The 56,564-nt window shown below is 47.1% G+C and carries 56 protein-coding genes, 1 tRNA gene and 2 pseudogenes (1 of these 59 cut by a window edge); 31 read left to right on the top strand and 28 right to left on the bottom strand.

The window, feature by feature from the left end:
• Positions 1-480 carry the 3' portion of an LmeA family phospholipid-binding protein gene (locus AC5JR3_RS10010; RefSeq protein ID WP_495845458.1) on the top strand. It extends 261 nt beyond the left edge of the window, so 480 of the gene's 741 nt are visible here — the last part of the coding sequence; its start codon lies off the left edge, out of view; it ends in the stop codon at positions 478-480.
• A gap of 51 nt (positions 481-531) precedes the next feature.
• Positions 532-831 (top strand): (2Fe-2S) ferredoxin domain-containing protein, encoded by a 300-nt coding sequence (locus AC5JR3_RS10005; RefSeq protein WP_495845456.1) that lies wholly within the window; start codon positions 532-534, stop codon positions 829-831.
• A 79-nt stretch (positions 832-910) separates the two neighbouring features.
• Here AC5JR3_RS10005 and ygfZ read toward each other — a convergent pair whose 3' ends face one another.
• The 3 genes from ygfZ to AC5JR3_RS09990 all read right to left on the bottom strand — a co-directional run bounded on the left by ygfZ (position 911) and on the right by AC5JR3_RS09990 (position 3,256).
• Positions 911-1,957, bottom strand: coding sequence for a CAF17-like 4Fe-4S cluster assembly/insertion protein YgfZ (gene ygfZ / locus AC5JR3_RS10000; RefSeq protein WP_495845454.1), 1,047 nt, complete (start codon positions 1,955-1,957; stop codon positions 911-913).
• 156 nt (positions 1,958-2,113) lie between these two features.
• On the bottom strand, positions 2,114-2,494 hold the full coding sequence (locus AC5JR3_RS09995) for a hypothetical protein (RefSeq protein WP_495845452.1): 381 nt from the start codon (positions 2,492-2,494) through the stop codon (positions 2,114-2,116).
• A 579-nt stretch (positions 2,495-3,073) separates the two neighbouring features.
• The gene (locus AC5JR3_RS09990; protein WP_495845450.1) at positions 3,074-3,256 is read right to left on the bottom strand and encodes a hypothetical protein; all 183 of its coding nucleotides are present in this window, start codon (positions 3,254-3,256) and stop codon (positions 3,074-3,076) included.
• Positions 3,257-3,359: 103 nt separating this feature from the next.
• Here AC5JR3_RS09990 and AC5JR3_RS09985 point away from each other — a divergent pair, with 103 nt between their 5' ends.
• The 8 genes from AC5JR3_RS09985 to pstB all read left to right on the top strand — a co-directional run bounded on the left by AC5JR3_RS09985 (position 3,360) and on the right by pstB (position 13,243).
• The gene (locus tag AC5JR3_RS09985; protein WP_495845449.1) at positions 3,360-4,037 is read left to right on the top strand and encodes a PD-(D/E)XK nuclease family protein; all 678 of its coding nucleotides are present in this window, start codon (positions 3,360-3,362) and stop codon (positions 4,035-4,037) included.
• A 236-nt stretch (positions 4,038-4,273) separates the two neighbouring features.
• The gene (locus AC5JR3_RS09980; RefSeq protein ID WP_495845447.1) at positions 4,274-4,852 is read left to right on the top strand and encodes a GNAT family N-acetyltransferase; all 579 of its coding nucleotides are present in this window, start codon (positions 4,274-4,276) and stop codon (positions 4,850-4,852) included.
• Positions 4,853-4,978: 126 nt separating this feature from the next.
• Entirely contained in the window at positions 4,979-6,556 is a 1,578-nt protein-coding gene (locus AC5JR3_RS09975) for a Na+/H+ antiporter (protein WP_495845445.1), read from the top strand.
• Positions 6,557-6,674: 118 nt separating this feature from the next.
• Entirely contained in the window at positions 6,675-8,675 is a 2,001-nt protein-coding gene (locus AC5JR3_RS09970) for a WD40 repeat domain-containing protein (protein ID WP_495845443.1), read from the top strand.
• Positions 8,676-9,286: 611 nt separating this feature from the next.
• Positions 9,287-10,387, top strand: coding sequence for a phosphate ABC transporter substrate-binding protein PstS (pstS, locus tag AC5JR3_RS09965; RefSeq protein WP_495845441.1), 1,101 nt, complete (start codon positions 9,287-9,289; stop codon positions 10,385-10,387).
• A gap of 42 nt (positions 10,388-10,429) precedes the next feature.
• Complete coding sequence (gene pstC / locus AC5JR3_RS09960) at positions 10,430-11,395, top strand: phosphate ABC transporter permease subunit PstC (RefSeq protein WP_495845439.1); 966 nt, start codon at positions 10,430-10,432, stop codon at positions 11,393-11,395.
• A 39-nt stretch (positions 11,396-11,434) separates the two neighbouring features.
• The gene (gene pstA / locus AC5JR3_RS09955) at positions 11,435-12,331 is read left to right on the top strand and encodes a phosphate ABC transporter permease PstA (RefSeq protein WP_495845437.1); all 897 of its coding nucleotides are present in this window, start codon (positions 11,435-11,437) and stop codon (positions 12,329-12,331) included.
• A gap of 84 nt (positions 12,332-12,415) precedes the next feature.
• Positions 12,416-13,243, top strand: coding sequence for a phosphate ABC transporter ATP-binding protein PstB (gene pstB / locus AC5JR3_RS09950; protein ID WP_495845435.1), 828 nt, complete (start codon positions 12,416-12,418; stop codon positions 13,241-13,243).
• Positions 13,244-13,372: 129 nt separating this feature from the next.
• Here pstB and bluB read toward each other — a convergent pair whose 3' ends face one another.
• The 3 genes and pseudogenes from bluB to AC5JR3_RS09935 form a co-directional block, all read right to left on the bottom strand.
• Positions 13,373-13,987: a 5,6-dimethylbenzimidazole synthase gene (gene bluB, locus AC5JR3_RS09945; RefSeq protein WP_495845433.1), complete on the bottom strand. Its 615-nt coding sequence runs from the start codon at positions 13,985-13,987 to the stop codon at positions 13,373-13,375.
• Positions 13,988-14,144: 157 nt separating this feature from the next.
• Positions 14,145-14,408: pseudogene (locus tag AC5JR3_RS09940) on the bottom strand (GPW/gp25 family protein); the annotation flags it as partial.
• Positions 14,409-14,744: 336 nt separating this feature from the next.
• Entirely contained in the window at positions 14,745-15,656 is a 912-nt protein-coding gene (locus AC5JR3_RS09935) for a PEP-CTERM sorting domain-containing protein (RefSeq protein ID WP_495845431.1), read from the bottom strand.
• Positions 15,657-16,134: 478 nt separating this feature from the next.
• Between AC5JR3_RS09935 and AC5JR3_RS09930 the strand changes: the two genes are divergently transcribed.
• Together AC5JR3_RS09930 and AC5JR3_RS09925 are read left to right on the top strand one after the other, a co-directional pair.
• Positions 16,135-16,758 (top strand): class I SAM-dependent methyltransferase, encoded by a 624-nt coding sequence (locus tag AC5JR3_RS09930; protein ID WP_495845430.1) that lies wholly within the window; start codon positions 16,135-16,137, stop codon positions 16,756-16,758.
• Between the two features lie 22 nt (positions 16,759-16,780).
• Positions 16,781-17,476 carry an SDR family oxidoreductase gene (locus tag AC5JR3_RS09925; protein WP_495845429.1) on the top strand — a complete coding sequence of 232 codons (696 nt, stop codon included), beginning with the start codon at positions 16,781-16,783 and terminating at the stop codon, positions 17,474-17,476.
• A 122-nt stretch (positions 17,477-17,598) separates the two neighbouring features.
• Here the strand turns inward: AC5JR3_RS09925 and AC5JR3_RS09920 are convergent, their stop codons facing one another.
• The gene (locus tag AC5JR3_RS09920; RefSeq protein WP_495845428.1) at positions 17,599-18,036 is read right to left on the bottom strand and encodes a hypothetical protein; all 438 of its coding nucleotides are present in this window, start codon (positions 18,034-18,036) and stop codon (positions 17,599-17,601) included.
• A gap of 154 nt (positions 18,037-18,190) precedes the next feature.
• Here AC5JR3_RS09920 and petN point away from each other — a divergent pair, with 154 nt between their 5' ends.
• A complete protein-coding gene (petN, locus tag AC5JR3_RS09915; protein ID WP_495845427.1) occupies positions 18,191-18,280 on the top strand; it encodes a cytochrome b6-f complex subunit PetN in 90 nt (29 codons plus the stop codon).
• A 2-nt stretch (positions 18,281-18,282) separates the two neighbouring features.
• Positions 18,283-18,423, top strand: a complete 141-nt coding sequence (locus AC5JR3_RS09910) for a hypothetical protein (RefSeq protein WP_495845425.1) — start codon at positions 18,283-18,285, stop codon at positions 18,421-18,423.
• A 17-nt stretch (positions 18,424-18,440) separates the two neighbouring features.
• Here AC5JR3_RS09910 and AC5JR3_RS09905 read toward each other — a convergent pair.
• Positions 18,441-19,769, bottom strand: a pseudogene (locus AC5JR3_RS09905) (RecQ family ATP-dependent DNA helicase); the annotation flags it as partial.
• A gap of 401 nt (positions 19,770-20,170) precedes the next feature.
• On the opposite strand from AC5JR3_RS09905, the gene AC5JR3_RS09900 reads away from it, so the two are divergent.
• The 7 genes from AC5JR3_RS09900 to AC5JR3_RS09870 all read left to right on the top strand — a co-directional run bounded on the left by AC5JR3_RS09900 (position 20,171) and on the right by AC5JR3_RS09870 (position 24,988).
• A complete protein-coding gene (locus tag AC5JR3_RS09900) occupies positions 20,171-20,932 on the top strand; it encodes a class I SAM-dependent methyltransferase (protein WP_495845424.1) in 762 nt (253 codons plus the stop codon).
• Positions 20,933-21,082: 150 nt separating this feature from the next.
• Positions 21,083-21,388 (top strand): hypothetical protein, encoded by a 306-nt coding sequence (locus AC5JR3_RS09895; protein WP_495845422.1) that lies wholly within the window; start codon positions 21,083-21,085, stop codon positions 21,386-21,388.
• Between the two features lie 360 nt (positions 21,389-21,748).
• Positions 21,749-22,561: a phospholipase D-like domain-containing protein gene (locus AC5JR3_RS09890; protein WP_495845421.1), complete on the top strand. Its 813-nt coding sequence runs from the start codon at positions 21,749-21,751 to the stop codon at positions 22,559-22,561.
• A 44-nt stretch (positions 22,562-22,605) separates the two neighbouring features.
• The gene (locus tag AC5JR3_RS09885) at positions 22,606-22,980 is read left to right on the top strand and encodes a hypothetical protein (protein ID WP_495845419.1); all 375 of its coding nucleotides are present in this window, start codon (positions 22,606-22,608) and stop codon (positions 22,978-22,980) included.
• Positions 22,981-23,213: 233 nt separating this feature from the next.
• Entirely contained in the window at positions 23,214-23,447 is a 234-nt protein-coding gene (locus AC5JR3_RS09880) for an excalibur calcium-binding domain-containing protein (protein ID WP_495845417.1), read from the top strand.
• A gap of 118 nt (positions 23,448-23,565) precedes the next feature.
• Entirely contained in the window at positions 23,566-23,754 is a 189-nt protein-coding gene (locus tag AC5JR3_RS09875; protein ID WP_495845415.1) for a hypothetical protein, read from the top strand.
• Between the two features lie 241 nt (positions 23,755-23,995).
• Positions 23,996-24,988, top strand: coding sequence for an SDH family Clp fold serine proteinase (locus tag AC5JR3_RS09870; RefSeq protein ID WP_495845413.1), 993 nt, complete (start codon positions 23,996-23,998; stop codon positions 24,986-24,988).
• A 295-nt stretch (positions 24,989-25,283) separates the two neighbouring features.
• Here the strand turns inward: AC5JR3_RS09870 and AC5JR3_RS09865 are convergent, their stop codons facing one another.
• From AC5JR3_RS09865 to pip, 16 genes are all read right to left on the bottom strand, one after another.
• The gene (locus AC5JR3_RS09865; RefSeq protein ID WP_495845411.1) at positions 25,284-26,012 is read right to left on the bottom strand and encodes a hypothetical protein; all 729 of its coding nucleotides are present in this window, start codon (positions 26,010-26,012) and stop codon (positions 25,284-25,286) included.
• 87 nt (positions 26,013-26,099) lie between these two features.
• Positions 26,100-26,195, bottom strand: a tRNA-Cys gene (locus AC5JR3_RS09860).
• Positions 26,196-26,255: 60 nt separating this feature from the next.
• Positions 26,256-26,909, bottom strand: coding sequence for a hypothetical protein (locus tag AC5JR3_RS09855; RefSeq protein WP_495845410.1), 654 nt, complete (start codon positions 26,907-26,909; stop codon positions 26,256-26,258).
• A gap of 254 nt (positions 26,910-27,163) precedes the next feature.
• Entirely contained in the window at positions 27,164-28,009 is an 846-nt protein-coding gene (locus AC5JR3_RS09850; RefSeq protein ID WP_495845408.1) for a DUF6262 family protein, read from the bottom strand.
• Positions 27,993-29,588 (bottom strand): tyrosine-type recombinase/integrase, encoded by a 1,596-nt coding sequence (locus AC5JR3_RS09845; protein WP_495845406.1) that lies wholly within the window; start codon positions 29,586-29,588, stop codon positions 27,993-27,995. The genes AC5JR3_RS09850 and AC5JR3_RS09845 overlap by 17 nt, the downstream gene beginning before the upstream one ends.
• The gene (locus tag AC5JR3_RS09840; protein ID WP_495845404.1) at positions 29,545-30,678 is read right to left on the bottom strand and encodes a tyrosine-type recombinase/integrase; all 1,134 of its coding nucleotides are present in this window, start codon (positions 30,676-30,678) and stop codon (positions 29,545-29,547) included. The genes AC5JR3_RS09845 and AC5JR3_RS09840 overlap by 44 nt, the downstream gene beginning before the upstream one ends.
• A gap of 65 nt (positions 30,679-30,743) precedes the next feature.
• Complete coding sequence (locus tag AC5JR3_RS09835; protein WP_495845403.1) at positions 30,744-30,950, bottom strand: hypothetical protein; 207 nt, start codon at positions 30,948-30,950, stop codon at positions 30,744-30,746.
• 234 nt (positions 30,951-31,184) lie between these two features.
• Entirely contained in the window at positions 31,185-31,985 is an 801-nt protein-coding gene (locus tag AC5JR3_RS09830) for a class I SAM-dependent methyltransferase (RefSeq protein WP_495845401.1), read from the bottom strand.
• A gap of 37 nt (positions 31,986-32,022) precedes the next feature.
• Positions 32,023-34,185, bottom strand: a complete 2,163-nt coding sequence (locus AC5JR3_RS09825; RefSeq protein ID WP_495845399.1) for a glycosyltransferase family 87 protein — start codon at positions 34,183-34,185, stop codon at positions 32,023-32,025.
• A 10-nt stretch (positions 34,186-34,195) separates the two neighbouring features.
• A complete protein-coding gene (locus AC5JR3_RS09820) occupies positions 34,196-35,851 on the bottom strand; it encodes a 2-isopropylmalate synthase (protein ID WP_495845397.1) in 1,656 nt (551 codons plus the stop codon).
• Positions 35,852-35,930: 79 nt separating this feature from the next.
• Positions 35,931-36,449 carry a LabA-like NYN domain-containing protein gene (locus tag AC5JR3_RS09815; RefSeq protein WP_495845396.1) on the bottom strand — a complete coding sequence of 173 codons (519 nt, stop codon included), beginning with the start codon at positions 36,447-36,449 and terminating at the stop codon, positions 35,931-35,933.
• A gap of 292 nt (positions 36,450-36,741) precedes the next feature.
• The gene (locus AC5JR3_RS09810; protein WP_495845394.1) at positions 36,742-37,560 is read right to left on the bottom strand and encodes a sulfurtransferase; all 819 of its coding nucleotides are present in this window, start codon (positions 37,558-37,560) and stop codon (positions 36,742-36,744) included.
• Positions 37,561-37,801: 241 nt separating this feature from the next.
• A complete protein-coding gene (locus AC5JR3_RS09805) occupies positions 37,802-39,238 on the bottom strand; it encodes a DUF2079 domain-containing protein (RefSeq protein WP_495845392.1) in 1,437 nt (478 codons plus the stop codon).
• Positions 39,239-39,389: 151 nt separating this feature from the next.
• The gene (locus AC5JR3_RS09800) at positions 39,390-39,920 is read right to left on the bottom strand and encodes a hypothetical protein (RefSeq protein ID WP_495845389.1); all 531 of its coding nucleotides are present in this window, start codon (positions 39,918-39,920) and stop codon (positions 39,390-39,392) included.
• A 308-nt stretch (positions 39,921-40,228) separates the two neighbouring features.
• A complete protein-coding gene (locus AC5JR3_RS09795) occupies positions 40,229-40,474 on the bottom strand; it encodes a ChaB family protein (protein WP_495845388.1) in 246 nt (81 codons plus the stop codon).
• A 406-nt stretch (positions 40,475-40,880) separates the two neighbouring features.
• Complete coding sequence (pip, locus tag AC5JR3_RS09790) at positions 40,881-41,834, bottom strand: prolyl aminopeptidase (RefSeq protein WP_495845667.1); 954 nt, start codon at positions 41,832-41,834, stop codon at positions 40,881-40,883.
• 121 nt (positions 41,835-41,955) lie between these two features.
• Here pip and AC5JR3_RS09785 point away from each other — a divergent pair, with 121 nt between their 5' ends.
• Together AC5JR3_RS09785 and AC5JR3_RS09780 are read left to right on the top strand one after the other, a co-directional pair.
• Positions 41,956-43,419, top strand: a complete 1,464-nt coding sequence (locus AC5JR3_RS09785) for an alpha/beta hydrolase (protein WP_495845387.1) — start codon at positions 41,956-41,958, stop codon at positions 43,417-43,419.
• 359 nt (positions 43,420-43,778) lie between these two features.
• Positions 43,779-44,693, top strand: coding sequence for a DMT family transporter (locus tag AC5JR3_RS09780; protein WP_495845385.1), 915 nt, complete (start codon positions 43,779-43,781; stop codon positions 44,691-44,693).
• A 15-nt stretch (positions 44,694-44,708) separates the two neighbouring features.
• Here AC5JR3_RS09780 and AC5JR3_RS09775 read toward each other — a convergent pair whose 3' ends face one another.
• The gene (locus AC5JR3_RS09775) at positions 44,709-44,957 is read right to left on the bottom strand and encodes a hypothetical protein (protein ID WP_495845382.1); all 249 of its coding nucleotides are present in this window, start codon (positions 44,955-44,957) and stop codon (positions 44,709-44,711) included.
• Between the two features lie 349 nt (positions 44,958-45,306).
• Here AC5JR3_RS09775 and AC5JR3_RS09770 point away from each other — a divergent pair, with 349 nt between their 5' ends.
• The gene (locus AC5JR3_RS09770) at positions 45,307-45,915 is read left to right on the top strand and encodes a DUF3318 domain-containing protein (RefSeq protein ID WP_495845381.1); all 609 of its coding nucleotides are present in this window, start codon (positions 45,307-45,309) and stop codon (positions 45,913-45,915) included.
• Positions 45,916-46,269: 354 nt separating this feature from the next.
• Entirely contained in the window at positions 46,270-46,479 is a 210-nt protein-coding gene (locus tag AC5JR3_RS09765) for a hypothetical protein (protein WP_495845379.1), read from the top strand.
• Between the two features lie 4 nt (positions 46,480-46,483).
• On the opposite strand, the gene AC5JR3_RS09760 is transcribed toward AC5JR3_RS09765, so the two are convergent.
• Positions 46,484-48,241: a glycosyltransferase family 39 protein gene (locus tag AC5JR3_RS09760; RefSeq protein WP_495845666.1), complete on the bottom strand. Its 1,758-nt coding sequence runs from the start codon at positions 48,239-48,241 to the stop codon at positions 46,484-46,486.
• Between the two features lie 60 nt (positions 48,242-48,301).
• The gene (locus tag AC5JR3_RS09755; RefSeq protein ID WP_495845377.1) at positions 48,302-49,537 is read right to left on the bottom strand and encodes a glycosyltransferase; all 1,236 of its coding nucleotides are present in this window, start codon (positions 49,535-49,537) and stop codon (positions 48,302-48,304) included.
• A gap of 50 nt (positions 49,538-49,587) precedes the next feature.
• On the opposite strand from AC5JR3_RS09755, the gene AC5JR3_RS09750 reads away from it, so the two are divergent.
• Positions 49,588-49,812, top strand: coding sequence for a hypothetical protein (locus tag AC5JR3_RS09750; protein ID WP_495845375.1), 225 nt, complete (start codon positions 49,588-49,590; stop codon positions 49,810-49,812).
• A gap of 103 nt (positions 49,813-49,915) precedes the next feature.
• Here AC5JR3_RS09750 and AC5JR3_RS09745 read toward each other — a convergent pair whose 3' ends face one another.
• Positions 49,916-50,113 (bottom strand): hypothetical protein, encoded by a 198-nt coding sequence (locus tag AC5JR3_RS09745; RefSeq protein WP_495845373.1) that lies wholly within the window; start codon positions 50,111-50,113, stop codon positions 49,916-49,918.
• 191 nt (positions 50,114-50,304) lie between these two features.
• On the opposite strand from AC5JR3_RS09745, the gene AC5JR3_RS09740 reads away from it, so the two are divergent.
• The 5 genes from AC5JR3_RS09740 to AC5JR3_RS09720 all read left to right on the top strand — a co-directional run.
• A complete protein-coding gene (locus AC5JR3_RS09740) occupies positions 50,305-51,015 on the top strand; it encodes a TVP38/TMEM64 family protein (protein ID WP_495845371.1) in 711 nt (236 codons plus the stop codon).
• Positions 51,016-51,242: 227 nt separating this feature from the next.
• Positions 51,243-52,400, top strand: coding sequence for a 7,8-didemethyl-8-hydroxy-5-deazariboflavin synthase subunit CofH (cofH, locus tag AC5JR3_RS09735; RefSeq protein ID WP_495845369.1), 1,158 nt, complete (start codon positions 51,243-51,245; stop codon positions 52,398-52,400).
• Between the two features lie 130 nt (positions 52,401-52,530).
• Positions 52,531-54,228, top strand: a complete 1,698-nt coding sequence (locus tag AC5JR3_RS09730) for a DUF3352 domain-containing protein (RefSeq protein ID WP_495845367.1) — start codon at positions 52,531-52,533, stop codon at positions 54,226-54,228.
• 304 nt (positions 54,229-54,532) lie between these two features.
• Positions 54,533-55,585, top strand: coding sequence for a c-type cytochrome biogenesis protein CcsB (ccsB, locus tag AC5JR3_RS09725; RefSeq protein ID WP_495845365.1), 1,053 nt, complete (start codon positions 54,533-54,535; stop codon positions 55,583-55,585).
• A 156-nt stretch (positions 55,586-55,741) separates the two neighbouring features.
• A partial coding sequence (locus tag AC5JR3_RS09720; RefSeq protein ID WP_495845364.1) for a KGK domain-containing protein occupies positions 55,742-56,564 on the top strand: 823 nt, incomplete at its 3' end.

The raw sequence follows: 56,564 nt of genomic DNA, 5'->3' as shown, positions 1-56,564 counted from the left end.
CTAACTCATCCTGTAGATTCCACGGGACGAATTGTCGTCACAGAGGCAGATATTAACCAAAATATGAACTCAGATTATGTTCTGAGCAAGCTAAAACCCTGGCAATTGGATGTAGATGGTCAAACCTCGATACAATTTCAACCGCCAATGGAGTTAAAGCTGCCGGGTGACAACAAAATCATCTTCAGTGGCAATATACAAATATCTGAAAGCGGCAAGATTCAACAGGTTCGCAGCACAAGCGTAATCTACCCACGCACCGATGAACACGGTGTATTGCTAGAAGCGTTCTCTCTTGAAGAAGGTCAGGCGATTTCTTTGGAAGTTACAGTTGCCTTTATGGAGAAGCTCAAGGAATTAATCAACTTGCCCTATTGGGAATTTGAAGGGACGGCGTTTCGTATTCAGAAGATGGAGGTGCAAAAAGGGAGTATCACGGTTCAAGTTGAAACCCATACTGAGCAAATCCCTTTAATGTAATGGTTTTAGGGGTGATACGCTATTAGTTTTTTCGAGTTTATAGAACAATTAGTGGACGGTTCAGAGTCGGCAAAAGAGGTACGAGTGTGCCAAAACCGCACTTGCAAAAAGCAGGGTGCCGCTAAGGTACTAGCTGCTTTCCAGGCATCTGCCATGGATGGTGTTAGTGTGACGAGCAGTAGCTGCTTAGGTCAGTGCGGTAATGGCCCCATGGTGCTGGTGGAACCGGAGCAGATTTGGTACAGTGGCGTTCATCCTGATGAGGTGCCGATAGTGATCGCCCGACATCTACGGGGTGGGCATCCAGTCAAGGCGATGTTGTATCGCAAGTATCATCCCCATGTTCAGTAGTGATCCAGTGACAGGTTGTAGAGACGTTGCTGACACGTCTCTACGAGTTCAGATTATCTGCCGTGGGTAAATGATTGTGTTAGCGGTAGTCGTGGGTCAAAAACGGCACATCTACCAGTTCCCCTTCGCTATCTCCCACTTGCACTTTTAACCCCGCACCACCAGCTTTTGTGCGGACATAAGCCAAGCCGAAAAGTCCTTTTTCTGTTTGGGTAAAGCTGGTTAGCTTACCGACTTTTTCACCCTCGGCGGTAACGATGCTGCCAGGTTCAGCGGGGTTACTGAGACGAACTCCCCAAAGGTTCTGTTTGACGCCTTTATAGGTATTTAAGCGGGCAATGGTTTCCTGACCGATGTAGCAGCCTTTCTCAAAGGAAATGGTTTGCCACAGTCCCGCTTCTAAAGGATTGTAGTCTTCGGTGAGTTCGCAGTCGGGAACGGGGCGTCCTTGCTCAATACGGAGTTGTTCCCAAACGCGATCGCCCATTGGCACGGCTCCGGCTGAAACTAACTGGTTCCAAAGGGTTGCCGCCTGTTCCCTAGGGACAATCAGCGTGTATCCCAGGATCGCCAAACCATTACCCACAGCTAGCAGAACGTTTGCCTCTTTTAGCTGCACGAGTTGGTGAGTGCTGTAAGCCTCGCCTACCATTGGCTCTAACCCCAATTTTTGCAGGAGTGCGTCACTGTCTGGCCCAATTAGGCTGAAGGTGGCATAGTCTTTACTGATATCGTTCAATTCCACCCGATCCATCGGAAAGATGAACCGATCTAGCCATTGTCGGAGGTATTCCCGGCGATTGGGAGAAACGAGTAGCACCACGGCATCTTCGGTAATGTAGGCTGTTGCTAAGTCAATGGTGCGAGCAGTGGAGGTGACAAAAACAGTGTCGCAGCCTTGTCCGGGTTGGAGTTTTTGGAAATCGTTAGTGCTTTGGTTATGCAGGTAGCGCAGTCGGTCGTCATCGGAAACTTTTAGTAATCCCCAATGGGAGCGATCGCATACCACAACTCCCTGCCGTGCTGCCTGCATCGCTGCGGCATCATTACCAAAACTGCTGGGAACACTCGTGTTCTCAAATGTTGCCCCAGCACTCTGCTGAATATCCTGTAAGTCTTGAATCATTGCCTAATCTTTTACTTTTATTCCCTTATTTAAACGCTACCAGCTTTCAGTTTTTGCTTCTTCCGGCGTTAAGTCAGTAGACAGGGAAAAATTGCTGCGCTTCTTTCCTGGGGAATCCTTCGTTAGGATGACGACTTATGGATAATCTTGTCCATCTTATAAAGGCAAATTAGCAAACACTTGCTGTACTAACTGTCTTGTCTTCGCCTCCAAACACTGCCAGTCTACGTCTCCCGTTTCATCAAGCAAGCTCGTATCAATCTCCACTGTCTGACTCTCTGTTTCAGTAGAGTTGAGTTGATAGTTGCGAAAACAAACCTGATAACAAAGCTCCCAAATATCCACATTTACGGTGGCGTTTTGGCGCTGTAAGCACAGTTGGTAGCCTGGTATAGGTGATTGAATATCCTGGTAAGTGCCTTTCCAGTCTGATGTTTCTAGCTGCTTGCGAATATTATCGATGACGCGCAGGAAAGCTGGTTGCATCAATAACTCCGCTTGGTTCCAGGCAGTCATATTCTTGAATTCAGGTTTCATAGACATATGTACCCATCCTGATTTGGCATTTTCGGCATGAGCAAGTAGACATGGAACAAAGCCAAAATCTTGTCATCTTGAAGCGATCGCGTTCCGCTCACAATGACATTTTCTGTTTAATTTGTCTATCTACTCAGAGACTGTTTCTAAGGTAGTGTTAACTGGCTAGGTTGCCTAACGGTTGGATAGTTCCCCCCTAGCCAGGGTTAAAAAGGGGGGAACAAAATCTCTTGAAAGTCCCCTGTGATATCAAAGGCGAAGCCTCTTCTGGCTTCCCCCTTTTTAAGGGGGACGGGAGGGGGATCTCCAGGGATTTCTAATTCTTTAGAGACAGCCTCTCAACAGGTGAAATATTAGTAGATTCAGCTCTTGCACCACCCCCCGACCCTCCTGTTCATGGGATGAATAGGAATAAAAAATCAACTTTTTCCCATAAATCAGGAGGAAGAAGAGGGGAAGGGACGACGAGGGAGAAATTTAGGTGCAAGAGGTGATTATGCTGAAAAAATTGCTCCCTTATTCTCCTTTTGAAAACCAACTTAATTAGATAACGCTTCTGGAAATATAGAGCGGAATTAACTAAGTTGTTTTACCCAAAAAGAACTGCGCGAGCTTGATAATTTCAAAAGCAACAAACGTTGCTAAAACAGCAGTAACAGAATAAGTTAAGATGGGATTATTGCCATAGCCAAATAACGAAGCCACTAACTTAATCAACAAAATAGAGGCACCAATGGCAAAGGCAATTTGTATAGGTGTCATGTTTTGCTCCCGATTGCTATAAAAAATTAAACCGCTCTTTCTCAATCTTAGTAAAGAATTGCATAAATCAAGAGCAAATTGAACCACTCAAAAAATTGTATCAATGTCGCCCAATATCCAGTTGTTACCCAATTACCAGGCAAAATCATTACGGGAGCAAGGGAAACGCTACTACGTTGATGAAGGCGGGATTCGCTTCCCTAGCGTTACAACCATTCTCAATGCTACTAAGCCTCAAGCCGCCAAAGAAGCCTTAATGAACTGGCGCGATCGCGTGGGAACTGTAGAAGCCAACAAAATTTCCAGTGCGGCTAGTCGCCGGGGAACGTCCACCCATAAGCACATTCAGCGCTATCTTCTAGGAAAAAATGTTTCCGTACCAGAGGTGGCTCGTCCCTACTGGGAGAGTGTTGAGCCAGTCTTGCAAGATATCCAAGACGTACGATTAGTTGAAGGCTCAGTATTTCACTATGGTCTTAATTATGCAGGTCGAGTTGACTGTGTCGCCAGTTACAAGGGTGTCCCTTGCGTTTGTGACTGGAAAACAGCGGATCGACCAAAAGCCTCAGTTGCCCGTCTGTATGATGGCCCATTGCAACTAGCCGCCTACAGTGGTGCAGTTAATCAATTTTACCAGGATTATGGCATCAAAATTGATTGCGCCTTGCTGGTGGTAGCTCTGCCAGAAATGCCAGCCGAAGTATTTTGGTTTGAACCGGAGCAAATGGCAAACTATTGGCGAGAGTGGGAGCAGAGAGTTGCCGAATTTGCCAAAAAGTAAGTTGTTAAATCATCAAAAAAGTTCTTGCTTAGGGACGCTTTTTTATAAAGAATTTCTATTTAAGTAAAAAACAATTTGCTAAACTTGCCTCGTTCATCCCACAATACATCTATGTTTAAAAAGTCTTCAAATTGACATCTGGCAATAAAACCGAAGATTGTTCCTTGGTGTAAAAAAATTGTTGAGAACCTGGCAAAATCTAAATCAAACCTATTCAAAGTAAATCGATATAACTGATGAAGCCTTCAAATTTATTGCAGGGCGATCGCGTTCGTCTTGATGCGTTAAAGCGAGGCGACTTGCTACTAATGGGTAAATGGTATCAGCAAGCTGATTTCCTGCGGTTACTTGATGCACGCCCAGCCATTCCCCAATCTGAGACTATTCTCGCGGCTTGGTTAGAGGAACGCCATAGAGCAACCGACGGCTTTATATTTGGCATTCGGTTAGTAGAAACGGAGGAGTTGCTGGGATGGGTGGAACTAGAAAATATTCTCTGGACGCATCAAGTCGCCTGGGTGAGTGTTTGCATTGGTAACTCTCAGCATCGGGGTAAAGGCTATGGTTATGAAGCCATGCAACTAATCTTGCAATTTGCTTTTGATGAGTTGAATTTGTATCGATTGCAACTAACGGTGTTTGCCTATAATGATCGCGCGATCGCACTTTACAAAAAACTCGGTTTTCAACAAGAAGGTACGTACCGGGAATTCTTACAGCGCGACGGTAAGCGGCATGATATGTACTTATACGGTCTTTTGCGTCCTGAATGGAACCCACCATCAGCGATCGCCCTTTCTCCGGAAAATTCCTAGTTTAATCATCAAAAACTGCCTCAGGCGCGAAAGTTACAACTACAGAGCAATTTACTCTCAGTGAGCTGACGGTGTAAAAGTAACATTGTTTGACTGACTGCTAACTTTCCTTGGAGTTTCTTGCCCATGACCTTAGAGTCCACCCTTGGTGACGCTGCAATTGAGCAAAATTTAGAACAATTCCTCTTAGTCCTCTCAGTTTCTTTGAGTGTCGCCACAATATCGCGGATTTTCGCCTGGTTTCGCAAAATTCCTTATACATTACTCTTAGTAATTGCCGGGTTGATTTTATCGATTGTCAATGTTCGGCTAGTGAACTTATCCCCAGAACTAATTCTGGAGATTTTTTTGCCACCGTTGCTGTTTGAAGCGGCGTGGAATATCCGCTGGCGAAATCTCAGACGCGATTTAGCGCCAGTGACATTATTTGCAGTGGTGGGTGTGATCATCTCGATTGGTGGGATTGCGATCGCCATTAACCAACTAGCTGGTATTCCTCTACCAATCGCTTTGTTAGTAGGCGCAAGTCTTTCTGCTACCGATCCAGTCTCAGTCATTGCCTTGTTCCGGGAATTAGGGGCAAGTAAGCGTCTGACGATGTTGATGGAGGGAGAAAGTTTATTTAATGACGGGGTAGCGGTAGTTGCCTTTAGCTTGCTAGTCGGAATCCCTCTCGGAACGGCTGAATTTTCAATGTCTACTACTCTGGCAACCTTTTTTGTCTTTGTTGGCATTGGTATAGGAGTTGGCAGCTTAATCGGATTTGGGATTTCTTTCCTTACCCAACGCTTTGATTTGCCGTTGGTAGAGCAATCACTGACTTTGGTTTCCGCTTACGGTACTTATCTGATTACTGAGGAATTGGGTGGTTCTGGAGTGATCAGCGTTGTCACGGTGGGGATCATTTTGGGCAATTTTGGCTCCCGGATTGGGATGAACCCGCGCACCCGGTTAATTGTTTCTGAGTTTTGGGATTTTCTGGCGTTTTTTGTCAATTCAATTGTTTTTCTGCTGATTGGCGACCAAATCGACTTCTCCAGCCTCGCTAATAATTTAGACCTGATTGCGGTGACAATTGCAGCAGTACTCCTAACCAGAGCGATCGCCATCTATGGTTTAGCCGCGATCAGTAATTGGGTAGCCAAGTCTGATATTGGTTGGCGAGACCAAACCGTCCTCTGGTGGGGAGGTTTGCGGGGTTCGGTTTCGATTGCGATCGCTTTAAGTGTGCCCGTCATTCTCCCAGATCGACAAGATATCATCGACACCGTGTTTGGTGTTGTCTTATTCACTCTGTTAGTTCAAGGCTTATCTACACAGTTTTTACTCTCTAAGCTCAACTTAGTTGGCGATCAACCCCTACGTCAGCAGTACTCTGAAGCAAATGCTCGTCGGGTGGCGCTTAATCGGGTGCTGCACGCGCTGTCTGATCCCAGCCGATACCCAGGCATCGATTCCGAGTTTTTCCGTTATCAACAAGGACTAGTAAAAGGGCAACTCAATGGTATTGAGGATGAAATGGCTAAGTTACAAAGGGAGCATCCTCAGTTGCGCGAACTCAATGTTGAACAAATGCGGGAAGAACTCTTAGATATTGAAGCAGATACCTATGCAGAGTTTATCCGCGCTGGGCGTCTAAATAATCAACTCTCGCCCCTATTGCAAGAAGTATTGATTGAAGCCGATGAGAAACTGCTTGAATAGCCGCTTAATGCCTATACACAAGGATAAATAATGGGTAACTCAGGCTAAGTTTGCAAAGGGAACGAACAACGATGCATTGGTGTCATTGTGTCTCAATTCCTCTATGAGCTTGAAGGCAATGGCTTGGAAAACGGTAACATTGTTGGCGATCGCGATCGCAATTCCCTTTACTACAGTCAACTGCTCCCAACCCTCTACCGAGCTAACGGCACAAGAGACAACCAAGCCACCCTCCTCTCAAGCAGAAGAGCCATCTAACCCCCTTATCCGCACCCTTTCCAGTACTTCAGAAGCTACCGGGGTGATTGCAACAGCTCAATCCGGGAAGTTACTAGCAAGTGCCAATCGCACCAAGCCGGAAATTAGACTCTGGGATGTTACAGCAGGGCAGATTAAAACCACCCTAGCCGGACATACGGGAGGAGTGCGATCGCTCTTTATCAGTCCAGATGGCAATATCCTAATTAGTGCTGGTGAAGACAAAACCATCAAGCTGTGGAATGCCAACACGGGGCAGTTAATCCGTACCCTAACAGGGCATTCCCAGGGGGTTAATACCGTTGCCATGAGTCAAGACGGAACCCTTCTCGCCAGCGGTAGCCAAGACAAAACCATCAAGTTATGGAATGCCAAAACTGGGGCATTAATTCGTACCCTAACAGGGCATACTGACTCAGTTTTATCCCTTGCCATTAGTCCAGATCGGACAACCCTTGCCAGTACTAGCCAGGATGAGACACTACGAATCTGGAATCTGGGTACTGGAAAGTTAGAGCAAACCTACAAAGATGGTGGTTCCCCCTATCCACCAGGCTTTATTACCTACACCGTCAGCGCCGTTGCCATTAGTCCTGATGGCAAGTTGGTTGCCAGTGCTTCTGTTGATGATGTGTCAAAAGGACATATCGAGGGCAACACGATTAGGATTCGCAATCTACAAACAGGGGAGGTAGTACGCAGCATTGCAGCGGGTTCCGGTGATGTGGTGAATGCGATCGCCTTTGCCCCGGATGGCGAGACATTAATTGCCAGTGTGGGAGAGGTGAAGCTGTGGAACCTAAAGACAGGAGAGTTGCTGCGTACCCTGACAACGTTTTCTGACGCGATCGCCCTTAGCGATGATGGGCAAATCCTCTTTAGTGCTGATAATCCTTATGGTCAAGACAGCCAGATTAGGGTCTGGGATACGTCGGCTTTAACCGCCTCTTCCTTAAACAACGCCCAACTCCTAGGCACCATCGACAGCGAAACCACACCCGCAAGAGACGATTCCCTTGCTATCAGTCCCAAAGGGCAACCTGTAGTAACTTGTGGCGGTAGCCAAGTTAAGGCATGGAACCCTTGGAATCGCAGCAGCAAACACTTACTTTATAGCGTCAGTCTCGATTCGTTTGGTTGCGCGATCGCCATTAGTCCCGATGGCAAAACTCTCGCCGTTAGCAGTCGCACTCAGGAGGCAAGTGACGTTGTTAAGCTACTGGATATTAATACAGGGCGAGTCAAAACTACCCTAAGCAAACATAACGATACCATCACAGCTCTTGCCTTTAGCCCGGATGGAAATACCCTCGTTAGCAGTGGCGGTGGCCAAATTAAAGTCTGGAATCTCCCTACCGGAGACTTACGCTATGCCCTCACCGAAGGCATCAGTTGGGGCGATCGCTACTCTGTCGCCGTCACCCCCAATGGACAAACGCTGTATGTTGGGTATCAGCAGCAAGATTTAGCCTTGTATGACTTACAAACCGGAAAGCCGCAAAACACCCTACCTATCCAGATCGGTGGGAAACTACATTTCACCCCCGATGGAAAGGCTCTAGTTGGTCAAGATATGACAGGTAAAGTTGTGCTGCTCAATGCTCAAACGGGAGAACTCTTGAGTACCTTACTTGTCGATAGAGTGAACGCTCTTGCCTTAAGTGAAGATGGGAAAATAGCAACTGACACTGAAAGCGGTCTGATTAAACTGTGGGATGTGTCAACGGGGAACCTGCTGCACACTTTCGGAGGGCATTCCGGCCCAGTGGATAGTCTCGCCTTCAGTGAAAATGGTAAAGTTCTCACCAGTTTCGGCAGTGAAGGGATGCTGAAATTTTGGAGTATCCCTGAGAAAGGATGAAGCCAAAGCGTAGCAACAATTTCTGACAACCCCCACTGTGTTGAAGCCTAGGGCTACAGGTGCCAAAAAGGCTTTGTGACTTTGGGCTGCAGTTGACAGGTAGGAACAGCCGTTCGCCGCTACCTGGGGTCTATTTTTTGAAAAATTGCGATGATTCGTAGTGCTGCATTTTAAATACAGCGCCCACTTTTGCCGAGCTAGATAAAACTTGCTTGCATCCTGCCTCACTGTTGCTGCAACTGACTAGGCAAACAGCGGTAACAAGCACTACAGAGGGCTGCTCGTTAGTATACCATGGATGAGGAAATACGCAGAGAACTCGCTCCAAAATCTTGGAGCTTTAAAGCAAATATAATCTTCTAACCTAGATTTAACCTAATGTTTACCTAAATGTCAAGGCTTCGGGTTACAACACTCACAGGTGCTTAGAAGTTCCACAAACATCTACAACTCTTTATGGCTCCAGATGGAGCGGGGTTAAGGGTTTCTACCCAAATGAATGCCGTTTAGAGTGCTTGTGCCTTTCCCCGCACAACAGGTTCCTTCCTTGAGAAACTGTACCCTTAGTGCATTTTTTGAAGTTGTCACGAATTATCTAGAAAAAGAAAAGTATGCTGTTTCAGTTATTCTCCAAGCCACAAGCATTGCTCACCCCCTTAGTCGTTCTGGCACTTGGTGTCTCAGCCTGTCAACCGGAGGCTCAAGAGCCTAATGCTACTGGTACTACGGGCAGTGACATTAGCGCCAATTTAAGTGGTGCGGGTGCAAGCTTCCCTGCCCCTCTTTATCAGCGTTGGTTCTCTGAGTACAACAAAAGCGTCAACCCCGGTGTGCAGGTTAGCTATCAGTCTGTTGGTAGTGGCGCAGGCATAGAACAGTACATCAGTGGAACTGTAGACTTTGGAGCCAGTGACGCACCTATCCAGGGCGAGCGCTTAGAGTCCTTCCGCCAAAAGTACAACGCTGAACCGATTCAGGTTCCCATGGCGGCGGGTGCAGTTCCACTTGCCTACAATCTTCCAGAACTTGAAGGTCAAGAACTCAGGCTGTCCCGCGAAGCTTATTGCGGTATCGTTGAAGGTGAGGTGACTCGGTGGAACGATCCGCTAATTGCAGCTGCCAATCCTAACCTCACTCTACCCGACAGACCAGTGGTCTTTGCCCACCGTTCCGATGGTAGCGGTACCACCTTCATTTTTACTAACCACATCAAGGAAGCTTGTCCCGGTTGGACTGGTGGAGTTGGAACCTCCGTCAACTGGCCTACAGGGGTTGGCGCTCAAGGAAACGAGGGAGTTGCTGCCCAAATTCAGCAGAACGAAGGCACCATCGGTTACATTGAGTATGCCTATGCAAAGCTCAATAATATTCCCGCTGCTCTTTTGGAAAATGCCTCCGGTGAATTTGTTGCTCCCACCCCTGAGAGTGCGTCTGCCGTATTTGATGGTGTGGATGTTCCGGAAGACTACGCCTTATTGGTTCCCGACTCGGAAAACCCAGCGGCTTTCCCGATTGCTGGTTTAACCTGGGTGCTAGTTTATCCCCAATACCAGGATGCAGAAAAGTATCAAGCATTGCAAAATGTGCTTGAATGGTCTCTTACTGAGGGCAGACCGATTGCTGAAGAGTTGGGTTATATCCCCATTCCAGAAAGCCTGGCTCAGCGAGTTGTAACAACACTCGAAGAGAAAGTCACAACGGCTTCAAATTAGGTTAAAACTTCTGTAAACGACAGCTTGTCTAGAGGGTAAATCATGAGTTCGCTGGCTGGAGAGTCTTCTATGGTTGATCGGCAGTCCCTTGAGAAGAAACCTACCGCAGCGCGGATACTCGACCGGGGTTTTTACTGGTTAACGTTGTTCTTCGCGCTCGGTGTGGGGGCCGTTCTATTTTGGATTGCTTTCCAAATTGGGAGAACGGCTTGGCCCGCTATCCAGGCTTTTGGGGTTGAGTTTTTGACCAACACAACCTGGGACCCTGTTAATGATATATACGGGGCACTGCCGCAAATCTACGGCACTCTGGTCACAGCTCTGATTGCCCTTGTTATTGCTGTTCCTGTAGGGGTTGGTGTTGCCATCTTTTTGAGCGAAGACTTTCTGCCCAACTCGATCCGGACTCCTATTGCCATAGCGGTGGAACTAATCGCGGCAATTCCTAGTGTCGTGATTGGACTGTGGGGCATCTTCGTCCTCATCCCCTTTTTACGACCTTTCTACAACTTTCTCCACGGAAATTTTGCGTGGATTCCACTATTTAGTACGCCTCCTCGAGGAAACAGTTTTCTCACCCTCGGACTTGTCTTAGCACTGATGATTTCTCCCACAATCATTGCGATCTCGCGAGGAACCCTGCTCTCTGTACCTCGGGAACTCCGTCAGGGTGCGATGGCGTTAGGAGCAACCCGCTGGGAAACGATCTTGGGAGTTTTGGTTCCGGCTGGATTTTCGGGTATTGTCGGTTCAATTATGCTGGCTCTGGGTCGAGCGATGGGGGAAACAATGGCAGCAGCCATGCTAGTAGGTAATTCCAACCGGATTACAGCTTCCCTTCTCGCTCCTGGATCTACTATTGCTTCTTTGATTGCCTCTCAGTTTGGGGAAGCAGCTCGGCTACAGGTGGCGGCTCTTTTGTATGCTGGTTTAGTCCTGATGATTTTGACATTCATTGTCAACATCTTTGCTGAAATAATTATCAGGAAATTCCAAAACGTAGAGTAGTCAAGCTTCAGGTATTTCGTAAGGAGAAAGGAAACACTCATGGCTAGCACTCAAGACCAGATGAATGCCAGCTCCGAACAGATGAATTTAACTCGCTCGGCTCGGTCTCCGTTTAGGAAAAGCTTTGACACTTTCATGACCGTTTTGGTGAGTGTTTTTGCGGCTTTGATTCTATTTGCTTTAGCGATCATTGTTTTCGATGTCGCTCAAGAAGGGATAAAGCAGCTTAGTTTGAATTCCTTTACCGAATTACCGCCACCACCGGGGTTAAGTGAGGGGGGCTTTGGTAATGCGATTCTCGGCACCGTGATTACCTTGGCGATCGCGGCGGCTTTTAGCGTTCCCTTTGGAATTTTAGGAGCTATTTATCTCTCCGAGTTTGGACGGGGGACTCGCATTGCCTACGCAGTAAAATTTACTGCCAATGTCCTCAGCGGAGTGCCAGCGATTTTATGCGGTCTGTTTGCCTATAGCCTGGTAGTGCTGACAACAGGTACCTTCTCTGCCTTTGCGGGGGGTGTGGCGCTGTCAGTGCTGATGCTGCCCATTGTGATGCGTACCACGGAAGAAGGGTTATTATTAGTTCCTCGTGACGTGCGACAAGCAGCGATTGGGGTCGGAGCGACGAATTTTCAAACAATTGTGTATATTGTCTTGCCTTCTGCACTGCCAGCGATCGCGACTGCTGTCACCTTGTCTTTAGCCCGTGCTGGAGGTGAAGCGGCTCCTCTACTGTTCACGGCATTGAATAATAACTTTTGGAACAGTGACCCATCTGAGCCAATCGCCACCTTACCCGTTCTCATTTACTTCTTTGCAATTATCCCTTATGAACCCCAACGAGAAATTGCTTGGGCGGCGGCATTAGTTTTACTTTCAATCATTCTTGTTGTCAGCATTTCCTCTCGTTTGCTGACGCGGAAGAAAATCTATTAATTTGCTTCTCGAACGAGGTTTTGTAGCTTTTTAGTGAAAGTACAGCCCAATTTTCGTTAAAATTCTCCATATCTGCTTTTTTTTATGAACTTTAACACCTCCAATCAGTCGAAGTCTCCCACAGCAACCGTCGCCCAAGAAGTCGTTTTACGAGCTAAGAAGGTTTCGATCTTCTACGGCTCCTCTTTAGCCGTTCGTGAGGTCTCCCTAGACATCCCCAGAAATCAAATTACGGCTTTTATTGGCCCTTCGGGTTGCGGTAAAAGTACGCTGCTGAGATGTTTCAACCGCTTGAATGATTTGATTCCTGGAGCACGGGTTGAAGGAGACGTTACCTTCAATGGGATCAATCTGTATAACGATAAGGTTGACCCCGTACAAGTACGCCGCCGGATTGGTATGGTGTTCCAAAAACCCAATCCCTTTCCTAAGTCTATTTACGACAACATTACCTTCGGAGCAAAACTCAACGGTTACCGGGATAACTTAGACGAGTTGGTAGAGAAATCGCTCCGTCGAGCCGCCTTGTGGGACGAAGTCAAGGATAAACTCAAGGAAAGCGGTCTGTCGCTCTCTGGCGGTCAGCAACAGCGTCTGTGTATTGCTCGTGCTATAGCAATTGAACCACAGGTGGTGTTGATGGACGAACCCGCCTCAGCCCTTGATCCGATCTCGACCCAGAAGATTGAAGAGCTGCTGCGCGAACTCAGAGAGAACTATACAATCGTGATTGTTACTCATAATATGCAGCAGGCTTCACGCGTCTCTGACATGACAGCGTTCTTCAACGCGGAAGCGACAGAAAAAGGCGCTCGAGTTGGCTATCTCGTCGAGTATGACGAAACCGAAAAAATCTTCAGCAATCCCGCGCAGGAATATACCAAAGACTATGTGACTGGTCGCTTTGGTTAACAAATAGACTGAAGTCTTTTATAGGGTGGGTTAGGCAAAGTCTGAAAGCCTCATGCGATCGCGATATTAAGCGTACCCCACCCCATGACTAATTAGGAAACGGCTGCAAACCCTTATAGCCTTTTCGATTCATCGCTTCAAGACAATAGGCTCAGGCGTTCTTTGTTTCCATCCTTGATTTTGCAGCATGGGCTTTTTGTCATAATCTGTTGCTGGTTTACCAATGCACAGATACCCTAAGGGCAGCCAAGCCTCTGGAACGTCTAATTCTTTTTTTAGTTGCTCAAAATCTAAAATCGACACCCAGCCAGCCCCATAGCCTTGATCCGTTAAGGAGAGCCACAAATTTTGAATGGCACAGGCAACACTCCACATTAGGGTTTGAGGTGTTCCAATCACACCAATTGTATAGTTTTCACTGGGTAGCTCACAAAAAACAGCAAGTCCTACAGGTGCATCCAAGATGGCTTCCAGTTTCAAAGATTGGTGTAAGTCGGAACGCGCTTCATCTTGTTCATCGGCAACCTGCTTTTGAGCTTTTTGGCGAGCTTCATTAAACAATTTTTTGATAAACGTCCTATTTTCTGCAGACTCAACAGAAACAAATCGCCAAGGTTCACTCAATCCAACGGAAGGTGCCATGTGAGCCGCCGCCAACGCTTTATTTAATACCTGCTGTGGGACGGGATCGGGGAGAAAGTGGCGAGTATCTCGACGAGCTTTTAAGCATTCCTCAAGTTCCATATTGCTCCGTTGCTATCAGTATTAAAATCCTGTCGGATGCGTTAAAAAAAGACAAAACAACTATAAACTTCCCTTGCCCCTGTTTCCTGTTTTTAGGTGAAATTTTTTCTGCCCGAGCTACCAAGGATTACCAATCAGGGTAAAAGCACTCCAATAATAGGGATGAGTGAACATACAAGCGCACAAGCAAGAGAGTTTGGGTATTCATCGGCGCAAAGACGAGTTCAGACAGGCGCGACCCAAAGCTTGGTCGGTACACCCGTTCCCCTAACTTGGTGCCCAAAATAATCCGAATCGACTCTTCGATACCCGGTTCGGCGGTACTGAGTTGCAGGTTGCCCTGCAAGTTCATACGTAAAGGAAAAGAGCAGCCTGTACCCAGGTGAGATTTCAAGGACAGATTGTTGGCAGTTTCAGGCATTTTCAATAAACTCAGTTGCCTTGTCTTGCTGCCACTGTACTTAAGTGCAGTCATCCCAGACTACTCGCCAAAAGTCGAGTCTGGCAAAGAATATATTGTCAAGAAATTCTCAGGATGCCCTACCAGAGTCACTGCAAGGCTGGCGCTAACGTGCCTTTCCCCTAATTGATTCGTGAAGGTGAAATCCCCGACTCTCTAAGAAACAGGGATCTGAGGCGCTCTCACATATCACTTGCACAAAAAAAGCCCCAGCTATAGCCAGGGCATTATTTTTGACTGTCGTAAATCGGAGCAGTTCTACACTACGCGAATGTCAAAGCCTTCGTCAGGTCAACACTATGCCTTGTTAGACTTGCGACGGCGCGATGCCGCGAAGGCTCCAGCCACCAAGCCCAAACCTGCCAACGTTGCTGGCTCTGGTACTTTTTCGGCTTCAACAGACGGTTTCTCAACTACAGGTGGCTGCTCAACTACAGGTGGCTGCTCAACTATAGGCGGCTGCTCAACTACAGGTGGCTGCTCAACTACAGGTGGCTGCTCAACTATAGGCGGCTGCTCAACTACAGGTGGCTGCTCAACTACAGGTGGCTTTTCGTCAACAGGCGGCTTTTCGTCAACAGGCGGCTTTTCGTCAACAGGCGGTTTCTCAATCACTGGAGGAGTCCAGCCTGGGGCTGCCCCTGTTAGCTTGAGGCTGCCTGCGCGCGTACTGTCAGGCGTTCCTACACTCATGAGACGCATGCCGAAGGATGCCTCAGAAAACTGAGCAAGTGTCAACGCAACGGAGCTGTGAGACAGGGTAAAGACAGTGGATTGAATATCATCTTTACCGCCTTTTAAACCTTCCTGACCAATTTCTACCCCAGCATCGAAGGCGTACCCACTACCATTGAGATTATTGTTATTACTACCGACACTACTAACACTTCCAGCGCTAAATGCAGAAGCCGTAACATTTGAACCAATTATGCTGAGTCCGCTAAGAAGCGAGTCATCCGCAAGATTGAAGAAGATACCTCGAAGATCGGCAACGTTAGGGTTTTGCGCGTCAGTGACAACATTCACTCTAAACTGAACTTTACCTTCTCCTGCGGCTGTGTCATCTAAAGTGATATTGACCTTAGTTCCACTTCCTGTAACATCAAACGCCATAGAAGCGGCATCTGCTGAGGAAAAGGCAGAAGATGCAAGGGCGAGACCAGCTGCTAGTAACGAAGATCCCAATAAAGTCGAAAAAGCTGTTTTCATATCAATCAAACTCTCCGGATAGACAGACTAGATGTAGTCCTCACAAGTTCTGTCATCCAAAAACTGCTTTTTTGAGAGGACGAACTTTTAGGGGGTGAACTTTTTAAAGAATACTTTTCAAGAAACTATTTGTCCTTAAAAAAGTCACGTTCTTACTGAATCTTTATTAAATTCAATTGGAGTGTGTTTTGTTTAAAAAGTTGGTGGTTTCACTCTTGTTTAAAATATTAATCTCTAAGTCTTAAGTATTATCCGCAAAAATATGTAATTCCACTGATATTAACGAAGGATTTCTTCTTTTCTAAAAGCAGTTTCAAGAACGTGGGTGAGGTTGAAAGCCCCTTAAAGTTATCCAGTGGGTTACGCTTTCCTTGCGGAACGCTAGGCGATCGCTAACCCGCCCTACGCCTTGAGACTGGCTGAAAGACTGTTGCGCTCGTCTAGTAAGATTTTCTTGAGTCTTGCAAGGTTAAGTAATGTGGAACAGCACGAACAAGTAACGATCACCCAATATCAAGCAGAGGCAGATGCCTTCCGTGAAGGTACGTGGGATCACGATGTCTCCCAAAATCGCGATGCCTTGGTAGCGGCAATGCCCCACAATCCCGGTAAAATCCTCGATCTTGGTTGCGGGCCGGGGCGGGACTTGGTGGCGTTTAAGAGTCAAGGGCATACGGCAATCGGGCTAGATGCCACACCTGCTTTTGTGGAGATGGCGAAACAGGTGTCAGGCTGCGAGGTTTGGCAACAGTCGTTTTTCAACCTGGACTTACCGCCGGAAACCTTTGACGGTATTTTTGCCAATGCTTCGTTGCTGCATGTCCCCCAGGCTGACATGGTGAAGGTCTTAAAGGATTTATGGCGATCGCTAGTTTCTCAGGGTGCGATCGCCATCTCTATCTGTCGTGGTAATAGCGAAGGCTATATCGTGCGAGGTTCAGGATACCGCTTTGTTTCAGGCTGGGAGTATGAAACCTTAAGTTCCTGTCTAGAAGTAGCAGGTTTTGAAATTCTCCATCACTACTATCGCCCTCCCGGTTTACCCCGTAAGGAACAACCCTGGCTACTCATTGTCGGACGGAAGCACCTCCCCATAGTATGAGTAGGTTGGTAAGGAATTAAAAATGACTATTGAAGGACATATTTTTCTGGCTGGGGCAAGTCGGGGTGTGGGGCGAGAAATTGCGAAATGCCTAACTGCCCAAAACCAAAAGGTCAAAGCCCTACTGCGTTCAGAAGAAACTCGCCCAGAACTAGAGGCGATGGGAATTACTGTGGTAATGGGAGATGCCCTGGATGCGGCGGCTGTTGAACAGGCAATGCAAAACGACGAACCGATCTATGCCGTTATCAGTACAATTGGCGGTTTACCCAAGGAGGGTGAACGGGCAGACTATCTGGGAAATAAGTATCTTATCGACGCAGCGGTAAAGGCAGGAGTGCAAAAATTTATCCTGATTTCGTCCATTGGTGCAGGGGAGAGTGAAGTTGCCCTACCACCCCAAGCCAAAGAAACCTTGGGGCCCGTTTTAGTGGAAAAAGAGCAGGCAGAACAACACTTGATAGACAGTAGGCTGACTTATACAGTAATTCGCCCTGGTGGACTAAAATCAGAACCCGCCACAGGCAATGGCGTTGTTACAGAGGACTACCGAGTGGCGGGAACGATTCATCGTGCTGATGTTGCCCAGTTAGCTTGTCTGTGCTTGGCTTCTGATGCGGCGAATAACAAAATTCTCTCAGCAGTCGATCGCGAGATGACTTACGGACAGAGTGGTTTTGAGGAACTGAAGCTGAGTGGGAGCATATCACCTTTGTGAGCCTTCATCTCCTACCCGGAGTCTTGCTTCCCTCTCCAAGCTTGGGAGAGGGGCTAGGGGTAAGGGCAAAGAATTGCTGTGCAAAACTCACATAGTAAGGGCATGGCTTACAGCCTTTGGGCTTAAGTTGACTTAAAGGCTTTCACCCAATGGTGGTGGATTGCCCAGTCGAGAGTAAAGCGGGCAATGGCAAAACAGATAATACTCTCGATTCCCAAAACCCCTAATGCCCAGAACTGGCTTAATATATCTCCGGCAATCTCTAGGGGGGCGACTCCCCGCACCAACCCAAACGCTAGTACTGCCCCAGATTTGAGGTGAGAGTTTTCATCAGTGCGAATCACGTAGCGGTACGTGACACCAAACAAAAAACCACTCAACCAAGCAACAGCAACTCTCAGCAGCAGGTCAAAGCCTGTGGTGATTTGCAGCCTGATCAGGACGGAAACTTCTGCCAGTACTAGAGAGTTAGCCAACGCGATCGCGCTGTAGGCGAGGGAAAAGGTAAAAGCTGACAGCGTACCTGCTTTCAGGGACTCAATGCGTTCGGCGGCGTTCATAGGAGACGATTGCTTCACCGTTGTTTTAAAAGAAGTGCGATCGCTTTATACCTCAATTGCTGCACAATATCTCTCATTAGCCAATCTCCTCCACAGCTATACAGTCCAGAATTGAACTATCATTTTCTTTAGAATCATTCCTTAATGTAAAACTATGGATATTTTGTCGTTGGGTTGGGTTTCTGTCTTAGTTTTGTTCACTTGGTCAATTTCTATGGTCGTCTGGGGTCGTAACGGTTTTTAGAGATGGCTGCGGAAATTTCTCCGGTTACAATTTTATTTCTTATTGCCTTGGGGTTACTCGTTGTTGTCAGTGGAGGCATCTTTTATCTGACAGTACTGGAGTGGCGCGATCGCCGTCGCCGCGATCGAGATAAGAAACTGTAGATTACTTCTACATCAGGTTATTTCTGGTGTCGGGCACAATTATCGCAAGTGCCACACTCAAGCCCCGCCGCTTCCTGGGTAAAGCCAAAGGCACCCAGTAAAAATTGCCAGCGGCATTTGCGAGTTGTCAGGTACTGAGTCATCTGCGACTGCACTTGCTGCTGGCTACTACTAATTTGAGCAAATCCCTGGGATGATTTTGAGGGATGTTTGCGGTAGTGAAAAGGGTCAAGCCATTGTAACTGACCTGCACTATGTAACAAAGCCAGCGCGATCGCCCCTTCACGAAATTGCTTAGACACGGTTGCCACTTCCCCTTGGTTGGGAAGTTGTTTCGCTAGCCGTTGGGCGTCCTGATACTGCTTTTGCAACTTCTCGCTAAAAAACTGCTGTCGCTGCTTATCTTCCGGATTTAACCATCCTGTCGGTTCGCTTACCAAGGTCAACGCGTCCGAAGGCTTCCCATCTCGTCCGCCGCGTCCGACTTCCTGGATATACTCAGATAGCAGATGAGGCGCTTGGAAATGTACTACCCAACGGACATCGGATTTGTTAATCCCCATGCCAAAGGCGCAGGTACAAATCGCAAACTCAGTCTTCCCACCTAACCAATTGGCTTCAATTTGCCGCCGTTCCTCCGCACTCAAGCCTGCATGGTAAGCAACAGTTGCATGACCCAACTTTTGCAACCACTGGGCTAACTCCTCGCTATCGCGGCGCGTGCGGACGTAAACTAATCCCGTTTGTTGGGGTCTAGCTTGAATAAACTTTAATAACTGCTGGCGGCGTCCTCTAGGCGTCCACACAGTTTGCACCTTGAGATTGAGGTTTTGCCGCAAGGGGCTGATCAGGAAGGTATTGGGGTGTTGCAGTTGCAGGACATGGCGAATCGTTTGCTGGGCGGTGGGATCGGCAGTGGCGGTAAAGGCAGCGATCGCGATTTTTGTCCCGACTGGCTTACACTTCAGTAAAGCAGGTCGTACCGCCCCCAAACGCCGATAAGCAGGACGAAAGGTATCGCCCCACTGCACCAAACAATGCGCCTCATCCAAAATCAAGCCGTTAATCTTCAACTGCGGCTGACACAATCGTTCCCATACAGGCGGACTGAGTAAGGTTTCCGGCGATAGATACAGCAATCGTAATCGCTGCTGTTCCAAAGCCTGTAGCGTCCGCTTCCGTTCCCACGTTGGCAGTTCGCTATGCAACAGTGCCGCTGGCAACCTTAACTGGCGCAACTCCTGCACTTGATTTTCCATCAACGCCACCAAGGGCGAAACCACCAGCGTCAGCCCCGTTTGCAGCAGGGCAGGTAGTTGAAAGCAAACCGACTTTCCCCCAGCACTTATCTATAGCGGAAATCCTAAAACCCATTTGGGGCAAGACTTTTACTTTGTAGAGATATAAACAAAGAAAAGGTGCGTCACCATGGTGTTTGGCTCAGATAGTGCAGAGTATCAGCTCAGTAGCAGCGCTTTAGGACCTATTGGAGGTAAGCTCTCCTACTATCAAGAACTACCAACAGGAAAGTTATTGGATTTTTGGTATATTTATTTAAAACCTCAGACAAAAAAGAGGTGAGAAAGAAGCTAAACAAATGGTTATACACAAAAACTAGACCAAGATTTTATGTTGAGCTAAAACCAGATTTACACTTAGCCTATGCCGAGCAGCGAGGAGACATGGTAGTCAGCATTGGTGGCAATCATTTTTAAATGAAAGATGGAAAGCAAGGGTAGGTCTAGGTATGGCAGCAGAAAGCTACATCTCTGAAAATTCCTACAAAGCTTCCTTGTTTGCCCAGTTCTATGATTGGATCGTTGAACGGCTAGGCAGAGGAGATGCGTATTCAGAGATAGTAAAATTTTATGCGGAGCAGTTCGGCGATCCAATCTTGGAACTGGGGTGTGGCACTGGGCGTCAGATTCTTCCATTGGCAGAGAGAGGTTACTCGGTAACAGGTGTAGACTACTCCCCAGCAATGTTAAGCGTCTTTGAGCAGAAGCTTGGCAACGCTGTGCCAGAAGTGAGGGAGAAGGTTCAATTAATGCTTGGCGACATGACAAACCCGCCTATCAACCAAGGTAATTTTCGCCTAATCATCTTCATTGCTAGTCAGCTTTTGCATCTCAATAATGATGAACAGCGACTTGCTTGCCTAAAAAATAGCTGCAACCTGCTTGCTGAAGGCGGGGTTATATTTATAGGTAATTCAAAGCTTGAAAGAGAATCTCGCTCTTGGGAAGACTACTCCCAGCCTGACGATACATGGACACTTCAAGTGCGTCTCAAGAGAGAAGATGGCGTTCATCAAGAAGATTTTAAGCTTACTCCAAAATCTCAAGAGCAACAAGAAGTTTTATTTGAACCTGGATGGTGTCTCTACTCTATTGAAGACATCCACATGAGGGAATTGATAGAACGGGCTGGTCTAAGATGTATCCCTCTGCTGCCAAATTGTCCTACGATATCGACTTCCAATTTTTATTTGTGTGAAAAAAAAGCTTGAGACAGCAGCTTTGGTTCAGTCGCTAGCCTTAGTTAGCTTTCCAATGTTGTTTGGTTACATAGCTTGGACGGTTCATAGCTTATTTCAGCAAATTTTATCTTTGGGGCAAGTAAATCGCTAGATTGAGAAGCAAACTTTATTTACATATTTATGGGCATAGGTAACACCACTCAAATACTGTTATGCCAGTTGCAAGTGCAACTGCTCCACATTTCGCTTCTCAGTGCATCCGCAAAAGACCCGCGACTTGAACAGGTAAAGGCTCCTTACCCAGAAGGCTCTGCTGAAGCGAAAGATTATGCTCAGGGATGGATTGACCTTATAGATTTCTATGACCCAGATAAGGAGCGCGATCGCCCTGAATACAATTCTGATGCCAGCTACCACTATAAAGAAGGTTGGAGAGATGCTGCTGTAGTTTGGAATAAAGACTGTTTTTATTGCCCTCCGCTGTAGGGGCAAGATAACGAAAATTATCTATAGCGAAATCGATGTAACCCTTACTGAATAATCATTCTACCTTATGGATATTTATTTAACGGTAGTGAACTATAGTAGCAGATGGAGGAAGAGGGGAAATTTGTTTAGTACAGCTAGCATCTCATTGTAGGAGAGGCGATCATACCCACTCCGCCGCCAGTAAGGAGGTTTGCCACGAAACGCGCTTGGTTAGAGATTGTTGAAAATGCTGCTCTGGTTGGCTCTGCATTAGGAACTGTCGCGGCGGCAGTCTCACAGCAAGCGGTCTATGCAGCTGCTCCCCTCACGTTAGCTCTCTGGCTCAATGCAATCAATCGGCACCGATCAGGACAACAGATGCGGCAATATACTAAAAGCGCGATCACTGACGTGCATCAGGTTGTTCAATCCCTGCATCACCAAATCCATACGCTACCCCCAGCTGAAACCGTAGACCTCGACCCAATCAACCAGTCCCTGGAAAAGCTGGTGCAGCAGTTTGACAACCGACCAGAATTAGAGCAGATTCAAAAGTTGCAAGAAGCAATCGCATCTCTTCCCCATTCCCTAGAACTAGAGAGAGCAATCACTTGTCAGATCGAGAAATCAGTACAAGCCTTAACACTTGAGATTAATCGGCAGCTTGCAGCCATCAAGCCTTATGAGTATCGACTGGCGATTGACCGCCCTGGCAGCCGTGCTGTGTTGATGGAAGCCCTCGCTCTTGCTCAGGAACGGTTAATTTTAGTTTGTCCGTGGCCCAATCGTTATGGCATTAATTCTGAAGTGATTCAGAAGCTTGAGGAACTACTTAAGCGCAAAGTTCGCGTCGCCATCGGCTGGGGACATCTAAGGGATATTGACCAGGCAAGTTCTAATTTTGGTTCAATCCGCCAGCGGCTTCAAGTTTCTTCCTATCTCTATAGCGCCCTGCCAAAACTGGAAAATTTAGAGCAGAAATATCCAGACCAATTCAAACTAAAACTACTAGGTACGCATGAGAAGTTTATCGTATGCGATCACTCATGGACTATGCTGGGAAGTCATAACTTTTTGACTTCAGATACCAAAAGCACAGAGCGAGAGGTGGGTTTGAGGACTAATGACCCACGCATTATTACAGATTTGATTAAACGGTTTGACAGTGCTAAGGATCTGGAGAAGCAGTAGTCCGTTAGGTTTTAGGGGAAAAGTAATCAACTAACTGCAAAAGTATGCCAAAAATTCCAGAATGCGATCGCTGCCAGTTGAATCCTCGCAATCCTTCTATCGTGTGTGCCGTGCATCCCGTAGGGCCAGATAGCGATCGCTGCCTCGACTTCCGCCCCGCTGCCGAACCTCCTAAGCTGTGGGCACCAGAGGAAACGAGGTTTGTTAATGACGAACTTGTGCTGGAGCAACCAACCTATGATGGCGAACCAGTACCTGTGCCGAGGCAGCGATTCACGCTAGAGGAAAAGTTAGAGCTACTGAATTATCACCCGCTGTTTACGGGTCGGTGTCCCCACTGCGAGATGCCCTATTCAGATACTGAAACCCTAGTGCATTGGGATTGCTCTCATTGCGGCTGGATTGGCGATACGATTTAAAATTTCAATTGTCGCTATCTGCGCCGTATCTCAGCTACATTGAAGATTTTTGATTAGGCATAAGAGAAACAGACAAAAAAATACTTTTGGTGGGTTTTAATAGTTGAGAGCAAATGCTTCCCTCCTCAGATTTGGCACTAACACCGTTAGACAAGCAAAGATTTGGTGAAGTTTCTGTTTTTTTGGCTTGGGAAGGGACACATTAATTAAGTAAGCCCAACTACGAAAGAAGAATGAAAATTATCTACGGTTTACTAGCGGTATTGATTACCGTTTTGGCGATCGCCTTCCATCCACAGGTAACAAATGCCCAAAGTAAATGCGATCCAGCCTACCCAGACGTATGTATCCCATCGCCACCCCCGGATTTAGACTGCGGTGACATTAGCCATCGGAATTTCAAAGTACTACCCCCTGACCCTCACAGATTCGATCGAGATAAAGATGGGATTGGTTGCGAGGCTTAGAGCGCTAGCACTTAAAAGCGACATTAAGCCCTGCCTAGCTAGCTGGGCTTTCCTTCTCAGAAATGTTCATATTAGGGTGACGGTGGGGAAAACTAAACTCATCTTTACTGGGTGCATCATGACAAAGGAACTCTCAGGCGTGCGCTGGAAACGAGTAACATTGACCACTCTCGCTGGACTACTGATAGTTTTGGCGGCAACGACTGCCTACCATCAATGGAGAAAGCAAAATGGCTGGTGCGTGCAATTTTCGCCAGACGGCAGCCAAAAGGTGCTTTATGGAAGTGATTGTGGTTTTTCTAAGTAAAGACTGCTAACTACTTGTTCACATATCTACAAAGTCACAAAATGTGGTAAGTATATCAAAATCGTTTGGGTTAAGACGTTTTAAATACTGAAAAGCCGAAAAAGCCTATGGTGTAATCGTTTGAGCGTTTGCTTGAGTTTAAACTCGCTTAAATAAACACTACAATACGAATATATTAATCAAATCCATCGTAGATTTGGCTAAGGTCAGTTAAAGTTACACTGTTTAAGTCTTAGTAGAGATGAATCTTCCTGATATCCCCTCTCCGTTCAAGCAATGTATTCAAGATGTATCAGAAAACTTGAGAGCTGATGTACTGCTCTTCAGTGCTGATATTGATTATGAAAGCGCTGATGTATTAATTGAGCTTATTAGAGGGGTTAAGAATAGAAGAGAAAATGTTGCTTTAGTACTATCAACATATGGGGGAGATCCAGATGCCGCTTACAGAATAACTAGAATTTTACAAGATAAGTATAAAAAATTCTTTCTTTTAGTTTTTGGATTTTGTAAAAGTGCGGGAACATTAATTGCTCTAGGGGCAGACGAAATAGTAATGTCTGACTTTGCTGAACTTGGACCTCTTGATGTTCAAGTCTATAGAGATGATGATTTTAGAAGAAGCTCAGGACTTGATATTCAACAAGCATTGAATGTGCTTAGTATTCAAGTTTTTGAAGTTTTTGAAACCAGTTTTCTAAGCACAATTAACAGAGGTAGTGGAGTAATTACTACTAAGACAGCGGCTGATATTGCAAGTTCTATGGCTGTTGGATTACTTGCTCCAATTTCTAGTCAAATAGATCCTCTCCGATTAGGAGAGATGAATAGAGTCATGAGTATCGCTCATGAATATGGGAAAAGGTTGAACCCTACAAAACCAGAGACTATAAATAAACTTGTTTCCGGCTATCCATCACATAGTTTTGTGATTGATTATGAAGAAGCAAAAGAACTTTTTGAGGTAGTTAGACGACCCAACGATTGCGAGCAACAACTGGAAAGATTTTTTTCAAAAGCCACTCGTGCATCTGGATCGCAGATGTTGATAAGCGATTTGACAGCTTGGTTAGACCCAGCTTTTGACGAAGGATTAGAGGGAGAGAATCATGGAAGCGAGAATACTGGCATCGAAAATCCGTCAGGAACAGATCAAGGAAACAGCAGAGAGAATGGCGAAGTTCAAAGAAATAGCATACTCACAGGAGCTGATAACGAAGCCCAAGAAGAATAAAATTTCAGACAAAACACTTTTGCAAATACTAATTCAATCTCAACAGTAACTAGTGGACTAGATAAAGCAGAGGGCTGAGAAATTCCAACTTTGAAGAAATCAACTGTTAGCTTTCTTGACATATTGATGCTTATGTTAAGGAACGAAAGTTGTATTACTATGGATGTGCAATCTGTGGACGGCAGGGGAATCGAACCCCTCAGACCGGGATTAGGAGTCGCCACTGGCACCATGCGCCGCCCATGAGAAGCTAGACGATAAACAAAATGTTTTCGTCTAGCTTCTATCTTTGGTTTTAAGCTCTAAGAATCTCTTTGGTGAAGCTTGCAACCTTTACTGCTACAGAAGAACATACATCTGAACACTCAGAGTTGCCTTGAGCGTTTACACCATTGATTTTTTGACCTGACAAATCTTCAGTGAAGGCAATCTTATTAAGTTCGCTGATAGAAGCATAGTCACGAAAATTTTCTTTCTCTGACAAACCTTTTTGTTTCCTCAAGCCTTGGGCTGTAGTACCAAACAGCCCAATATAGGTTTTATTGGTGCAGACTGCATAGCCCTTACCAAAGACCTTATGAAATTTAAGAATGCCAGTAAATTTTCGTCGTGTAATTTTTCCTCGCACTCTAGCATCAAGCCATTCCAGTTCTTGTTGGTTGTCGTTACGCTCTACGAGGTCGGCGGCTAAGGTAATATCAGCATCCAAATAGCGTAAAACCAGTTTGGCTGCGGACTCTCGGTATTTGCGCCCCATAACGCCAGGGAGCAAACCGATGATATATGCCCAACCTTCACGATCTGTAACGGGCGTTTTTCGTTGACGCTTGCCAGTAAATTTGAAGTTCTGACATTTTGTCAGAACTTCAGGAAACTGCTTGGACAGGCGCTTCCAGACATTGTAAGGGTCTTTTTGTTGACCAATTACCTTAATCAAATCATAAACACTGCTCCGTCCGTCAGGAGTACGGCGGATGCCTGCGTTGTCTAGTTCAGGAATCACAGTCTTTAATGTATGTGCCACTTTAGCACCTCCAGAGTAGCTTGATATTTGACCACGTTGAGCTAAGATGGAGGTGTTGAACCTTAACCCCTCCATCTCAAAGATGTGTCCGAGTTACGGGAATCGAACCCGTAGGGCTAGGAGTTGCCACTCCATTGCCGCCTAGCTTGTAACTAGGTGCGCCTACCATTACGCTCAACTCGGATGTTAATAAGAAAAATTTTTATTCAGCTAGGCGGAGGTCTAGCTGTTTTTGCTTTTAAACTACCCATCCCACTCCTCTTGAATATCAGAAGCAACACGATGGGAGGCGAAAATACCTCTTCCTACTTTTTTCCACTTTCCTTGTTCTGCTCCTACCCTTAGCGCAACTGCGATAGAAGATCTGGCACGCTTAAAGTCTTCTCCGGATGTAGTTTCGTACAGAGATTCTGCCACTTCCGTGCTCGTTCTTGGCTCATCATAGGACTCTAGAAGTTTCAGCAGCGCAGTTTCCTGAGTCATTTCTTTAAATTCTGGTTTTATAAAGTCTCTTGGGACAAGTTTTTCTTCGTCCTCGAAGAGCTTTATTTCTTTTTCATCATTCTCTTCATCCAACTCGTCATCTTCATCCAACTCGTCGTGGCCAAACAAGAAATTGAATGTCGATGAAAAATCGCTATTTTCTCTAGACTCAGGAATGTATTCTCTAAACTGAGGTTCTGGCGGGGTGTCTCTAGTGACAGTTTTCACTAGATTTAGGAGGAATGTGTAGTAACCCACGCTTTTCTTCAATCGCATCACAAGTGCTTTAGCTTCATCAATCTTGGGATTTCTCTTTAAAAAATCTTCTGCTTCACTAAGGTCGGCTTTTTTCTCGTTATGCTTTGTAGCGAGCCACTCGATCACTTCTGAGTGTTCTGGTTGCAAAATCTCCATCTAGGGCATTCCACGTCAAGTTGAACGTTGATCCGGGCAACGATTAGATGCTATAATCCTTACAAATAAAGAATCGTGCCTCTCTTTGAATAAAAGAGAAGTCGATTTTAAATATAAGAAAGAGGAGTCGGCGGTCACGTCTCGGGTGTGCAAAATCAGAGAGGATGCCGATTCCTTCTTTTAGGATAGCTGATGGAAAGAAGGATGGTCAATTTTACATTGAAGAAATTTCCCAATTTAGAGAACTTCCTTCTTTACTCTAATTTCTCCAAAGGATATTCAGCCAACATCTCCTCAAAGGGTATCCATCCGTCATCGGCCGTTAAAACGCATTGAACTCCGTCAATGAACATTGAAGCTTCTACTATCTTTTTGGATTTAGCTAGGGGATACCAATCATTGAAGAGATCCAGCTCTACTTTCTGCTCGTAAACTTCGTTTGGCTTCCAGTGATCGCTAACGGCACTGACAAAAAAACCAGACGGGTTATTAGCTCTGTTCTTTAACACAGCTTCTCTTAGAGACTCAAGAGCGATCGCGACGACATCAGAGGGCGCGTCTCGAAGTAGCCGTCTGATGGTTGAATTGAGTTCAACTCCGAGACCTCGAACCTCTGCCTCAAGGTCTGAAATATCTGATGAGAAAATCTGACTAGTATTGCTTGCTGAAACCTGCTGCTTTAGACGGTCGTTCTCAGCCTGTAATCTCCCGATCTGTTGTCGCAGTGAATTGACCTCAATCACCTGCCCATAAGCGACTTCATTCTGCTTTCTCAACATCTTGACTTCAGACTCTAGCTGCTTGATGCGTTCCCGCAAAGTGCGAATTAGTGTGTCTTTAGAGGCATCAGATGCTCGTTGCTTTGGTTCTGGCTTTTGCTTTGTTCTTTGCTGCCGTAACTGCTCAATCCGTTCTTTAATCTCTAATTCCTTGTATAAAAAGGCTTTACTAACATCTGCTGTTTGAGCAACTGTGTTGAAGTTGATAGGCTTACCATCCTTTAGTAATTCCCGGATGCCTTTCTCAACTTTTTCTAGAGCTTCCTGGCGCTTCTTTTGAGCATTTTGGCGTAGACCGTTAACATTACGACTTATTGCCATCAACCTTACCCTCCAGTCCTGCAATTATTTTCTTCAAATTGTTTTTGACGGTTTCGTTCATCTCAACCTGCCGAACCCAACCGTTAGCTTGTGCTTTTTCAATGAGCCTTTCTATTTGCCCAAGTTGCTTCTTGTGTTCTGATAAATACTCTGAGGTCGTCCGAAAATGGGTACAAGTTAGACAGGCATTAGCATGAGGGCACCCCTGAGAAATAGTGGGTAGGGCACAAGAACCATTAGGCAGGGCTTGAGCTTGGATATTGCGTTTAAACCATTGCAAGTCAGCAACCTCAACTTCGGGCGCAATCGACTCAACAATCTGGCCAGCAATGTTAATGACCTTGCCTTGGAACTTGGCGATCTCAGCTTTCATCGTTTTGTCATGAATGAAAGCATAAGTTGCTGTCATTTCAGGTGACTCGTGCCCCAAATAGCGCTGGATGATGTGCTGTGGAACCCCATTGTTGATCATCCGAGTCCCTACTGTATGTCTAAATTGGTGCATCTGAAATCGCCACAACTTGCCACTTTCGTCGCAGATATTATGCTTTTTAGCTAAATTATTAAGGAATCGTGCAAAAGATTCACGAATCATCGGTTTTGGTCTTGGTCGAAACCCTGAAGGGCCACTAAAACTTGAGCAGAATAGATACTCATAGGAATCGCCTAAATGCTCTTGAATATAGCAGCGTTGCTCCTGAATAACTCGAACAACTTCTCGACTAACAGGAATGGTAAGTTCCTTTTTCATCTTGAATTGGTAGTACCGTAGGAACCAGTCACCCGCTTTGTCTTGCAGCAGGCAATCAGGCTTTAAGTACAGTAGTTCAGAGACCCGCATTCCACATTCAATAATGACCAATGTCATACGCATGACGGGTTCTGGCAGGTCATCAATATAGGCGGTGAGCTGAGCCATGACACCTTCTGGAATGTATCTAGGTAAGGCTTTAGGTCGCTTGGGGTAATCCTCTTTGCGAATCAAATACCTTATGACAGGCAACCATTCGTTTTGATAGCAAAGGTCTAAGAAATCCCGCATATTACATAGGAAATGCGATATAGTGGTTGGCTTTGAATGTTTAGCTGCCAAGTAAGCCAGAAAATCAATAATGACAGCTCGGTCTAGTTGCGTTGGTTCAAGCGATGGGTATTGTTCGCTCAAGAAATCGGAAAACTTTTTGAGTGATCCTAGTTTGTTCAGGGCAGAACTAAAGCTTTGCGTACTTAGTGTCAACTTGATATACGCCTTTGCTGGCTTAAGCAACCAAGACTGGGAAATACCCTTGAAATTCAAGGTGTAGGCTTGCTTTCCCTTGCCTGGATCAATACCCAATCTTCGACAATCCCAAATTTCCTTTTGGTATTCATCTTCAGGATTAATGTCGAATAACTTAACTATTTGGGGAATAAAAACACGATTACAACTTTTGCAACGATATTGTTGGTTGCCAGAGCTGCGATGCTTGCCCCCTTTAATGCAATTTTTGCTACCGCAATGAATACATAGGACTGAACCTTCTATTGATTTTTGCCTATGTGGATAAGCTCTCTTCTGAATCTTTTGTTGTGTTGACATCTGTTCGGCTCTCTAAATATTTTTGATACTCGTGTTTCATGTCTTCGTTGGTGACATGAACGTAGGTGTCTATAGTCGTCTGGATGCTGGCGTGCCCCAGTCGCTTCTGGACATATGCCATTTCCACTCCCTCACGGATCAACTCGGTCGCGTGAGTATGTCTGAGCATGTGAGGGTGAATCGCGATGCCAGTCTTCCTCTTGAGCCGATTGAATAAGTCCATGGCAGTGCCGTAGGTCATTGGGGCACCAATCCTGCCTTCCCAAAGGTTTACAAACACGTAGTCGCTTAGATCGTCGCCCAGTATTTCCATAAACTCTTCTTGCAAGTACTGACTGTAAAGCCCCATCAACTCTTTTGTGACGTGAATTGTATTCGGATCTTTGCTTTTTGAGCGAACCCCGTTTGCGTTATTGGCTCTTGGCACAATTTGAATCTGATTGTCCCAAGACTGAATGTCTTCGTGGCGAAGTCCTAATGCTTGCCCTATACGTATTCCGCTTTCGTGAAGCAAGCACAGCAAAAACTTATCTCTAACTCGGTGACAGGCATCAAAAAGCTGCTGTACCTGTTCTTGAGAAACTGTTTTTGGTGTGCGTCTTGGAACCTTAAGTTTTAGTAGTCTTGCTTGGGTAGGTTTGCCTTTCGTAATGTGATGCAAGAAGCCTTTGTATCTTCGACCTGGCATGACGCGAGATCTATAAAGAGGGATATGAGGCACCTTGCCAGCCTTTTCGTGGAAGTCGTAGAGCATACAGACTGAAGTCAAAATCGCGTTGACAGTTGATTCGGTTCTTTTTGCTTCTTGCTCATGAATCGAAAGCACGTCTTTAGGTGCTGGGATTCTAAGCCACGACATGAAGTCGGCAAGTTCAACTACATTGATCGCTGCCCAATCTAAATCCCTGCTTTGCAAATATTCCCAATACAGCTTGAGATGAAATGCATAAGCTTTGACGGTGTTAGGGGAACGCTCAATATTTCGCAAGTAAGTCAGATACTCTTCAACTGGCTCAACTGGCAAAAAGTCATCTCCTAGCACCGTCCAAGTTACTTGCTCAGATGGAAGTCTAACTCTCTGTACCTTCACTTTGTAGACGTTGATTACTTTAAAGAAGGGCTTTTAAATATTGTTCCACAAAGAAGTGATTTAAATTATAATTTGTTGTTGTTTACTATAAAGATTTTAGAAAGAAGGCTGTTGTTAACACCCGTCGGCAGCACAATCAAGGCATCTTGCTGATCTAGGAGACTGCGAACAATCTCTCCCTGCGGTGAACGAAAGCTGTCATAGCCCCAGATTCTTTTAAACTCCGCAAGAACAGCATCCCACGACGTTTTTTCAGAATTATTAGCAATCATTAGTAGGCACCTGCTTTAAGGTTTTCGCACTTCAATGTTTGGCGACGATCTAAAACAGTTATAACCTCAAGTTTTCGGGGTGGGGTTTTGTGACAGCCTACTAATTTACTACAAGATGGAAGTCAAAAACAGGAGAAGCTAAGAAGTAGCGATCGCGGCTTATCAATTCTAAAACTTTCCGTTTTAGATCCCCGACTTCTTGAAGAAGTTGGGGATCTAAGCAACCAACTTATTTTACTTCGTCGCTACCACGGCAATATTCCAACTCATCCGCTTCATCAAGGGTAGCTTTTTCAGAAAACCATCTATTTTTTCTAATCGCCGATAATTTGGCTTCAGCCTTTCCTGTTCAATAATAATTTTTTTCCAGTAACGCTCCTTATTTGGATTGACTTTTTCTATCAAATAAAAGCGCAGGAAAATCCATAATGTTGCTATCCAAAAGGTATCATAGTCTGTCTTTGTAAAAAGGGTTTTAATGTAGTTAACGATATTAATATCTAGTGGCGTTTCATCTTCCGTTCGCACTTCCGTTGCCATGCGTCGGTAGACATTAATTACAGGATTGTGCTTTAAAGGGTCCCAAAAACAAGCTTTTCCACCGGGTTTGAGAACGCGGTGCATTTCTTTTAAGGCGATTTTGGGGTCGGGGATGTGGTGTAGTAAGTTTGAGGCGTAGACGATGTCAAAGGTGTTGTCGGGAAAGTCTAACGCCATCGCGTTTGCCGTGCGTCCTTCAATTTGCACCCCGTTGGCGGCAGCGAGTTGCAATGCCACTTCCACCATGCCAGGGGAGTAGTCTGTTGCTACGCAACGCGCTCCTTTTTTGGCAAAATAGACGCTATTTTCCCCCGCACCACAACCCAAGTCTAGAAGTAATTTCCCTTGAATATTCCCTAGTTTGCGGAGGATAAAGCGATTTTCTGGGGCTGTGCAGGCTTCAAAGTAGTCGGCGACTCGAATACCATCGATATCAATAGCCGCCGCCCAGGCATCGTGAAAGCGTCGCTCTTTTTCTAGGGTGTCGTCTTGCATTGGTGTTTCTTGCTAATTTGTTTAATCTAAAGCGATATTATTGATTATTTTGAGTTAATACGGCAAGGGAATTAATCTCCAGCGCACAATCATCAATTAAATCATTTTTGTTGTCTCTTAAAACTTCAAGCAGTAAGTATGCGGGGTTTTGACCGCGAATGGCTAGCTTAAAACGGGATGAATTATCCGGAGAATATTGGTTTTCTAGGGAGCTAATTGTATCGGCGCGTTGGTTGAGGAGTGTCAACCTGAGAGAGCTTTTTTGAGCGCAGTTATTCCGAAACATAACTGTACCAGTAACTTCAACATTTTCTGGCAGCGAACCCAGATACAGGAAGGATATTGTATCTTGTTGATCGAAGGGTAAAGAATCGCGATCGCCAGGAGAAATTACTACCCTGTAGGTGTTGTCTGGATTTTTGCTAATGGAAGTCTTATCCAACGGCTGACTCAAAAGCATCCAGTCTATCTGTAGACCGGGTTGTTCACCAATTTGCTGCTGCATGGCGTCGAAGGTTCGCACGGCTGTTTCCAGCACAGTTGGATGGGTGCGCTGATAAAGGTTTACTGTGACATTGTTTGAGAGGGTAAACTCTACAGGTAGTGGCTTAAAATCCTGGGCAATTTCCCAATTTTGGGTAAAGGCATCAAACACGACCTTAACAACATCTTGTTCTCCACTCCGCACAACTTGTTCGTCGGTGGGCAAAATTTGTTGAAAAGGAATAGGAACTACCACATATTTTGCCTGTAATAGTTGTTCTAGGGGATAAAAATCGCGAGAATCAATTTCTGGAATTCTCAAAATATTTAATCTACTTTCCTCTCGCCCGTACAGTGTCTGTTCAGCCGTAGTTACAACACTGGGATTAAGGAAGCTGGAAGCCGCTACAACAGAAATAGGTTCTCGATTTGGGGCTAATTGACGCAGGTAATTAACGAGTTGCAGGACTTCATCGTAGTCTTGGCGCACGAGAGGTGAGAAATTAGCGGCAAATAGGGGACGCACAGAATTGGTGAATGTCCCCATTGGAGTCAGTCCCATAATGACATTGCAGACCAGATAAAGACTCGCCGCACCTAATATCAAGGTGCGTGTTTTACCTGGGAACATACGACCGATTGTCCAGATAAAGCAGGCAATCCCCAGCACTACAAAGGGCGTGATATGTAAGGTGTAGTGTATGTAGCCATAACGAAGTAGGACTAGCCACTCAATCAACCCCAGACTGCCAAACAGTACGATAAACGTCGTGGCGGGAAGGTTGACTCGACGGGTAAGGATACCCGCAGAAAATCCCAAAATTACGAGCATCCAGACTACCCAGCCATAGAAGGAGGCGTAACGTTGTACAACGTCGCTAAAGGTTAGGCTCCAAGCAGCGTGGAGAGTGCCATAATCAACGGTCAGGGCACGGTAGGTAAATTTCCAGGCAAAAGTGATTAAAGTGGCGAAGCTAATTGCCGCGATTAGACTAATTTGGACAATACTTTTCAGCAAATGCTGCCAAGCTCTACGCAGATTTAGCTGCACCTCGGCAGAAAAAACCAGCAAGTACTGTAGAGTCATGGCACCAAAAAAGGCAATGGCGCTGTAGGCAAAATGGCGGCGAAATAGGGCGGATGCGCCCAGCAAAAATCCAATTAGGGGAATTTGCCACCAATGCTTGAGTTTGACATCCTGTAGGTACGCTAAAACGGCAAGGGAAATCAGGAGAATGCCGCCGATGTCAGGGTAGCCACGAAGCAATGGTGCCCAAACGGCTGGGACTAATAAGGTCAGGAATGCTGTTGACCAAAAAACTGCCCGTGGATGTATCGGTATTAGCTTAGTGGCGATCGCTCCCATGACTAAGCTAAAGGGTAGCAGATAAACTAAGGCGAGGCTGACGATAAAGACGAGACGGGACTCGCCAAAGGCTAAGAGGAACGGCAGCAACGGAACAGCATAAAGCAAGTTGTAGTTGGTAGCAAGAGACGCTTGTAGTTGCTGTATTGCCTCAGTTGGGGATTGTCGCCAAGAGCTGACAAATGATGTGGCTTTGTTTTGATAGGCTACCCAGTCCCAAAAATAGAAGTAATGCTCATGGGATACATACAGAACTGGGAGGATTACGACAATCAGCGCCAGTGCCGTAAAAAAGACGATGCTGGCAGGAAATTTCGGGAGAAACGTCCGCCAGCGTCGAGAACGTGACATAGAGTCAAGCTTATTCTACAGAGGTCTGAGCAACGGCTGGTTCGGCTACGCTTGATTTGTTGCCTTGGGGATTATCCTTTTGTAATTCAGCGCCCTTCTGTAACGCGGCATACAAGCGGTTCAAGGCGTTCACATAGGCTTGAGCAGAGGCGACGATAATGTCCGTATTCGCCGCATGACCGGAATATACCCGCTCGTTGTGCCGCAGGCGAATCGTGACTTCCCCAAGGGCATCAATACCAGCTGTGACTGACTGTACGGAAAACTCAATCAGTTCATTCGGCACATTTACCACTCGGTTGATTGCCTTGTAGACGGCATCCACCGGGCCCGTACCAATCGCCGCATCCATCAACTCTTCGCCTGTAGGGGTTCTCAGGGTGACGGTGGCGGTAGGACGGGCTTTGTCGCCGCAGGACACTTGCACTAACTCTAAGTGGAACAGTTCCGGGGCTTGGCGGATTTCGTCGTTAACGATCGCCTCTAAGTCCCAATCGGTAATTTCCTTCTTCTTATCCGCAACGTCTTTGAAACGCAAAAAGGCTTTATTCAATTCATTTTCAGTTAGCTCAAAGCCCAACTCTTTCAAGCGAGTACGGAAGGCGTTACGCCCGGAGTGCTTGCCCAAGACAATCAGATTGTCATTCAAGCCAATCGACTGCGCGTCCATAATCTCGTAGGTGAGCTTATTTTTGAGGACGCCATCTTGGTGAATACCCGACTCGTGAGCAAAGGCATTTGCCCCAACAATTGCTTTATTGGGCTGGACTAACATCCCGGTGAGGTTAGATACCAAGCGGGAGGTTTTGTAAATCTGGCGGGTGTCGATGTTGGTTAGCGGTTCCTCCGACTCTGCCGGAAGTCCCAAGAAGGGGCTGTAGTATTGCCGACGGACGTGCAACGCCATTACCAACTCTTCTAGGGCAGCATTCCCTGCCCGTTCGCCAATGCCGTTGATGGTGCATTCGAGTTGTCGTGCGCCATTCTTAACGGCTTCTAGGAAGTTCGCCACCGCTAGGCCCAAGTCATTATGACCGTGGACGGAAATAATTGCTTCGTCGATGTTGGGGACGTTCTCTTTGATGCCGCGAATTAAATCTCCGAACTCGCTGGGAGTCAGGTAGCCCACGGTATCGGGAATATTGATGGTTTTGGCACCCGCTGCGATCGCTCGTTCTACTACTTGGTATAAATACTGTGGGTCAGAACGCGCCGCATCCATCGGAGAGAATTCTATATCGTCCATAAAGGTTTTGGCATAGGCGACCATTTCTTCGGCGATCGCTAATACCTCAGCTCTGGATTTTTTGAGTTGATACTCCAGGTGAATATCTGAAGTGGAAATAAATGTATGAATGCGACCATGAACGGCTGGCTTCAGCGCTTGGGCGGCGGCTTCAATATCGGCTTTGATTGCTCTTGCCAAACTACAGATGACCGGGCCTGTCTCGGTTCCCACGGTCTTGGCGATCTTTTGTACCGCCTCAAAATCTCCGGGGCTAGCAAACGCAAAACCTGCCTCAATCACATCCACTCCCAGTCGCGCCAGTTGCCGCGCGATGATAAGTTTCTCCTCGACATTCAGGGTGGCTCCTGGGCATTGTTCGCCATCGCGGAGGGTGGTGTCGAAAATAATGATGCGGTCTGGTGGGAATTGCTTATTCATCGCAGGTTTAACCGACATTGAGGAAATTACAGTCCTTGGTTAACAACAATAACTTATCTCTTAACTAATTCACTACAACCTAGTACTCAGTTTTTTCGATCTCTTGGCGCATATCATTTAAATCAATATAGCGGTCGGTCGCATTTCGCAGCTCTCTGGCGATCATCCCTTCTGTAGAAACTACTGTAATGTGAGTATTTTTTGACCGTAATAATTCTATTGCTCGTTCAAAATCACCATCACCACTAAATAAAATTACTTTGTCATATTGCTCAACTGTATTAAACATATCAACAACAATTTCTATATCTAAGTTAGCTTTTTGAGAATAACGTCCAGAATTATCGTCATAATATTCTTTAAGAATTTTTGTACGTACTGTATAACCCAGGCTAATTAAAGCATCTCTAAATCCTCGTTGATCTTGGGGGTCTTTTAAGCCTGTGTACCAAAATGCGTTGACTAGCGTGATATGAGGTTCTTTTTTGAAATAGTCTAAAACCCGTCGGGGATCGAAAAACCAGCCGTTTTTTTGCTGTGCATAGAACATATTGTTCCCGTCTACAAAAATAGACAGGCGGTTCATTGGACAAGGCATACAACTAAGACCTAAAATATGTTAAATTTAACGTAATCCCTTATTTTAGCAACTTTTATCTAAGCAGTTAGTAATAGTTATTCATTCATAAAATATTCTGGATTTTGCTTAGATTTTTGAGTTTATCTCCCTTTCTCCTTTAGTTAATCTGCTCGAATAACCTTAATTGATTTTGTATAGCTCGATCAACACCGTGAGTAACACAGCCGCGTCACTATATGTTCTCTATTCACTCTACATTTAATCTGTAGCTTTAGGTTAGACCCAACAGATCAGCAGAGGACACACCTCCTCAACTGAAGTAGGAACACCAGTCACTCCAACTACCTGCGTAGAGCTTGCCCTTATCAATTCCTGCCAGTTCCAGGGAAAGGAGATTGACACAAGCCGTTACGCCAGAGCCGCAGTAGACGAGAATTTCTGCTTTTGAGTCAATGTAAGCCCAGCGTTGTTTTTGCAAAGCGATCGCCTGCAAATAACCTTGCTCATCTGTAACTTCCTTCCAAGGATAGTTGACGGCTCCCGGAATATGACCTGCCATCGGATCAATCGGTTCGCGCTCTCCCAGGTAGCGATCGCGTTCCCGTGAATCTACCAAAGCCACCGTCGGTAAGTCTTTTCGTGCCTTTACAGTTTCCATATCCACCACATGTTCTGCTCGCAGTTGCGGCACAAACTGTCCGGGTTGTGGTGGAGTTGGCTGCTCCGTTACCGGATATCCTGCTCCCAGCCAAGCCCCCCAACCGCCATCAAGCAACGCCACCTTGTCATGTCCCAGGTAACGGAGTAGCCACCAAAGACGCGCCGCAAAGGCAAAGCGAGCATCATCGTAGGCAACCACCAAGGTTTCCCCAAAATTCACGCCCATTGCTGCCAACTTGATTGCCAACTGCTCGGTATCTGGCAAGGGATGACGACCCCCATGTTGCTCAACCGGGCGAGAAAGGTCTTGATTGAGATCGAGGTAATAGGCACCAGGAATGTGGCTCGTTAGATACTGTTGCCGTCCCCATTCTGAATCGGCAAGAGCAAAGCGACAATCTACAATCACCACTTGCGGATCGTCCAAATGTTCCCTGAGCCATTGAGCAGAAATCACAAAATTTGTCATTTAGTTATTAGTTATAGAAGTTGATTGCCCGCTCTGTAATTTTTTAGTTAATTGTAATTTTATTTGGTAGCTATATTACAAATTTTAACTGGCTATAGCAGTCTGATATGAGTTATCAGATGATATCACCTCAGATACCCAATTTCTTAGAAGGAACGCACCTTCACGAAGTAAATTATTAAATGATAGAAGACTAATCCTTGGTATAAAACCCGGCAAATCCACTGTAAAACGTAGCGGCTTATGGTGATTGTTCTTTCACAAATAAATAGACTTCAGAGCGCTGATAGCGCAGTTGAAAAGATTTGTTCTGAGTGAGTTGTTCGATCAAGTCGTCGGTGAACTCTGGGGTATTTAGCCAGCCGGGGTAACGGCGATTGAGCAATACATAATCAATCTTGGCAAGGTCAACAGATGCGGCGGCTGTGACATCGGCTGTTGGTGTATCTTGGAAAGTTAGCTTAAGAGTTGGGCGGTGGCTTAAGTGGGGAGCAATATTGTTGGTGGTGAGAACGCCGCCGGGGGTTTGAATGTGGGCGATCGCTTCCCGTGTCGCTTGCCAGGTATCGAAAGTTTTGGGGTAACTTGACCAAAAATAATGTTGGTTGCCCATGTATAAAAGCGCTAAAAAAGACCAGATAATGGGGAGCGATCGCGTTTTTACCCATCCTTTATTCAGCCATCCTTCACCCGCCGCCAGCGTCGATATAACTGACAAAAACAAAAACGGCACCACCGGGATAGAGTACTGAAATCCCAAATCTCTTTGATAGGGAACATCCGACAAAATATTCAGCCCCAGCATGGGTAGGGCACTGAACAACGGTGCTAGATGCCGAGGCGAGAGTCCCCAAATCACCGGGAAGATTAATTTAATCAGATATTTAAAGCTATCCCAGATATCAATCCGCTCCCAGACTAGCCACGGCTGCAACACCAGGTTTTTCGCCATCTCTGGAACCGAGTCTCCCAAATAGCTGTAACGATGAACCGCTGCTGGTTCGCTACCGCTAAAGGTGGGAATCATCCACTGCATCACAACCAAAAACCAGGCAACACCTAAAAATAAAGCGATCGCTCCACAACGACGCCGCCTTTCAAACAGCAGCAGCCACACTCCCATTGCCATGATCGTCAGAGAGAGAACCGCCTTACAGCCCAAGACAAAGATTACTCCCAAAGTAAACCACCCCAACTGATTGCGTCGGGCTGCCAACAGGGTAGCCAACAGCACCGGGAGTGCCATCACCTCTGGGTGAAAATCAAATAAATTGACATTGAAAACGACTGGATACAACAGATAAACAGCGGCAAGCATGACCGCTTGTTGCTCTTTAAGTCCCGCCTGACGTGCCAGTCCCCAAATCGGTAAAGCCCCCAAGCTCAGAGCGATCGCTTGTACCGCCAACAGCCAATGCACATTAGGAGAAATTTTGTATAGCAACCCTAAGGGATAAACCGCCCAAGCTGCATGATTGCCCAGATGATGAAACCCTAAGATCGAAGAAATGGGGGACTGTCCTTGAGCGATCAGATAAACAACCTGGTCATAAATCCCCAAATCAAACGCCCCAGAGTGAAATAGCGCATGTCTCAGACTACTACAGGCAAAATAAATCAAGGTACTGACACCGATCATCAATGGCAAGGTATCTGGCTTCAAGATTTTGTCTTTCATTGTCTTCGACCTGATCTAATGGAGCTGTATGGAACACACCAATGAGCTGGCGATCGCAAATGAGGAAGTGTTGACGCCAGTTATCTTGGATGAAACTCTATTCTTCAGCACTCAGGACAGCTTGTTAAGACCGAGGCAAAAATCCTGACTCTCAGGTCGAGGAGGGTGGATCTTGAATCTCATTTGTTGTGACTTTGGATAGAGAAATGTCCTTACTGGTGGTGAGAAAAGACGCATCTAAACCTTTGTCATAGAGAGGGTTATTTTCTAGCACCGTTGGCACAGGGACTGGAAACGCCAATGATTCGTTGGGAGTATTTTTTGCCTCCAGTGCTGTTAGGCGGTAGGCGAGATGCTGGATAATTTGGCTAACTTCACCCAAGGTTTGGGTAAGACTTTTCACCTTTTCTTGCAAATGGAGCACGGCGGCGGGGTTGGTGGCTAAATCCTCTAAGGGTGATGATGTCTCGTCTATACCCATTGCCTGCTCGTTCAATGCGTCCAACTTTGTCTCTAGCTGCTGCACCCGTAGGGCTAAGTTTTTGTCTTCACTAGTTGGATCGCTCTTGATGCCTAGCGCTGACTTCAGCAAGGTCAAGCCATACTCACTGCTGCTGATGCCCTGCACTTTAGCTTCCTCCTCAATCCTTTGAAGAAGTTCTGAGGATAGACGGATCGTCATCGTTTTATCCAGATTTTTTTTAGCCATATCTAGCTTTATCCGTTTTGCACACTGAATTGTAGTGAAATTGGGGATGTCATCAGCACCGAGCGAGTTCGCCTCTGTACAAAATAACTGTTTTTTGGGGAGCAGTGACTCTTAGAGAAGCCATCTCGCCTATTTATCACTTCATAGCTCTGCAATAGAAAAAACCCTGGTGAAGGTACACTAGGGCATCAAGTAGTGAAGCAGTTGAGTTAATCCACAGAACTTCTAAGCGGTGTTGGTAATGACGCGATCGCCGCGTCACCTCTTTTTAAAACGATGCTTTAAGCACCAGGCATAGTGCCAGTTGAGCTATTACCAGCACCTCCTTCTGGCTTGCGATGCCATTGACCGCCCTCGCCTTCGGAATAGCTATTTTTCACCGAGTTCCAGGCGACTTGGGAGGCAGCTTCCTCACTCATGCCATCAGAAGACGCCGCATTAAAGGCTGCCATGAAAATCTGTTGAGCACCTTGAGGCAGCTTTTCTTTTACTTCATTTGGCAACTCTTCAGCTTGTTTGTAGGGCATATTCACGCTCCATCCGATTACTAACGTTATATATCAATCAAATAGTGCAAGAAAAGTCATAAAAACATCTCTCTATGGGTGCAACAAGTGTTATTTCCTCATTTTTGGCTATTAAGAAGGCAGCAGGATGTTTCGGTTTTCCAAAATTTTGCCATAGCCCCCAACCTACAAGTCAGCAACACCGAAAAACTTAAACCCACCATAAACATCTCCTAACCGGGGTCAGAGAAAATAACACTAGGGGAGCTTGCTTTTGTCAACTAATTCTGGCGTTCATGCTCCTCTGACACCTTTGTTCCGGATACTGACAGGACCAACAAAGAACCCAATGCAGACTACATCTGGGTTCTTTTTTTTATCCCCCGCTCCTGTCAAAACCGAGCAACTAAGTGCCTAGCCGCTGATCTCACCCCAATGCGGCGGCAAACTTGTCTGTCGCTTCAATTAGACAGGAGCGAATACCCGGTTCGCTCATCGAGTGTCCTGCATCTGGAACGATAATTAATTCTGTTTCTGACCAAACCTGATGTAGTTCCCAGGCTGATATTGTCGGACAGACCACATCGTAGCGTCCCTGAATGATGGTTGCCGGAAGGTGACGGATGCGATTGACGTTATCTAGTAGTTGGGTTTCTGGCTCAAAAAACCCCTTGTTGACGAAGTAGTGGCATTCTATGCGAGCAAAGGCATCGGCAAACTGACTCTCCCCAAACCTATGCATCAAATCAGGACTGGGTAGAAGTTTACTGGTGCTGGCTTCCCAAATGGACCAAGCACGAGCGGCTTCTAGTCGAGTTTGAGGATCTGGGCTAGTCAAGCGTTTGTAGTAGGCACTCAGGAAGTCAGAACGTTCGGTGATAGGAATCGGTTTAACATAATCCTCCCAAGCATCTGGAAACAGGTAACTCGCCCCTTCTTGATAAAACCAATGCAATTCTTTTTGTCTGAGCATAAAAATGCCGCGTAGGATTAGTCCCAGACAAGGTTGAGGGTGGGTTTGGCTATAGGCAAGGGATAGGGTACTTCCCCAACTGCCGCCAAAAACGACCCATTGCTCGATGTTTAAATGCTGTCGCAGTTTTTCAATATCGCTTACTAAATCCCAGGTGGTATTTTCCCGTAGTTCTGTATGGGGGGTACTGCGACCGCAGCCTCGTTGGTCAAACAGGATAATGCGCCACTTTTCTGGGTCAAAGTATTGGCGAAAAAATCCTTGACTACCGCCACCGGGCCCGCCGTGGAGAACGACGACAGGTAGACCCTGAGGATTGCCAGATTGTTCAAAGTAGAGCCGATGCAGTTCAGAAACTTGTAAGGTTCCTTCTTGATACGGTTCGATGGCTGGGTACAGTTCTCGCATGGCGGTAGTGTTTTGTGTTGCTTGTGTCATCGGTCATTAGTGTCTTGACCAATAACTTTAGCAACGAGTACGGATGGGATTGGAAAATTAGGTGTTTTCAGGTTTGGAATCAAAACTTCAGATGACTCGCCAGCGTTATTTTTTTCTTTTCCTTGCCTTATTGGCGATCGCGCTTTCTTGGTGGGGCATTTTTACAGGACGGGCGGGGTTAGTGGTGCGTTCTTTAGAACGAGAGGGTGTACCGCTGCTCTACATGGCACCCCAGGCTCCTGTAGAAAAGGTGCCGGGGGTGCTTGTCGCCCATGGCTTTGCGGGGTCAAAGCAATTAATGCAGGGCTACGGGCAGGTTTTGGCACAAGCGGGTTACGCGGTGATGTTGTGGGATTTTAGCGGTCATGGGGCGAATGGAACCCCCCTGGGTGAGTGGTCGTCCCTCCAGGGTGACTTGGAGGTGGCAAGGGCAGGGTTGCTAGAACAACCAGAGGTTGATGCGACTCGCTTGGCACTGCTGGGTCACTCGATGGGAGGTGGGGCGGTGATGAGTGCAGCTATTGAGGATGTTGAGCAGTTTGCCGCTACGGTGGCAATTTCAGCGACAACGGCGGCAGTGACGCCGACTGCGCCCCGTAACCTGATGTTACAAATCGGCGCTTGGGAAGGGCGTTTGCTCCCGTATACGAAGGAACTATTGGCGAAAGCGGGGGGAGAAAGCGATCGCTTGGCGCAGGGACGGGGGCGATCGCTTGTTGTGGTTCCGAATGCGGAACACATTACGATTTTGTTTCGCGATCGCTCGCACCAAGCGGCGAAAAGTTGGCTCAATGGGACGTTTAATCTCTCTCCTAGCAGCAAGTATGCAGACCGTCGTCTTGTTTGGTATGCCTTGCACCTAATGGCTTGGCTAGCTACCGGAGTTATCGTTGCCCCAGTTTTGATTAAATCTGAGGGGGCTGGCGATCGCCTCAATGGATTTCGACGCTGGGGCGGTTTAATTATTTCGCCGCTTTTAGGGAGTGGTGTCTTGGCGTTAATCACGGGTGTTGTGGAACTGCCAAATTTGGGTGGCTTGCTTGTTGGGAGTACGGTGGGGGTGTGGTTCCTCATTGCTGGGAGCATTTGGTTGGCTATCCTCTGGAAACTGCCGCGCCCGACGCTTCGGGGTGTGGGGTTAGGGGTGCTATTGTTTGCGCTGCTTTGGGTGGCTTTTGGGCTGATGGGGCAGGTGGTCTGGTTGCAATGGTTGCTGATTCCACAGCGCTTGCAGCTTTGGCTCGTCTTGTCTGCGATGTGTTTTCCCTGGTTTCTGGCGGCGGGGGTGGCGCAACCGCAGCAGAGGTTTGGCAGCCGTTTAGGTTGGTGGTTTATGGAAAGTCTGGCGCTAGTTGTGGGGCTGGTTTTGGCGCTATTTTGGGTGCCGGGGTTGGGTTTTGTGTTTTTGTTGCTTCCGGTTTTTCCGGTACTGATGGGGATTCTTTCGGTGGCGGCGGCTTTTTTGGGGGAGGCTTGGGGTTATGGGGTGGGGAGTGCGCTGTTTTTTGGTTGGATACTGGCGGCGGTTTTTCCTTTGGTGGGATCGGGGTTTTAAACGGGATGGGGAAGCAGGGGGTGGGGTATTTAACTGAAGGGTGAGAAGATTCTCTCTTCATCAGTCTCTATTAGAAAGTTATGGGTGTGACGGCTTGTTTCTATGCTTGGGGAAAAACCCGGATTGGGGGGACTTGCCCCCCCAGACCCCCCCATTGGGAGCGCAGCGCCGCCCCCAAGCCCCCCGCGCAAGGGTTGATCGCTGAATGGCTATAGGAATGGTGAAATGGTGAAGCTTGAGTTGGCGGGGGGTTTTGGTTCGGTTTTGGGAGGTTTACAAGCTTACGGAATCTTTGTGACTCTTTTTTTGAGGGTTGGGGGAGCGATGTAGGGGGGCTGTTAGATGAATGTTGGTGTCAGGTGTGGGAAATCGCTCAGAAAGTTGATGTTTGGGAGATTGAAGGGGCGATGGTGTATTTGAAGCTGGCGTTGACGGCGGTGATTTGGGGGGGGACGTTTATTGCAGGGCGGGTGGTGATGCAAAGTATGGAACCGTTTTCGGCGGCGTTTTGTCGGTTTGCGATCGCCTCTTTTTGCTTGTTTTTCCTGACTCGTCAATTGGAAGGGGGTTTACCGAAGCTGAAGCTATATCAATTTGTGCAGGTGACGCTTTTGGGATTGACGGGGATTTTTATCTACAATGTCTGCTTTTTTTGGGGGTTGAAGTTGATTACGGCTAGTCGGGCGGCGTTGATTATTGCCCTCAATCCGATCGCGATCGCTATTGGTTCGGCGGTGGTGTTTGGAGAAAGACTCACACCGTTAAAGTTACTGGGAATCGTTACGTCTTTGCTGGGTGTGGTGGTGGTGATTGCTAGGGGCAGTTTGACGGTCTTATTTGCTAGCGGTTTGGGTTGGGGTGAAGTGTTTTTGTTTGGCTGTGTCCTCAGTTGGTGCGCTTTTACTTTAATTGGCAAACAAACGATGCAAGTCCTCTCTCCTTTGGCAACAACGACCTATGCCTGTTTAATTGGTGGCATCGCGTTGTTATTTCCGGCTTTGGGAGAAGGGTTAATGGGTGAGTTGACGCAGTTTTCTCTTGTAGCTTGGTTGGGAATACTGTATTTGGGGTTTTTCGGCTCGGCGGTGGGCTTTAGCTGGTACTACGAAGGGTTAAAGGCAATTGGGCCGGCAAGAGCTTCCATTTTCATTAATTTAGTACCTGTATCGGCGGTTCTTCTAGCCGCTTTGTTATTGGATGAGGAACTAACGCCGACGTTAATCGCGGGAGGTGCTTTAGTGGTGACGGGGGTTTTTCTGACGAACAGGAAATAAGCTGATCCAGGTCTTTTACTCGTTCTGTTTGGCAAACTCAGAAGGGGGGCGATCGTTACTCCACGCCCACCACACGTAACCACATTGACACTGATAAAACTCTTGCCATTTTTTGCGATACTCTTCTGTCATCACTGGGCTACGGCGGTTAATCCAAACTTTCTCTTGCTCGGCAGAAGACGCTCGACAACTGGGACAACAAAACGTTAAGGCGTGAGTGGCTGGCTCGATCCATTTTGGGGGAACGGGGGAAAACGCATCCATTGGAAAAACCTTTTAGTTAGTCATTGGCTAAAACTGTTGACAAATCAAATCCGCAAGCTGTCTAGTGCTTATTCTAGGGTGCTTACACAGGATCTAGCATTTCTGATTCAAGAGGTGGGAGGCTTTGTTTTGCATCAACCACACCAGGGTAAAGAGGCGCAGGCTTCGACGTGAGACTTCGGCGTGAACTTAGTCGAACGCTCAGTCGAACGCTCAGCCGAACGGGGGAGGGGAGGTTATCCTGGGTTTTGGTGCGATGGCTTTTGACTCAGTAGTATGATTCCTCTTGAGGGAATGCTTTACTTTTGAGAGATTGGCATTTCTTCATTAACTAGAGTTGACGCTGACGATGAATCCCGATCCTGAAATTCGCCGCCTCCTTGATCTCATGCCTGCTTCGGGTCGAATGTTGACTAAGATAATCAGCAAACCGCAGCAGCCGACGGTGATTGAAAGTCCGTTTCCGCTACCCTGGAACCCGGAACGACCGATTTATATCAATTTTGACTTATGGCGTCAGTTATCTAAGCCGCAACGAGACATGCTGCTGTTACATGCTGTGAGTTGGTTGATTGGAATTAAGTGGTTTAAGCCAGATTTGTATCAAGGCGTTGTTCTGGCGGGGTTAGTAGGGGGAGTGGTGGAACTGGTGCAGGGGGATGCGGTAGGAGTTGTGGTAGCGACGGGATTGAGTGCGGTAGCAGGGACGCAACTCTGGCGTTCTACTCGTAGTTCTCAAAAATATTTAGAGGCGGATGCGGCGGCGATTAAGGTAGCTGTGCGGCGCGGCTACAGGGAAACAGAGGCGGCGACTGGTCTTTTGTCTGGTATTGAAGCGGTAGCACAAATTGAAGGGCGTCCGGGCTTGAATTTTATTGAGTTAATCCGTTGTCAAAATCTCCGGGCGATCGCAGGTCTTTCTCCTCTCAGTGTCCCCGAAACCATCAAGCAAGAGTAGGACTTGTAGAGGCGGGTTTTGCCTATCTGATTTCGCTTTGAGAAAAAACCTTTCGCCAAGTCTTTTTAAGAGTTTAAATAAAGTTAATAAGTGTTTAATTTCTTTTCAAAAAACCCTTAAACTTCCAGTTTTGTCAATTAATTAATAAGGTGCCTGTAAACTATAGACGTGCTGCTGATAGAAATGTTCCTACGGAATCTCTATCCGTGTCTAAGTCTTACAGGTAGGTGATCCCTAGGTAGAGACAAACCTGATAAACATCTACCTAATGGTTCTAGATAAAAGAGGGACTCCTTCTATATCATGAACTTGCTGAGGGATAAAAACAGCATTTTAAAAAAGGTTGTGTAGTATATGAAGAACCCAATTTCTTCCCAAAATTCTTTCATTCCGTCTCCTATTTACGAAATAGCCGCTAAGGTGGCTAAATCTCATCAAATTACAGAAGCTGAAAAAAGCGTTTTAAGAAATAGCTTCTTAAAAAGTCCTTTGCATGAAGAAGAACATCGCCTGATCGACCGTTTATATCACTCCCTGCGCCGGGGAAAAATTACCCTGGTGTAGCGACCTAAAGGCAACGGTAAAGCTGATAATCGTAACCATCAACTGGCGTTTTCAAGATACTTGCCTCTTCTGCAAAGCAATTGGGTGCTTCTACTACGGGGGCTTTGAAGTTTACTAACCACAAGTCTAGGGGTCGTGGCAGTTGGGCTAAGGTATCTTGAAGGATAGCTACAGCCGGGCAGTTTGTCTCTTCACATCGCCCTTGCTTTTGATGAGCTAAGAGAAATTGCGGGTTCAGGAGTGCTTTCTGGGCGTTAGCAGCATGTTGCAGTTCCCAAGCGATCCCCATGATTTCTCCCGTCTGTACCAGGGTATTATGGGTTGTCGCAATCAAGACGGGATGGGATGAGGCGCGTTGCATGACTGACACGAGTAAGTCAGGACGATAGTATTTTTGATAACCAAGGTTAGAGACAACGGTAATGCCGCTGAGAAGTCCAACGAATCCAATCAGGGCGATCGCTTTTTTACCGTTGAGTCCCCAGGTGAGTTGGGAGTGGGTAGCTTTCCAGCTTACGGCTAGGCTGGCTCCCAGGACGGCGATGACACCGGGGAAGTAGACGAAGTTATACCGTGCCCCCCGTGTGAGGTCTGTCCCTAAAAAGTAGGTGATGGCGAAAAAAATCGCGATCGCCCCTAAAATAAATCCTCCCAAAACCCCCACACCGAGACGAGTTGAGGGTTGCTGGAGTTGCACACGGATGCCGCGATAAAGCAGAGGGATTGCCCAGACAAAAAAGGCAATCATCAAGGCTCCGGAAACAATGACTACGGGCAGCGAGGCAGCTTCAACAGGCAGTAATGCCAGCATCGTAATCCAGGCTGCTAAGGACTGAAAGAGGGGATTGAGCCATTCTAAAAAGTTGCGATCGCTACTTTGAATCCAAGCCGTCATCTGCGGGTCGTAACTGGACTGCAACACGGGAAACCAGATTAACCCACCAACCACGGTTCCCGCCACCGCTGCGTAAATTCGCCACCAAGAGGATTGGCGATGGGAATTTCTTTTGACGGGGTATTTACTTGCAGGAACGTTGGAGTAAATTTGCTCTCCTGCTCCCCTGCTCCCCTGCTCCCTCGCTCCCTCGCTCCCCATCTCCCGACGCTGACGCCACCACAGGACGAGCAAAACGATGATCTCGGCACAAAGGGTAAGGGTGAAGAAGTAGTGGGTGGCGATGCCTAAGCTATTCACGACTACCCAACTCAGGACGATCCACATGGGTAAAGGGCGGCGGCGTTGCAGGTGCTGTGCGGCAACGACTAAGCAACAGAGGGAAGCAATCACCCACAAAACCGCTAAGGTGTAATGACGGGCTTCTTGTGCCAAAAAGATGCCGTAGGGAGACACTGCCATCAGGGCGGCGGCAAGTTGAGCAACGAGCTGAGAGCGAAAGGCGAGCCAACTCAGTCCGTATAGGGCAGGGATTGAGATGACACCAAAAAGGGCAGGAAGCGATCGCGCTGCCCAAAGTGATACGTATCCCGATTGAGGAAAAAGTTGCATCCACCAGTGAACCAGCACAAAGTACAGGGGCGGATGGTGATCTTCGGCAAATAAATGACGCAACACTGCCGATGCTCCCGCCGCAGGGTCTGGTTGCAAGGGCTGCATAAGTAGATTTAACGGAATTGCCTCGTTAAGCGGTACCGTTTTAAAGCTATTGCCCAGGCTAAAGACTAAGGTGGCAAATTCATCAGTCCAGGGAGATTTTCCAGCTAGCTGCGTAAAGCGTAAACCTGCACCAATGGCGATCGACATCAATAGCAGCAGGGGAGGGAGCCAGCCTTTTGAAACAAGCGATTTCAACCGATGCGACCTCTACTCAACGTCCGTTACTCGCCAACTGAGCTTCAGATTAACCCAAAAGTTCCAAAGCGTAACAATCGCGATCGCTAGCAGGTTCGCAACATAGCGGTTGATGCCAAAGATATTAAAGAACACATTCAACAGCAAGACGTTGAGAATTAACCCACCCAGGCAGACAATATTAAACTTCAAGAATCGTTTCAACCGCTGACGTTTCCCCGGTTGCCGACGGGCAATATCGCCAAAAGTCCACATATCATTCCACAAAAAATTGTTAAGGATTGCGACCTCTGAGGCAATGATTTTACTGCGAGTCAAGGGCAATCCCAGAGTGCTAGGGTCACTGAGCAGGTAAAGCAGGATCATATCCACAAACACGCCTGTTAACCCCACTGCACCAAAGCGGAACAACCGCGCTATCGGCCACAGGGACAGGCGCAACTTAATTAAGTGCTGGAGATACTCAATGTATTGTTTCCAGGTAACTTTACTTTCTCCCTCTAGGCGCTCCTGAAAGACATAGCCGGCTTCCGCAATCCAGCGTACCTGTCCCCGCCCAATTACTTCAATCAAGATTTTGTAACCCACTGGACTCAGCGTCCGCCCGACAATGCAGCTACGGCGCACTAAAAAGTAGCCACTCATCGGGTCAGAGATGCGACCAATCACCTCAGGCAAAATAATTAGTCCTAAGGTCTGTGCGCCACGGGATAAGAAGCGGCGGATGATACTCCATTCACTCACACCACCCCCTTCAACGTGGCGGCTGGCAACTGCTAAATCCGCACCCCGCTCAATTTCATTCCACAGTTGCAATAGCACTTCTGGAGGATGCTGGAGGTCAGCGTCAATCACTCCTAAGACTTCACCCTGTGCCGCTTGCCAGCCTCGGATAACGGCGGTGGACAGTCCCCGTTCTTCAACCCGCCGCATCACCCGCAGTTGAGGATACTCTGGCATCATTGCCTGTGCCAGTTTCCAGGTTCCATCAGGGCTGTTGTCATCAACAACGATTAACTCGTAGGCTCCAGGAATCCGGCTATCGAGGAGCTGTGTTAGCTGCTGGACAATCTTTTGGACGTTTTTCCCTTCGTTGTAGGTGGGAATGACGAGAGAAAAACGAATCGGATTATGGGGACTAGGCTCAACCGCCGCATCAATTGTGGCTTCTGGGGCAAGGGCTACTGGAGAAATCTGTAAGGAACCTGAGGGAACTGGCAAAAAGAAATCAGGTTGGCTGAAGCTCATTGAGTAAACCTCAAGTTTTTAAAGAGAGGAGGTATATAGTTGCAGCGTGAATGGGTCAATTTCCATCGTTCCTGGCAACTGAACTGTCTGTTTCCGTTGCAGGCGATCGCTTAAGCGTTCAACAGCTTGTTGATGCTGCTGTTTTTCAGTGGCTGTTTCGAGCGTTCCCTAAATGGGACGAGCGCTATTTAACCAGAGAATACGCGAATATTGGGCAGATTCTGTCTTTAGCTTTGTTTGTAGATTGGGAGCTAGCTTATGCTCAAATACAATAGCAACAATAGTGACGAGGGTCGAAAACTAGCATAATGGCACTTAAGGCGATAATCCAGTAGGCAAATAGATAAAACGTCAACAATCCCGCCGCAACTGAGCCAATTAAGACCGAACTCCAGAGTCGAGAGAATCTTTGGGATTTTTGCTCAACAGCATAACTAAGCGCGATCGCAAATGCCGATAAGTTCCAACAGCGCCCAAGTACTCAGGGTTGTCTAGAGCGATCGCGATCGCTCCACCAGCCACCATTGAAAGCGAAACCGCCACAGGGAATTTCAAAATAGAAAAGTCTCGGTTCATAGCATTGGTTAAGGGTAAGGAGAAAACTCTCTAGCCAGTCTAGTCAATCTTTTTTGTAAATCTTTGATTTATTGAGAAAGCTAACAGGTTGTGATTTGCTTCTAGAGAAGGTTATAACCAAAGACAATTCTGCTAAAGACTAGGGCGTGTTTGGCTTGGCGTTAAAAATGTAGAGGCATAGGAGTCTTGTCTTGAAATTTAAAAGTGGTATTTTTCTGCTCGCAATTATCTGTATCGTGGCAACAGGGCTGGCAATGTACTTGCTAGGCGGTATAGATCCTGCGGACTTAAACGCATGGCTGAAGCAGGCAGGAATTTGGGCACCCATCGTTTACCTCGTCCTCTATACCGTGGCAACGCTACTGGTATTGCCATCAACCGCATTGAACCTTACAGGCGGTGCGCTTTTTGGCCCTTGGTTGGGTACGTTTTGGACAAGTCTCGCCGCAATTGTGGCGGCGGTAGTGGCGTTTGCCTTTACGCGGACAATCGGACGAGACTTGATCGCCGGGCGGTTAGCAGGACGTTGGGAAGCCATGGATGCGGAGATGCGTCAGGGGGGATTGTTTTATATGTTCGCCATCCGTCTGCTGCCAATTATTCCCTATGGTTTAGTCAACTTTGCTGCTGGTTTAACGTCCATTCGCTTTCGTGACTACTTGCTAGGAACTATTCTCGGCACAATTCCTGGCGTACTGCCCTTTGTGATGATTGGCAGTTCTGGACTACAAGCCATGAAAACCGGAGATGTTCTGCCGTTGATGGGATCGTTATGTTTGATGGGGGTGCTCGTGGGGGGAGCTACTTGGTATCGCCGCCGCCGCCAGTCTCCGCAAAAAGCCTTGGAGAAAGCAGAGCGGGAGCGTTTTTCGGAATCTTCTGATGTTACAGAGCCGGATTAACTCCTAAAACTTTGGCAAAACCTATTTTTAAAAAATGATTGAATATTAAAGTTTCAATTAGGATTTGATTGCCGCTGTAAGTCTATTAGTTTTCCTAGAAAATTATCTTGCTTTGACGTCTTTAAACTTAGACAAAAGGTTTAATTGCATCTACAGGAGGCGAGATTCTGACTTCTATCTGAATATCAAATTATGATAGAAATGAGCGGATTAATTGTGAAGTTCCAGTGAAAACAACGACAATTGACAGTATTATCTCTAACGCTTTAGAGGGAAAAGACCTTTGTCCCAGTGAGGGAGTATTTTTATTGCAGCAAACGGCACCGGAGGCGATCGCTACTATCCGCCAAGCAGCGGATATACTGCGTCAGCGACAAGCCGGGGACACCGTAACCTATGTAATTAACCGCAATATTAACTACACCAATATCTGTGAACAGCATTGTAGTTTCTGTGCCTTTCGGCGGGATGCCGGAGAATCAGGTGCCTACTGGCTAGACTGGGGGCAAATCTTGGAAAAGGCAACGGATGCTGTTGGGCGAGGGGCGACAGAAATTTGCATGCAGGGAGGGCTGAACCCCGACGCCAAGATTGATGGGGCGACGTTGCCTTATTACCGTAAGTTGGTGGAGACAATAAGCGATGAGTTTCCCCAACTCCACATTCACGCCTTCTCTCCCCAGGAAGTACAGTTTATTGCTGATCAAGATGGCATCAGCTACAGCGAAGTTATTGCTTCCCTGCAAGAGGCGGGGGTGGACTCAATGCCGGGAACAGCAGCGGAAGTGTTGGATGATCGGGTGCGGCGCATTCTTTGCCCAGAAAAAACCGATACGGCGACTTGGTTAGAGATTGTAGGGACAGCACTGCGCTTAGGAATGCCCATGACCAGCACAATGCTATCCGGGCATATTGAAACACAATCGCAGCAAATTGGGCATTTAGAAAAATTGCGATCGCTCCAACGTACTGCCAAAGAAAACGCCTATCCTGCCCACATTACCGAATTTATCCTGCTACCTTTTGTCGGGCAAGAAGCGCCCAAACCCTTACGAAACCGAGTAAAACGCGATCAACCTGTTCTAGAAGATGCCCTCTTGCTCACCGCCGTGGCACGGATTTTCTTAGGTAACGACATTACCAACCATCAACCGAGTTGGGTAAAACTTGGTCTAGAGGGTGCCACAGAAGCTCTCAACTGGGGCTGTAATGACCTTGGCGGTACTTTGATGGAGGAACATATCACCACGATGGCAGGGGCAAAAGGCGGCACCTGTATGGCAGTGGAAACTTTGCAAGAGGCGATTCATTCGTTGGGGCGTCCTTACCAGCAACGAGATACGCTTTATAAAAAGTTAAAGCAAACAGCCAACAGCACAACTTAGTGCTTGTTTTAATATCAACAAGTGTCGTTTCTTCCTCGGTTTTCCCCCTTGCCAAGAGTGGAAGATCGGTCAAAACTAATGTGTTGAGAAAACTCTAAGGCAAAAGAAACTTTCCTAGGTGACTGCATTAATGCCTAAGCACAATAAATCTTTCTTGCTGCTCGCCTTGGGAGCGGCTGTTTTGTTGGTAGGTGGGGCAGGGGTGACTTACTGGTTGCTCGTGCAGCGGAATTTTCTCCAGGGGAATATCCCGAACGGGGCAACTCTAATTCCGCAAGATGCCTTGATGACGATATCGGTATCGACAGATACTAGGGCATGGCAGCAGGTAAAAAGCTACGGCACCCCCGAAACCCAAGCCGCGTTAGAAAACAAACTTGGGTCACTCGAAGAGTCTCTCCTAGACGCCAATGGCTACAACTACAGCCGTGATGTTGAGCCGTGGTTGGGAGACACGGTGATGCTGGCGTATGTCGCAACGGGGGTAGTATCAGTAGCAACCCCCCTGCAAACTAATGTAATGGTGCTGCCGATCAAGAATTGGGCACAGATACGGGGACTGCTGGAAAAAACCCAGTCTCAACTTGGGGTAGTAGAGCGCACCTATAAGGGCATCCCTATTTATGAAAGCCGAAATAGCGAGGGGCAGCAATTTTCTGCTACCGTGCTGGAGCGCTTTTTGGTGGTGGCAGACACTCCCCAAGCGCTCGATCGCGTTATTGATACTTATAAAGGGGGGGCTTCCATTGCCACAACACCCGGTTATGCAGAGAATTTAGGAAAGATTAGAACGTTGGCACCCTTTGCTCAGATGTATTTTAATGTGCCCGCGATCGCGGCTACTGCTGCGGCTAATTCCACCCAATCCTTATCTGTGGAAAATGTCGCCCAAGCGCAACAAAAACAAGGCATCGCGACAAGCGTGATGTTAAAGCCAGAGGGGTTGCAATTTCAAGGTATTTCCTGGCTTAAACCCGATAGCCGACAAACATTTGTTGTGGAGAATACTCCTGGTACCTTGCCGCGACTCCTTCCGGCAGACACCTTGGTAATGATGTCTGGCGGTCATTTAGTGCGGTGGTGGCAAGATTACGTTAAAGGAACTCAATCAAATCCCCTCTCATTTTTTCCCCCTGCAACCCTACGAGCAGGAGTTAAGGAAACAACGGGTTTGGAGTGGGAGCAGGATTTACTGCCCTGGATGAATGGGGAGTTTGTCTGGGGTCTAATTCCGGCTGCTGCTGACACGGACTCGAACTTAGGGGCAGCAATGGTGTTTATGGTACAAGTTAGCGATCGCCGAGCGGCAGAACAGTCTTTCCAAAAACTCGATCAGGTAATGGCAAGTCGTTACCAATTCCAAGTTAATCAATCCCAACTAGGGGGACAAGCGGTTGTCAACTGGACATCGCCGTTGGGGGGAATTAGCGCCACCCATGGCTGGTTAGATGACAACAAAATTGCCTTTTTAACGATCGGGGCACCCCTTGCCCAGACAATTGTCCTGCAACCGAAAACCACCCTGACACAAACACCTCTGTTTCAGCAAATAGTACCGTCTCAACCAAAACCCAATAACGGTCAGTTTTTCCTAGATGTGGAACGTCTGCTGAGTGCGGAGAATTTGATGTTGCCCCAATTACCGCCGGAGCAAATAAAATTTGTCAAAGCGATTCGTACTATCGGCGTAACAGCCGCGATCGCTGATGAGCGCAGCAGCCGCTTTGATATTTTTGTGCAGCTCAAGTCTACCCGCACTTCCAATCCCTCAACCAACAAAGCGCCTGCTTTGCCTCAGCCTTCTTTTATGCCCTCTCCAGGTAGTTGAGGTGGGGAGCGGGGGAGCAGGGGTGCAGAGGAGCAGGGGTGCAGGGGAGCGGCAAAGAAGCAATAATCAACCCTATTCATACTTCACCCGTTCGGCTGAGCGTTCGACTGAGCGCTCACGCCGAAGTCTCACGGCCGAAGCCTTCATACTTCATACTTCATACTTTCTTCCCTACTCAGGACTCAGGACTCAAGACTCACCGACTCTCTTCACCCTTTAGCCATGAACAATGAGCAATTAGCATTTAGGATAAGAGTGACGCTGCAAAAATTAGTCTTTGAAAACTCAGTAGAGAGAATACTTTATGGATCTGGTTGTACTCCAGAACTCGCTGGATAACATTTCCTTTGCTGTCTTGTTTGTCACCATGCTGGTTTACTGGCTAGGGGCAGCTTTTCCAGGGATTCCCTTGTTGCCCACCTTAGGCACAACCGGAATGGCGATCGCTAACCTCTGCATTGCCGCCTTACTTGGCGCAAGATGGCTGGAAGCGGGCTACTTCCCGTTAAGTAATCTTTACGAATCTTTATTTTTCTTGGTATGGGGAATTACCACGGTGCATTTGCTGGCAGAAAATATGAGCCGCAGCCGCCTAGTGGGTGTTGCTACCGCCCCGGTGGCGATGGCAATTACCGCCTTTGCTGCCTTGACTCTGCCCTCGGAAATGCAAGCGGCTGAACCCTTAGTACCAGCCCTGAAGTCTAATTGGCTAATGATGCACGTCAGCGTGATGATGCTCAGTTACGCAGCGTTAATGGTCGGCTCCTTGTTGGCGATCGCTTTTTTAGTCGTCACTCGCGGTCAAAATGTCGAACTTCGGGGAAGTTCCGTGGGTACAGGAGCCTTCCGAACTAAAGATGGAACCTCTTACCAACTGCTCCGCAATGGTAATTCCAGCAACGAAGCTGCCCCCAATGGTTCGTCTCCTGTGACCTATTTGGCTCAGGACAACGGCGCGGCGGGCAACACCGCCACCCTAACCATGGTTGCGCCTGCTGGCTCCGGGACAGCAACTGTTCCCCTATCCCCTCAACGCCTGAGTCTGGCTGATACCCTCGATAACATTAGTTATCGCATTATTGGGCTAGGATTTCCGCTGCTCACGATTGGCATTATCGCCGGGGCAGTCTGGGCAAACGAAGCTTGGGGTTCCTACTGGAGCTGGGACCCGAAAGAAACTTGGGCGCTGATTACCTGGCTGGTGTTTGCCGCTTACCTGCACGCGCGGATTACTCGCGGCTGGCAGGGGCGACGCCCAGCAATTTTGGCAGCCACTGGATTTGTCGTGGTCTGGATTTGCTATCTTGGGGTGAATTTGCTGGGTAAGGGGTTGCACTCCTACGGCTGGTTCTTCTAAGCTTTCCGGCTCATTGGTGCAGTGCTTAGTAAATTATTCCTACGAGCGTCAGTAATTAACCTAAACCAAATTACTGACCAAGAAGTATCAAGGATGAAGGATGAAAAACCGGAGACAAGCCCTTAATTTTTCATTCTTTAGCCTTTAGTTGACTCTTTGAAAACATCAATCGAATCGGGGGACAGAGGCGTGGAAAATCAGTTCAAGCCACTTGCTGTTGGTGAAGTTCTATCAGTTAACGAACTGAATTTGTTTTTGATTGGGCACCGGACATTCCGAGTCGGTGAATTGTCCGAAGCCCTCCGCCAGCAGATGCAATATAACCTAGCCGAATGGAATGACGACAAGGATGGCTGGTTTAGTGAAGAGGGCATTGCTTGTGAAGTCTTGCAATTCACTGCCGGAGGCTGGCAAAAGGGTAAAGTCAGAATCAACCTGGAGTTTTGCCCGGATGAGCCGGGAACAGGCACGAATGTAGGTTCAGCGATCGCTGACGATGCGATCAAACAAGGCACTGCTAATACCACGGCTGATGACTTAGATCTAGACCTCGACGATTCCTCGTTCGGTATGGACAATGAACTAGTCGGCACCACCAGTGCTACAGCTAATGAACCAGACCTAGATATCTCTGACACCACAGACAATGAGTTAGACCTAGGTGATGCCCAGTTCAGTATGGACGAGGCACTAGAAACTCCCACCACTAGTGAGGAGGATCTAAATCTAGACGACTCTTCCTTCAGCATGGGTGAAGAAGAGGAATCGGAAGTTCTAATTATTACTGAAGAATTTGAACTGAATGAATCCCCCTTCAGCTTGGGTGAAGAAGAGGATTCGGAAGTTCTAATCATTACTGAAGAATTTGAACTGAATGAATCCCCCTTCAGCTTGGGTGAGGAAGAGGAATCGGAAGTTCTAATTATTACTGAAGAATTTGAACTGAATGAATCCCCCTTCAGCTTGGGTGAGGAAGAGG

This window comes from Kastovskya adunca (genome assembly GCF_059505785.1).
The sequence above is the reverse complement of the archived record's forward strand: the minus strand, read 5'-3'. Positions and strand labels throughout refer to the sequence as shown.

What these genes read in the sequence shown, in the direction of transcription:
- AC5JR3_RS09810 (WP_495845394.1), bottom strand. Translation starts at nt 37,560, where the DNA reads ATGACAAATTTTGTGATTTCTGCTCAATGGCTCAGGGAACATTTGGAC.
- pstA (WP_495845437.1), top strand. Translation starts at nt 11,435, where the DNA reads ATGGCTAGCACTCAAGACCAGATGAATGCCAGCTCCGAACAGATGAAT.
- AC5JR3_RS09985 (WP_495845449.1), top strand. Translation starts at nt 3,360, where the DNA reads ATGTCGCCCAATATCCAGTTGTTACCCAATTACCAGGCAAAATCATTA.
- AC5JR3_RS09890 (WP_495845421.1), top strand. Translation starts at nt 21,749, where the DNA reads ATGCGGCAATATACTAAAAGCGCGATCACTGACGTGCATCAGGTTGTT.
- AC5JR3_RS09895 (WP_495845422.1), top strand. Translation starts at nt 21,083, where the DNA reads ATGGGCATAGGTAACACCACTCAAATACTGTTATGCCAGTTGCAAGTG.
- AC5JR3_RS09880 (WP_495845417.1), top strand. Translation starts at nt 23,214, where the DNA reads ATGAAAATTATCTACGGTTTACTAGCGGTATTGATTACCGTTTTGGCG.
- AC5JR3_RS09825 (WP_495845399.1), bottom strand. Translation starts at nt 34,185, where the DNA reads ATGTCACGTTCTCGACGCTGGCGGACGTTTCTCCCGAAATTTCCTGCC.
- pip (WP_495845667.1), bottom strand. Translation starts at nt 41,834, where the DNA reads ATGCGAGAACTGTACCCAGCCATCGAACCGTATCAAGAAGGAACCTTA.
- AC5JR3_RS09855 (WP_495845410.1), bottom strand. Translation starts at nt 26,909, where the DNA reads ATGGAGATTTTGCAACCAGAACACTCAGAAGTGATCGAGTGGCTCGCT.
- AC5JR3_RS09770 (WP_495845381.1), top strand. Translation starts at nt 45,307, where the DNA reads ATGAATCCCGATCCTGAAATTCGCCGCCTCCTTGATCTCATGCCTGCT.
- petN (WP_495845427.1), top strand. Translation starts at nt 18,191, where the DNA reads ATGGATATTTTGTCGTTGGGTTGGGTTTCTGTCTTAGTTTTGTTCACT.
- AC5JR3_RS09910 (WP_495845425.1), top strand. Translation starts at nt 18,283, where the DNA reads ATGGCTGCGGAAATTTCTCCGGTTACAATTTTATTTCTTATTGCCTTG.
- AC5JR3_RS09795 (WP_495845388.1), bottom strand. Translation starts at nt 40,474, where the DNA reads ATGCCCTACAAACAAGCTGAAGAGTTGCCAAATGAAGTAAAAGAAAAG.
- AC5JR3_RS09815 (WP_495845396.1), bottom strand. Translation starts at nt 36,449, where the DNA reads ATGCCTTGTCCAATGAACCGCCTGTCTATTTTTGTAGACGGGAACAAT.
- AC5JR3_RS09925 (WP_495845429.1), top strand. Translation starts at nt 16,781, where the DNA reads ATGACTATTGAAGGACATATTTTTCTGGCTGGGGCAAGTCGGGGTGTG.
- AC5JR3_RS09850 (WP_495845408.1), bottom strand. Translation starts at nt 28,009, where the DNA reads ATGGCAATAAGTCGTAATGTTAACGGTCTACGCCAAAATGCTCAAAAG.
- AC5JR3_RS09975 (WP_495845445.1), top strand. Translation starts at nt 4,979, where the DNA reads ATGACCTTAGAGTCCACCCTTGGTGACGCTGCAATTGAGCAAAATTTA.
- AC5JR3_RS09835 (WP_495845403.1), bottom strand. Translation starts at nt 30,950, where the DNA reads ATGATTGCTAATAATTCTGAAAAAACGTCGTGGGATGCTGTTCTTGCG.
- AC5JR3_RS09990 (WP_495845450.1), bottom strand. Translation starts at nt 3,256, where the DNA reads ATGACACCTATACAAATTGCCTTTGCCATTGGTGCCTCTATTTTGTTG.
- AC5JR3_RS09830 (WP_495845401.1), bottom strand. Translation starts at nt 31,985, where the DNA reads ATGCAAGACGACACCCTAGAAAAAGAGCGACGCTTTCACGATGCCTGG.
- AC5JR3_RS09805 (WP_495845392.1), bottom strand. Translation starts at nt 39,238, where the DNA reads ATGAAAGACAAAATCTTGAAGCCAGATACCTTGCCATTGATGATCGGT.
- AC5JR3_RS09750 (WP_495845375.1), top strand. Translation starts at nt 49,588, where the DNA reads ATGGGTCAATTTCCATCGTTCCTGGCAACTGAACTGTCTGTTTCCGTT.
- AC5JR3_RS09755 (WP_495845377.1), bottom strand. Translation starts at nt 49,537, where the DNA reads ATGAGCTTCAGCCAACCTGATTTCTTTTTGCCAGTTCCCTCAGGTTCC.
- AC5JR3_RS09935 (WP_495845431.1), bottom strand. Translation starts at nt 15,656, where the DNA reads ATGAAAACAGCTTTTTCGACTTTATTGGGATCTTCGTTACTAGCAGCT.
- AC5JR3_RS09820 (WP_495845397.1), bottom strand. Translation starts at nt 35,851, where the DNA reads ATGAATAAGCAATTCCCACCAGACCGCATCATTATTTTCGACACCACC.
- ygfZ (WP_495845454.1), bottom strand. Translation starts at nt 1,957, where the DNA reads ATGATTCAAGACTTACAGGATATTCAGCAGAGTGCTGGGGCAACATTT.
- AC5JR3_RS09745 (WP_495845373.1), bottom strand. Translation starts at nt 50,113, where the DNA reads ATGAACCGAGACTTTTCTATTTTGAAATTCCCTGTGGCGGTTTCGCTT.
- AC5JR3_RS09885 (WP_495845419.1), top strand. Translation starts at nt 22,606, where the DNA reads ATGCCAAAAATTCCAGAATGCGATCGCTGCCAGTTGAATCCTCGCAAT.
- AC5JR3_RS09785 (WP_495845387.1), top strand. Translation starts at nt 41,956, where the DNA reads ATGACTCGCCAGCGTTATTTTTTTCTTTTCCTTGCCTTATTGGCGATC.
- AC5JR3_RS09870 (WP_495845413.1), top strand. Translation starts at nt 23,996, where the DNA reads ATGAATCTTCCTGATATCCCCTCTCCGTTCAAGCAATGTATTCAAGAT.
- AC5JR3_RS09760 (WP_495845666.1), bottom strand. Translation starts at nt 48,241, where the DNA reads ATGTCGATCGCCATTGGTGCAGGTTTACGCTTTACGCAGCTAGCTGGA.
- AC5JR3_RS09800 (WP_495845389.1), bottom strand. Translation starts at nt 39,920, where the DNA reads ATGACGATCCGTCTATCCTCAGAACTTCTTCAAAGGATTGAGGAGGAA.
- AC5JR3_RS09875 (WP_495845415.1), top strand. Translation starts at nt 23,566, where the DNA reads ATGACAAAGGAACTCTCAGGCGTGCGCTGGAAACGAGTAACATTGACC.
- bluB (WP_495845433.1), bottom strand. Translation starts at nt 13,987, where the DNA reads ATGGAACTTGAGGAATGCTTAAAAGCTCGTCGAGATACTCGCCACTTT.
- AC5JR3_RS09920 (WP_495845428.1), bottom strand. Translation starts at nt 18,036, where the DNA reads ATGAACGCCGCCGAACGCATTGAGTCCCTGAAAGCAGGTACGCTGTCA.
- AC5JR3_RS09765 (WP_495845379.1), top strand. Translation starts at nt 46,270, where the DNA reads ATGAAGAACCCAATTTCTTCCCAAAATTCTTTCATTCCGTCTCCTATT.
- ccsB (WP_495845365.1), top strand. Translation starts at nt 54,533, where the DNA reads ATGGATCTGGTTGTACTCCAGAACTCGCTGGATAACATTTCCTTTGCT.
- pstS (WP_495845441.1), top strand. Translation starts at nt 9,287, where the DNA reads ATGCTGTTTCAGTTATTCTCCAAGCCACAAGCATTGCTCACCCCCTTA.
- AC5JR3_RS09845 (WP_495845406.1), bottom strand. Translation starts at nt 29,588, where the DNA reads ATGTCAACACAACAAAAGATTCAGAAGAGAGCTTATCCACATAGGCAA.
- AC5JR3_RS09900 (WP_495845424.1), top strand. Translation starts at nt 20,171, where the DNA reads ATGGCAGCAGAAAGCTACATCTCTGAAAATTCCTACAAAGCTTCCTTG.
- AC5JR3_RS09970 (WP_495845443.1), top strand. Translation starts at nt 6,675, where the DNA reads ATGGCTTGGAAAACGGTAACATTGTTGGCGATCGCGATCGCAATTCCC.
- pstC (WP_495845439.1), top strand. Translation starts at nt 10,430, where the DNA reads ATGAGTTCGCTGGCTGGAGAGTCTTCTATGGTTGATCGGCAGTCCCTT.
- AC5JR3_RS09730 (WP_495845367.1), top strand. Translation starts at nt 52,531, where the DNA reads ATGCCTAAGCACAATAAATCTTTCTTGCTGCTCGCCTTGGGAGCGGCT.
- pstB (WP_495845435.1), top strand. Translation starts at nt 12,416, where the DNA reads ATGAACTTTAACACCTCCAATCAGTCGAAGTCTCCCACAGCAACCGTC.
- AC5JR3_RS09980 (WP_495845447.1), top strand. Translation starts at nt 4,274, where the DNA reads ATGAAGCCTTCAAATTTATTGCAGGGCGATCGCGTTCGTCTTGATGCG.
- AC5JR3_RS09995 (WP_495845452.1), bottom strand. Translation starts at nt 2,494, where the DNA reads ATGAAACCTGAATTCAAGAATATGACTGCCTGGAACCAAGCGGAGTTA.
- AC5JR3_RS09775 (WP_495845382.1), bottom strand. Translation starts at nt 44,957, where the DNA reads ATGGATGCGTTTTCCCCCGTTCCCCCAAAATGGATCGAGCCAGCCACT.